37 protein-coding genes and 3 tRNA genes are annotated in these 47020 nt (G+C 52.2%); 24 read left to right on the top strand and 16 right to left on the bottom strand.

Annotated features, from left to right (window positions below):
• Positions 1–408: 408 nt before the first annotated feature.
• Positions 409–480 (bottom strand) — tRNA-Thr (locus PLD04_12400).
• A gap of 77 nt (positions 481–557) precedes the next feature.
• Entirely contained in the window at positions 558–2279 is a 1722-nt protein-coding gene (locus PLD04_12395; GenBank protein ID HXK69133.1) for a GAF domain-containing protein, read from the bottom strand.
• A gap of 126 nt (positions 2280–2405) precedes the next feature.
• On the opposite strand from PLD04_12395, the gene PLD04_12390 reads away from it, so the two are divergent.
• A complete protein-coding gene (locus PLD04_12390; protein HXK69132.1) occupies positions 2406–4388 on the top strand; it encodes an oligopeptide transporter, OPT family in 1983 nt (660 codons plus the stop codon).
• On the opposite strand, the gene PLD04_12385 is transcribed toward PLD04_12390, so the two are convergent.
• Complete coding sequence (locus tag PLD04_12385) at positions 4372–4800, bottom strand: hypothetical protein (GenBank protein HXK69131.1); 429 nt, start codon at positions 4798–4800, stop codon at positions 4372–4374. The genes PLD04_12390 and PLD04_12385 overlap by 17 nt on opposite strands.
• A gap of 80 nt (positions 4801–4880) precedes the next feature.
• On the opposite strand from PLD04_12385, the gene PLD04_12380 reads away from it, so the two are divergent.
• Positions 4881–6281: an undecaprenyl-phosphate glucose phosphotransferase gene (locus tag PLD04_12380; protein ID HXK69130.1), complete on the top strand. Its 1401-nt coding sequence runs from the start codon at positions 4881–4883 to the stop codon at positions 6279–6281.
• Between the two features lie 38 nt (positions 6282–6319).
• On the opposite strand, the gene PLD04_12375 is transcribed toward PLD04_12380, so the two are convergent.
• Positions 6320–6718 carry an RDD family protein gene (locus PLD04_12375; GenBank protein ID HXK69129.1) on the bottom strand — a complete coding sequence of 133 codons (399 nt, stop codon included), beginning with the start codon at positions 6716–6718 and terminating at the stop codon, positions 6320–6322.
• Positions 6718–7158: a hypothetical protein gene (locus PLD04_12370; GenBank protein ID HXK69128.1), complete on the bottom strand. Its 441-nt coding sequence runs from the start codon at positions 7156–7158 to the stop codon at positions 6718–6720. Before PLD04_12370 ends, PLD04_12375 begins: the two co-directional genes overlap by 1 nt.
• Positions 7159–7266: 108 nt before the next feature.
• On the opposite strand from PLD04_12370, the gene PLD04_12365 reads away from it, so the two are divergent.
• The 3 genes from PLD04_12365 (at position 7267) to PLD04_12355 (ending at position 8715) form a co-directional block, all read left to right on the top strand.
• Positions 7267–7342, top strand: a tRNA-Gly gene (locus tag PLD04_12365).
• Between the two features lie 22 nt (positions 7343–7364).
• Positions 7365–7904, top strand: coding sequence for a polymer-forming cytoskeletal protein (locus PLD04_12360; protein HXK69127.1), 540 nt, complete (start codon positions 7365–7367; stop codon positions 7902–7904).
• Between the two features lie 25 nt (positions 7905–7929).
• Positions 7930–8715, top strand: coding sequence for a lipoate--protein ligase family protein (locus tag PLD04_12355; protein ID HXK69126.1), 786 nt, complete (start codon positions 7930–7932; stop codon positions 8713–8715).
• 16 nt (positions 8716–8731) lie between these two features.
• On the opposite strand, the gene PLD04_12350 is transcribed toward PLD04_12355, so the two are convergent.
• Positions 8732–9934, bottom strand: coding sequence for a pyridoxal phosphate-dependent aminotransferase (locus PLD04_12350; protein ID HXK69125.1), 1203 nt, complete (start codon positions 9932–9934; stop codon positions 8732–8734).
• 106 nt (positions 9935–10040) lie between these two features.
• Here PLD04_12350 and ggt point away from each other — a divergent pair, with 106 nt between their 5' ends.
• The 10 genes from ggt to PLD04_12300 all read left to right on the top strand — a co-directional run bounded on the left by ggt (position 10041) and on the right by PLD04_12300 (position 21296).
• Entirely contained in the window at positions 10041–11681 is a 1641-nt protein-coding gene (gene ggt / locus PLD04_12345; GenBank protein ID HXK69124.1) for a gamma-glutamyltransferase, read from the top strand.
• Positions 11682–11754: 73 nt separating this feature from the next.
• Positions 11755–13128, top strand: coding sequence for an aminotransferase class V-fold PLP-dependent enzyme (locus tag PLD04_12340; protein HXK69123.1), 1374 nt, complete (start codon positions 11755–11757; stop codon positions 13126–13128).
• Between the two features lie 10 nt (positions 13129–13138).
• The gene (locus tag PLD04_12335) at positions 13139–14161 is read left to right on the top strand and encodes a homoserine dehydrogenase (protein ID HXK69122.1); all 1023 of its coding nucleotides are present in this window, start codon (positions 13139–13141) and stop codon (positions 14159–14161) included.
• Complete coding sequence (locus PLD04_12330) at positions 14158–15579, top strand: aldehyde dehydrogenase family protein (GenBank protein ID HXK69121.1); 1422 nt, start codon at positions 14158–14160, stop codon at positions 15577–15579. The genes PLD04_12335 and PLD04_12330 overlap by 4 nt, the downstream gene beginning before the upstream one ends.
• 4 nt (positions 15580–15583) lie before the next feature.
• A complete protein-coding gene (locus PLD04_12325; protein ID HXK69120.1) occupies positions 15584–16837 on the top strand; it encodes a hypothetical protein in 1254 nt (417 codons plus the stop codon).
• Between the two features lie 93 nt (positions 16838–16930).
• On the top strand, positions 16931–17317 hold the full coding sequence (locus tag PLD04_12320; GenBank protein HXK69119.1) for a hypothetical protein: 387 nt from the start codon (positions 16931–16933) through the stop codon (positions 17315–17317).
• Between the two features lie 27 nt (positions 17318–17344).
• Entirely contained in the window at positions 17345–18808 is a 1464-nt protein-coding gene (locus PLD04_12315) for an ABC transporter substrate-binding protein (GenBank protein ID HXK69118.1), read from the top strand.
• Positions 18792–19325: a class IV adenylate cyclase gene (gene cyaB / locus PLD04_12310; protein HXK69117.1), complete on the top strand. Its 534-nt coding sequence runs from the start codon at positions 18792–18794 to the stop codon at positions 19323–19325. Before PLD04_12315 ends, cyaB begins: the two co-directional genes overlap by 17 nt.
• Entirely contained in the window at positions 19322–20248 is a 927-nt protein-coding gene (locus tag PLD04_12305) for an NDP-sugar synthase (protein HXK69116.1), read from the top strand. Before cyaB ends, PLD04_12305 begins: the two co-directional genes overlap by 4 nt.
• 1 nt (position 20249) lies before the next feature.
• Positions 20250–21296 carry an NAD(P)/FAD-dependent oxidoreductase gene (locus PLD04_12300; protein HXK69115.1) on the top strand — a complete coding sequence of 349 codons (1047 nt, stop codon included), beginning with the start codon at positions 20250–20252 and terminating at the stop codon, positions 21294–21296.
• Positions 21297–21300: 4 nt separating this feature from the next.
• Here PLD04_12300 and trmD read toward each other — a convergent pair whose 3' ends face one another.
• The 5 genes from trmD to ffh are packed head-to-tail and all read right to left on the bottom strand — an operon-like array spanning position 21301 to position 24353.
• Complete coding sequence (gene trmD / locus PLD04_12295) at positions 21301–22050, bottom strand: tRNA (guanosine(37)-N1)-methyltransferase TrmD (GenBank protein ID HXK69114.1); 750 nt, start codon at positions 22048–22050, stop codon at positions 21301–21303.
• Positions 22040–22570 (bottom strand): ribosome maturation factor RimM, encoded by a 531-nt coding sequence (gene rimM / locus PLD04_12290; GenBank protein HXK69113.1) that lies wholly within the window; start codon positions 22568–22570, stop codon positions 22040–22042. Before rimM ends, trmD begins: the two co-directional genes overlap by 11 nt.
• A complete protein-coding gene (locus PLD04_12285; GenBank protein HXK69112.1) occupies positions 22563–22793 on the bottom strand; it encodes a KH domain-containing protein in 231 nt (76 codons plus the stop codon). Before PLD04_12285 ends, rimM begins: the two co-directional genes overlap by 8 nt.
• Positions 22777–23025, bottom strand: coding sequence for a 30S ribosomal protein S16 (gene rpsP / locus PLD04_12280; protein ID HXK69111.1), 249 nt, complete (start codon positions 23023–23025; stop codon positions 22777–22779). Before rpsP ends, PLD04_12285 begins: the two co-directional genes overlap by 17 nt.
• Positions 23026–23057: 32 nt before the next feature.
• Positions 23058–24353, bottom strand: a complete 1296-nt coding sequence (gene ffh / locus PLD04_12275; protein ID HXK69110.1) for a signal recognition particle protein — start codon at positions 24351–24353, stop codon at positions 23058–23060.
• A 76-nt stretch (positions 24354–24429) separates the two neighbouring features.
• On the opposite strand from ffh, the gene PLD04_12270 reads away from it, so the two are divergent.
• Both PLD04_12270 and PLD04_12265 read left to right on the top strand, forming a co-directional pair.
• Positions 24430–25956 carry a hypothetical protein gene (locus tag PLD04_12270; GenBank protein HXK69109.1) on the top strand — a complete coding sequence of 509 codons (1527 nt, stop codon included), beginning with the start codon at positions 24430–24432 and terminating at the stop codon, positions 25954–25956.
• 54 nt (positions 25957–26010) lie between these two features.
• Entirely contained in the window at positions 26011–28638 is a 2628-nt protein-coding gene (locus PLD04_12265; protein ID HXK69108.1) for a hypothetical protein, read from the top strand.
• 77 nt (positions 28639–28715) lie between these two features.
• Here PLD04_12265 and PLD04_12260 read toward each other — a convergent pair whose 3' ends face one another.
• From PLD04_12260 to PLD04_12245, 4 genes are read right to left on the bottom strand one after another with little or no spacing between them, the layout of a single operon-like run.
• Positions 28716–32153: a DUF2791 family P-loop domain-containing protein gene (locus PLD04_12260; GenBank protein HXK69107.1), complete on the bottom strand. Its 3438-nt coding sequence runs from the start codon at positions 32151–32153 to the stop codon at positions 28716–28718.
• A gap of 45 nt (positions 32154–32198) precedes the next feature.
• Positions 32199–32519 (bottom strand): YbjQ family protein, encoded by a 321-nt coding sequence (locus PLD04_12255; GenBank protein HXK69106.1) that lies wholly within the window; start codon positions 32517–32519, stop codon positions 32199–32201.
• Positions 32516–32959, bottom strand: coding sequence for a zf-HC2 domain-containing protein (locus tag PLD04_12250; protein HXK69105.1), 444 nt, complete (start codon positions 32957–32959; stop codon positions 32516–32518). Before PLD04_12250 ends, PLD04_12255 begins: the two co-directional genes overlap by 4 nt.
• Before the next feature lie 2 nt (positions 32960–32961).
• Positions 32962–33639 (bottom strand): RNA polymerase sigma factor, encoded by a 678-nt coding sequence (locus PLD04_12245; GenBank protein HXK69104.1) that lies wholly within the window; start codon positions 33637–33639, stop codon positions 32962–32964.
• Between the two features lie 107 nt (positions 33640–33746).
• Between PLD04_12245 and PLD04_12240 the strand changes: the two genes are divergently transcribed.
• From PLD04_12240 to PLD04_12215, 6 genes are all read left to right on the top strand, one after another.
• Complete coding sequence (locus PLD04_12240; protein ID HXK69103.1) at positions 33747–34307, top strand: hypothetical protein; 561 nt, start codon at positions 33747–33749, stop codon at positions 34305–34307.
• A gap of 58 nt (positions 34308–34365) precedes the next feature.
• On the top strand, positions 34366–38502 hold the full coding sequence (locus PLD04_12235) for a C25 family cysteine peptidase (GenBank protein HXK69102.1): 4137 nt from the start codon (positions 34366–34368) through the stop codon (positions 38500–38502).
• A gap of 71 nt (positions 38503–38573) precedes the next feature.
• The gene (locus PLD04_12230) at positions 38574–39263 is read left to right on the top strand and encodes a hypothetical protein (GenBank protein ID HXK69101.1); all 690 of its coding nucleotides are present in this window, start codon (positions 38574–38576) and stop codon (positions 39261–39263) included.
• Between the two features lie 14 nt (positions 39264–39277).
• Positions 39278–40528 (top strand): hypothetical protein, encoded by a 1251-nt coding sequence (locus tag PLD04_12225; GenBank protein HXK69100.1) that lies wholly within the window; start codon positions 39278–39280, stop codon positions 40526–40528.
• Positions 40529–40608: 80 nt separating this feature from the next.
• Positions 40609–42354 (top strand): hypothetical protein, encoded by a 1746-nt coding sequence (locus PLD04_12220; GenBank protein HXK69099.1) that lies wholly within the window; start codon positions 40609–40611, stop codon positions 42352–42354.
• Between the two features lie 57 nt (positions 42355–42411).
• Entirely contained in the window at positions 42412–45693 is a 3282-nt protein-coding gene (locus PLD04_12215; GenBank protein ID HXK69098.1) for a fused MFS/spermidine synthase, read from the top strand.
• A 1-nt stretch (position 45694) separates the two neighbouring features.
• On the opposite strand, the gene PLD04_12210 is transcribed toward PLD04_12215, so the two are convergent.
• Positions 45695–46861, bottom strand: coding sequence for a PLP-dependent aspartate aminotransferase family protein (locus PLD04_12210; GenBank protein HXK69097.1), 1167 nt, complete (start codon positions 46859–46861; stop codon positions 45695–45697).
• Positions 46862–46938: 77 nt separating this feature from the next.
• Here PLD04_12210 and PLD04_12205 point away from each other — a divergent pair.
• Positions 46939–47012 (top strand) — tRNA-Arg (locus PLD04_12205).
• Positions 47013–47020 lie beyond the last annotated feature (8 nt).

Here is a 47020-nt window from a genome sequence, read left to right as displayed (position 1 = left end):
ATGGAATGAGATAGTGATTGAGCCCTGGAAAAACAGAGCCGACGGGCGGACTTGACGCGAGTGTACCCCAGATAGCCCTCTATGGAGCGCAAGGACGCCCACTCAGAAACTATCGATTGGTTGAATGGAATGAGATAGTGATTGAGCCCTGGAAAAACAGAGCCGACGGGCGGACTTGACGCGAGTGTACCCCAGATAGCCCTCTATGGAGCGCAAGGACGCCCACTCAGAAACTATCGATTGGTTGAATGGAATGAGATAGTGATTGAGCCCTGGAAAAACAGAGCCGACGGGCGGACTTGACGCGAGTGTACCCCAGATAGCCCTCTATGGAGCGCAAGGACGCCCACTCAGAAACTATCGATTGGTTGAATGGAATGAGATAGTGATTGAGCCCTGGAAAAACAGAGCCGACGGGCGGACTTGAACCGCCAACCTGCTGATTACGAATCAGCTGCTCTACCGTTGAGCTACGTCGGCACCGGAGGCATATCTTACATGATTCCCAGGGGATTCGCAAGATTGGAACCACGTTATTTTGTAAGGGATGGGTAAGGCTAGAATGACTGATGAGGCCGAGGGTCATCCGCTCCGGAAATTTGAGGAAGATGATCCAGAAAAACCCTGACAACATCAGGATCGAATTGCGTTTCCGTGCACATATGCAGCTGTTCTATGGCTTCATTGTGGCTCAGTGCTTCCCGATAGGGACGCTTTGATGTCATGGCGTCCCAGGCATCCACGACTGTGATAATTCTGGATGCCAGAGGAATCTGATTTCCTTTTAAGCCCTCTGGATACCCGGAACCATCCATCCATTCGTGATGGGACTGAATCCACGGAGCGACAAATTCCTTAAAGATGGGTACTTTTGCCACCATCTGGCTGCCCACCCTTGGATGTTCATTAATGGCTCGCCTCTCCTCCACCGTCAACGATGCCGGTTTGAGAAGAATTTCGCGTGGAATGTAGATTTTTCCAACGTCGTGAAACTCTGCGGCGACTCTGAGATTAAGGATCTGATCGGTAGTGAACCCCATCGCCTCGGCAATGGGAAGCACCAGGGAGGAGACTCGGTCACTGTGCCCGGACAGGAAGGGAAATGTCGCTTCCAGGAAATCGGAAAAGAGATGAAGTGTTCCCATGTAGGCCGCCTGGAGTTCATCGTAATAGCGGTCCCGTTCCCGCCGATGAAGGGCGTTTCGAATGGCGACCGAAAGCTGATTCGCAACGGAGGTGAGGACCTGAAGGTCCCGTTCCCCGAAGGCCGCAGGTCTGGCGCTTTCCACATTCAGGACGCCAAGAATGCTCTCTTCCTCGCCGTGGATGGGTATGGCGACTTCGGAACGGATTCCCGGACGCACGGCGATATAGGATTCATGGAGGGACACATCTGGAATGTTGATGGTTTTTCCTTCCGCTGCGACCTTACCGATAACTCCTTCTCCCATACGGATAATCCCTGGAATCTCGTTCTGCTCTTTTTCATATCCGACCTGGGCAAGAACTTCGAGAGAGTCATCCGGTCCTCTAAGGGTGAGGATCAGGAAGTCATAACCCAGATTATCCCGAATCACTCTCAGCACTCCCCGCGCGGCCGTACGGATATCGACTTCATCCATGAGAATGCGCTCAATTTCGTAAAGAGTTTCGGAATTTCTCAGGAGAGCCTGTTCTTCCCGAAAAAGTTTGGTCCGGTCGATGGCAAGCGCAATGAGGGATCCCAGATGATCGATAAACTCCATTTCGCGACTTGAAAAGAGTCGTTCGGAGAAAAGACCTACCGGCATGACACCCACAATCTTGCCCTGGGTTTTCAGGGCCGTGAAATAAAAGGATTTCAGGTGTCCATTCCTGCGTGTTGGTTCCAGGGCGCTGTTATGGCCGGACAGGTTGGAGATAAAGAGGCTTTTCCCCGTCTGGCCAACCTTACCCACGATTGCCTGACCGAGCTGGAACTTACGGATAGCCTCCGCATAATCTTCATGGATTCCTCTTGCACAGGAAAGGGTGAGGACTCCCTGTTCCTCATCAGTGAGATAGATGGCACCGGCATCAAAGGAGAGAACCTGGAGAATGGTCTGCAGTCCGGTCTGGAGTATGGCTTCCAGGTGAAAAGAGCGATTGACCTTGTTGGCGAGGGATAGAAAGGCTTCCAGCTGGCGGTCGGTACCAATGGATCCATGCTTTGTATTTTCCTGGAGCCATGTCAGGCAGGCCTGTCGTTCCTTATCGCTAAGGCTTTCCAGGACCGTATAGAATTCGGTCAATCGTATCAAAGCGCCCTCCACAGGTATCGTATCACATCCCCAATCACCGCTTCAAGGAGAAAGATCGTTCCATAGTATGAACCCTGAATGGACGACCATGGTATCCTACTTCGAGCATTCCAATCGGGAGGTCGAATGAGCACAACAAAGCAACTGCCGGAAAATGCCTACAGAGAACTGAAACCCGGAGAAGTTTATCAGCCGATCATTTCCCCGGATACCCACATTCCCGAGGTAACTCCCAGGTCCATTGCTTTTGGAATCGCCATGACGGTTCTCTTCTCGGCTGCTGCGGCCTATATCGCCCTCAAGCTGGGGCAGGGAATTGAAACGGCCATACCGATTTCCATTCTGGCCGTGGGATTTTCCGCCATGCTGAAACGTCACAGTACCCTTCTCGAAAACGTCAATATTCTCGCCATCGGCGCCACTTCCGGAATCATTGTCGGGGGTTCGGTCTTTGTCATGCCGGCCATTTTCATCCTGGGACTTGAAAGCTCATCGACCCTGGCAACCTTCACTCAGATCTTCCTAGTACCCTTCCTGGGCGCGGTCCTGGGTGTCCTCTTCCTGATTCCCTTTCGCCGCTATTTCGTAGCGGAGATGCATGGCAAACTGCCCTTCCCGGAAGCCACCGCCACAACCGAGATTCTCGTTTCGGGTGAGCAGGGAGGAAAGCAGGCTCGAGTTCTTCTCTACTCCCTGGGGATTGGTATTATTCTGGATTACCTTGCCCTGGGCCTGAAAGCCTGGAGCGACACGTTCACGACTTCCCTGGTTCCGGCACTTCATACCGTGACGGATAAGATTAAATTTGTCTTTGCCCTGAACACATCTGCGGCAATTCTGGGACTCGGTTACATCATCGGCGTACGCTATGCCTCCATTATCATGGGAGGGTCTTTTCTATCCTATGCGGTCCTCATCCCTCTCTTTGCTCACCTGAACCCGTCTTATGCGGCAATGGATGCGGAGACAATCTTCTTTGATTACGTCCGCTACATCGGGATCGGTGGAATCTTTGCCGCGGGGTTCATCTCCATTTTGAAAATGTCGCCCACGATTCTCCAGGCGACCCGTCAGATGGCGGGCCAGCTATCACGGTTACGGGCCTCCGATAAGGATGGAGAGACCGTTCGGACCGAACGGGATATTCCGATGTCCTCCGTCCTCTTCCTGGGATTCGGTGTGGCACTCCTCACATTTCTCTATTTTCGATTTTCCGTCCTCACCTCCATGACGCATGCGACCACTCTCGCCCTGATCTCCCTCGGGCTGACCATTGTTGTCTCTTTTCTCTTTTCCTCCGTATCCGCCTGGGCCGTAGCCATGATTTCCATCACACCCATTTCCGGAATGACGCTCACGACGTTGATTATTTCCGCCGTGTTGCTTTCCGCTCTGGGGTTGACCGGGACCTCCGGAATGCTGGGGACCCTACTCATCGGAGGCGTCGTCTGCACCGCTCTGTCCATGGCGGGATCACTGGTCACTCAGTTCAAGATCGGCTACTGGCTGGGGGCCACTCCCCGTCAGATTCAGTGGAGTAATATCGCGGCCTCGGCCATCTCTTCCGTGACTGTAACCGCAGTGATCATCCTCTTTGCGAAGGTCTACGGTTACATTCCCGGCCCAGAGCATCCGGCTGCCCTCGCTGCTCCACAGGCCAACGCCATGGCAGCCGTCATCAAGAGCGTCATGTCGGAAGGAGCACCATGGGCATTATATGGACTGGGAGCCGTGATCGCCATTATTATCGAAATGCTCGGTATTTCCGGCCTCGCCTTTGCCCTTGGGATGTACCTTCCCATCGAGCTGAACAGTCCCCTTTTACTGGGTGCCATTGCAGCCTGGATGGTTCAAAGATCTACACGGAATGAGGCTCTTTCCAAGCTTCGTAATGATAAAGGAATTCTGATTGCCTCCGGGCTGATTGCTGGAGGTGCGCTCGCAGGCGTCTTTGATGGGATTGTCAAGATGGCGGAAGACCGCTTTGGATTTTCCTTTCCATCCTTTTCTCCTGCTGCGGGATTGGCCAACTGGCTCGGGCTTGGAGTCTTCCTTCTGCTGGCGGTTGGAGTAATCTACGATTGCGTGAGGGTCAGGTCAGAAGATTGATTTCCAGGCCCATACGTTTGACCCACATGGCTTCCACCGCATTACGGTTGGCGTAAATTCTGTAGTTGTTCGATCCCTCTTCAGTCGGAGTCACATAAAATCCCGATGCTGCTTTGGAGATATCGGGATTCGTCATAACGCCGATCACTTCTTCACCGTCCTTGAATTTAACCCGAACCTTTTCTCCGGAAGCAAAGGTCTGCGTTTCGCGTCTTTTCTTCGGGTGTCCCTGACGGAGTCCCTCGAGGGAGTGAACATAGAAGACTGCCTTCACCTTTCCCAGGTCAACGAAATGGATATTATTCTGTAAATCCTGAAAATCCATCATCAAATCGCCGGGTGCAATGAAAGGGCCAAAACCTTTTAGCATTGTGCCATCCAGAAATTTGACGACCATCTGGTGGTCAAACATAAGTCTATGGTATCACAGTTTTTTCAACAACCCTTCCGGTAACGGTTACGGAATGACGTGCGTAGATGTACAATAGAAGAGTGAATCACAGAAAGGGCACAACCGTCGCGTTTCTACTCCTGCTTGGAGATGCCGTCTGCGTCTCCCTGTCGATCATCGCTGCCTACGGGTTCCGGTTTCATACCGGGTTTCTCCCTGTGGACAAAGGGATTCCGGGAGTGCGTCCCTATCTGGCACTCATTCCCTTTCTCATCGTGATTATCCCGACGATCTTTTCCATCCAGGGGCTTTACCAGACTCGCGGAAGAAAAACTCGACCTGAAGAGCTTATCAAGATATTCCTTTCTGCAGCGCTGGCGCAGTTAATCCTCATGGCCATCATGCTGTTTTATCGGGAATTCAGTTATTCGCGCGTATACCTGATTGTCCACTTTGTCATCATGCTTTTCCTTCTCATTACCTGGCGGTTCTCCTTTCGGGCCGTGTCCCACTCCCTTCACAGGCGGGGTCGATTCCTGGAACGGATCCTGATCGTGGGAGCGGGTTCTCTCGGGGAACAGGTCGTAGAGAAGATTTGCCAGCATCGGGAGCTGGGATTTGTCGTCGTTGGCTTTCTCGATGACGATTCGGGGAAACAGACCCATACCTTTATGGGAGTCCGGGTACTGGGCAACACGGAAACCTTGATTCCTGCCGTACAGGAGCTGAATGTTGACTCCGTCTACATCGCGCTACCCCTGAGAGCGCGGAAAAAAATCTTTCACATTGTCAAGGAACTGGAAGATCTCTACGTAGAGGTGCGTCTGATTCCCGATGTCGTTCAATTGATGGCCCTTCAGGCTGCCGTGGAAGATCTGGACGGCATCCCTGTGGTTCATCTCAATGCTGTCCCTCTGGAGGGTTGGTCCTCAGTCGTGAAACGGGCCATGGACCTTTCCATTGCGGTTGCGGCTATCGTTCTTCTTTCCCCTGCCTGGCTCTGCATTGCTCTTCTGATCAAGCGCGAAGACGGGGGTCCCGTCTATTTCAAGCAGGAAAGAATGGGCCTGGATGGGAAGCGGTTTCTGATGTGGAAATTCAGATCGATGAAAATGGACGCCGAGAACACCTCGGGACCGGTATTTGCAAGAAAGGACGATCCCCGCCGGACGAGGATCGGGAGTTTCCTGCGAAGAACCAGCCTCGATGAATTGCCTCAGTTAATAAATGTGATTCGTGGACAGATGAGCATTGTGGGCCCACGGCCTGAGAGACCGGAATTTGTTGAGAAATTCCGAAAGCAATTTCCTTCCTACATGGTTCGTCACCGGGTGCGCTGCGGGATTACCGGATGGGCTCAGGTCAACGGATATCGAGGTCAGACCAGCATCAAGAAAAGGCTCGAACTGGATCTCTACTACATTCAGAACTGGAGTATCGGTTTAGATCTTAAAATCATCTGGCGTACCTTTAAATCGGGGCTCTGGAAAAACGCCTATTAACCTTCATTCTCCACACTCCCTGAGATTTCGGCGTCGAATCATTCCTCCATAAAGACGGAACCGGCGAGGATGTCTCCGAGCCTGCGTTTTTGCTGAATTAATAGCCGATAGGCTTCGTATAGGTTCAGAAGTGGCAGAAGGAGAAATCCATTCCGTACGATACTCTGGGTGATGGTGATCGATTTCCCTCGATCTCCCAGAACTCGAATTCCAAACGCACGTTTTCCCGGACTTCCATACCAGTCACGAAGGAGAAAGGTTACGACGGCAATACCGAGCCAGATTCTCCAGAATACATAGGTGACTGTCGTACTGGCGGGTGCTACCGCCTGAAAGAGCAGGGTAAGAAGATATCCGAAGGCCAGGGCCACGACCAGGAGAAGCAGGGCGTCCGTTACAGTGGCTGCCGCCCGGAGATAGTTCAGCTGTCGGTCCATTAGTTATGGCGGGATTCTTTTGGTTGTGCCACTTTCTCGATGGCCCGCTTGCCACCGTATTTCAGGACAATATAGTCGTCTTCTTCATCGGCGACGGATGCAACGACGGACATGGAAACTTTCAGGACGTCCGGAGTAAGCTGACGTGCCAGTACGGCGTGGGAGTAAAAGATATCTCTCCCGACAAGGCTGAACGCTCCCACGGGAATCTTGTAATTCAGAAAGAGAAGATGTTCCATTAAGTCCTGGGTCGGATTGACATCCTGGACTACGAAGGCCATGATCTCCACAAGCTTTTCATCGCCAAACGGCAGAGGGGATATTTTTACAACCGTGGAACCATAGAAGACAACATAGGCTTCTTCTTCCGCATCGTACGCGATGCTGTCTCCGATGAAATCCTTCAGGTATCCTTCAATCTTCTTTAACAACGTTTCCATAGCGCCTCCCCACCTAGAATGCCAGAAAGTCAACCGGAAGGCAAGAAGATCTTTTCCGGCTTCCGGAGTGTTGACAGGTCCCACCTGCCATACTATAGTAACTCTGACGCGGGCATAACTCAGCTGGTAGAGTATGAGCTTCCCAAGCTCAGAGTCGCGGGTTCGATTCCCGTTGCCCGCTCCATATTCTTTCCGGGAGATCAACTATGGGCCTTTTCGGCAAAGAAACAAAAGAACCCGTGCCCCAGCGGCTGACCCCCAACCAGTCTCCACAGCCGGCGGCAAAACTGACTGCAAAATCGGGAGCCCATATCGGGCCCCAGACCCATGTTGAAGGAACGCTGTCGACCCGTGATGATCTGACGATCACGGGCTCGTTTCAGGGGGAAGTCCTGTCCGATGCTACCGTCTTTGTGGAAGAGGGCGGAGAAGTCAAAGCGGGGATCAAAGCCCGCCGCATCGTTATTTCCGGCAAAGTCAAAGGAAAGATGGAAGCCGTAGACGCTGTCGAGCTGAAGCCCCAGGGTGTGCTGGAGGGTGACATCCGCTCTCCCCAGGTCATCATCGCCGAAGGCGCTCTCTTTCGAGGTTCCGTGGATATGAAAGTAACCGACAAGAAAGAGGACAAGCCCAAAACTGCCGAAAAAGATCGCCCTTTAGAGAAAGAACCGGCGGAGGAAAAACCGGCCGAAGAGAAAGAGCCGAACAAGGACTCCAAATCTTCGGGAAAACACCACAAGGGCTGATCCTTACCTTTCTGCCCATCTTTATTTGTCACATCATCCTGGATATTTTCTGATCCACGATCACCCGCTTCCCGGCCATCGAAACATGGCCTGGGATGTTGTTCTCCGTGAATTCACGCGGGAAAGCGGGCGGCCCGTACTCCGGTTCTATACCTGGAATCCTCCGGCTTTATCCCTGGGGCATGCGCAGCAGGCCGATGAAACGGTGGACTGGGATTTCTGTTCAAAGGAAGGGATCGATGTCGTACGACGTCCAACGGGCGGACGGGGGGTTCTTCACCATAGAGAGCTCACCTATTGCCTGACGGGAATCCTGGGACAGGATCCCTTTCCGCGTCGATTTCAGGATGCTTACACTCTGATCTGCCGGGCTCTTGTGCGGGGATTTCAGGATATGAAGATCCCGGCGACGCTGTGGGAGACTGGTGAAGTCCAACCTCATTCGCCCAGGATCCCTTCCCCCTGTTTCACGCTTCCCAGCCCGGGAGAAATCGCGGTGGACGGACGAAAGATCGTCGGTTCGGCCATGGCGGTCCGTCAGGGTGCTTTCCTCCAGCATGGGAGCATCCTGGTCGGATTTGACGAACGTCTGCAGCGGGGCGTTACAAAATTCCCCTTCCATGCCAGCGTTTCGACGGTATCTGAAGTCCATCCCAGACTGAACAGCCATGACCTTATCGTCCCCCTGACAAAAGCATTGGAGGCGACGCTGCACCTGTCTTTTCAACGTGACAATGGGCCGACTGATCTCGAAATGAAGGTCCGGGAGATCGAAGAGTCGTTTCGGGTGAAGCCGGGAACAGCCTCTTAGATCTAAACGATTCCGTTCAGAGGTTCCGCTCGGTCCGGTACTGTTTTAATCCTTCCTCCAATACCTTCATGGCCCTCCGGATACTCTCCACGTTGAGAACATAGGCCAGCCGGATTTCATCCTCCCCGAGTCCCGGCGTGGCATAAAATCCGTTACCGGGAGCCACCATAACCGTCTCATGGTTAAGGTCATAGTCGGTCAGGAGCCATCTCGCAAAGTCATCGGCATCGGGGATGGGCAGCTTGGCCAGCATATAGAAGGCCCCTCTGGGTTTCTTGAGGACGAGGCCTTCGATGGACTGACAGGCTTCATACATGGCATCTCTGCGGCGCTGATACTCTTCCCGGATAGGATCAAAGTAGGCAGGGTCCATTCGATAGGCGGCCACGGCGGCCACCTGTTCCACCGTCTGCGGGCAAAGACGGGCCTGGGCAAACCTGGTGATCGACTCGATAACCTTCGGGTTTCGGCATACAAGACAACCGATCCTTGCGCCGCAGGCAGAAAAACGCTTGGAAATGGAGTCGGCGACAATCGTTCGATCTTCAAGGCCCGGAAGTTCCAGGATGCTCATGTGGGTCTGGCCGTCGTAGGCAAACTCTTTGTAGACTTCATCCCCGATCAGGAAAAGATTGTGCCTCCGGACAAGTTCGGCCACCCCGGCAAGTTCTTCCGGAGTATAGATCGTGCCGGTCGGGTTGTTCGGGGAGCATAGAAGAATCGCCCGGGTCCGGGAGGTGATCTTTGCTTCGATCTCACTCATGGGAGGAAGATGAAATCCCTCTTCTGCCTTCGTGGTGACCGGAACGATCTTGACCTGGGCGAAGGTGGCAAATCCGTTGTAATTGGTATAGAAGGGCTCGGGAATGATGATTTCATCCCCGACGTCCGCCACCGCGCAGAAGGCGAAATGGATGGCCTCGCTCCCCGCGATGGTGACAAGAACCTCCTCCGTCTTGATGGGAATGCCGTACCTCTGGAAGTACTTTGCAATTTCAATTCTGAGATCGAGCAGCCCCTCGGAATGGCCGTAGCTGATGACCTTGTGATCAAAGGTCTGAATCGCCCGGACCATTGGCTCCGGTGTAGGAATATCCGGTTGCCCGATATTCAGATGGTAGACGGTCTTTCCCTGTTTCTTAGCCGCGTCGGCCAGAGGGACGAGCCGGCGGATCGGGGACGCCTGGATGGTTTGAGCTCTCTCGGAAATCGATACCATGATACCTCCTCCCAAAGGCACGACATTTCATGGCGGAAAACCCTCCGCTCCCCACCATGGTAGATGGGGAACCCTGCCCTGTCAACCTCTGAGGTACAATGGATTCATGGGTATCCGGTTCCAATTCGTAACCGTTCTTTTCATCCTTTTACATGCACTGCCTCTCCCCGCCTATCAGATTGCCACGGCCGACCCGCTTGCGACGCAGGTGGGTGCCAACATCCTGGACCAGGGAGGGAACGCCTGTGACGCGGCCATAGCCACGGCCCTGGCCCTTGCCGTAACCTATCCCCAGGCCGGGAATCTTGGAGGAGGGGGGTTCGCTCTGGTTTTTCTGCCCCAGGGTCCGCAGTTTATCGATTTTCGGGAACAGGCCCCGAGAATGTCCACTTCCACGATGTTCCTGGATCGAGAAGGAAATCCCGTTCCCGGTATGAGCCTGGAGGGCGGGGCGGCTTCAGGGGTTCCCGGCACGCCGGCCGGCCTGGAAGAACTTCACAGAATGTGCGGAACCCTGCCATGGTCCACCCTTGTTGCACCGGCCATCAGCCTCGCAAAGGATGGATTCCCCATTTCCCGTGGCCTGGCAGAGGATTTCAGGGAATCGTGGCCTCTACTGTCGAAATTCGAAGCTTCAGCCCGGACCTTTGGAAAGGACGGTGGTCCACTGGAGGAAGGAACCCTCCTCGTCCAGCCGCTCCTCTCCCAAACGCTTACCGCAATTCGGAATGGAGGTGCTTCCGCCTTTTACAGCGGTCCCATATCCGCCTCCATTGTGAAAGAAACGAAGCGTCATGGCGGCATCTTGTCTCTGGAAGACCTCGCATCCTACCGGGTGATCCTCCGGCAGCCGGAACATTTCACCTTCCGGGGTTATGACATATACAGTGCGCCCCTGCCTTCTTCGGGGGGCCTCTGCCTGAGAAGAATTCTGCAATCAATGGAGTGGATGGCTCCCCAGGCCCACAATCAAAATCCTGAACCATACTGGCGTCTCTTCATTCGGGCCTGCCAGCTGGCTTATCGGGACCGGGCCAGGTTCATGGGTGACAGGGATTTTGTGGAAGTTCCCCTGGACGCTCTGCGTGATCGGGACCGGTTCCTCGATGAACTCCTGTCCCTGGATCCCATGAAGGCCCACCCCTGGGACTGTTTTTCGGACCAGGTCATTCCCGTAGAGAGTCCGGACACTACCCATCTTTCCATTCTCGATGATTCCGGTTTGGCCGTCTCCATGACCACCACGTTGAATGGAACTTTTGGAAGCGGCGTCATGACGGCGGGATTTCTTCTGAATAATGAAATGGACGACTTTTCCGTTAAGCCGGGGACGCCCAATCTGTACGGTCTGGTAGGCGGTCGAGCCAATGCCGTGGAGCCGGGGAAGCGGCCGCTGTCTTCCATGAGTCCTACCATTGTGGCTACGGGATCCAGGGTTCACTATGTCGTGGGAACTCCGGGAGGCTCCCGGATCATCACCACCGTGGCGCAGATTCTTCTTCACCTCCTCGATGGAGGGATGGAGCTTTCCGAAGCGATAAAAGCGCCGCGAATTCACCACCAGGGTCTTCCGGATCAGGTCGAACTGGAGGAAGGCATTTCGAATCTCCTGGAAAAATCAATGACCATGGCCGGATATCGGATTCTGACGGGGGATACCTGGTGCAATGCGCAGGCTGTCTCCTCCGATGGAGAGGCGGCGAGCGATCCGAGGGGGTACGGACTGGCCCTTTCACGGAAACCCTGATTCCTGCCCTTTCACTTTCGAAGCGCCTCGTTTATACTGGCACCATAACTCCATATTGAAAGGGGGCTAGGTTATGGATCAGTCCATGTCGGCCGGTGTGAACCGCTATGTAGAGGAGGCGAAGGTATACCTCGAGCGACGACAGGCATACCGGAACAAGGTGAGATCGTTGAAATTCGACACCATTGCGGTCCATGGGATGTACTCTGTAGAAGAAGCATTTCGGGGTGGTCAGGGCGGTATTATCGAGCCCATCATGCCGTCCACATCGCAGGCCTACCGGGATTCGGACGAGATGGAGGCCGGCCTTGCCTATCTCATTCCGACATGGTGCTACTCGAGAATTCATAATCCAACCACCTATTACCTTGAAGAGACGCTTGCCCTCCTGGAAACCTACCGCTGTGATGCGAATGCTTCCGCGCTCTGCACCTCATCCGGCATGGCGGCCATCAAGCAGGCCGCGGAACCCTTCCTGGACCTGAGCCTTGGGGGAGGGGGAAAGGTCAACTTCGTATCCGCAGCCCAGGTGTACGGCGGAACCTTTCAGCTGTTCAACCTCCGGATGCGGGAACGGAATGCGGAGGTCCGCTGGGTTACGGAACCCTGGGAGATGAAGGAGTGGGAATCCCTGATCGACGAAAACACCCGTTTTCTTTACGCAGAGATGCCCTCCAACCCCCAGCAGGCCTGCTTTGACGTCCAGACCGTCGCCGACCTGGCCCACTCCCACGGCATTCCCCTCATCGTGGATGGAACGATTGCCACTCCTGCCCTGATGCGTCCCATCCAGTACGGGGCTGATATTGTGGTCCACTCATTGACCAAAACCGCCGGAAGCGGCGGAGGCACAATCGGCGGAGCCGTCATTGCCCGCCACAACCTGACTAGCCGCCATCTCCCGGATGAGATCAAGGCAGATTTTGCAACCTGGCTGAAGCTGTGGCCCTTCCGGGATTCAGGCCCATGCATGTCTCCCTATTCCGCCTTTTTCCTTCTGAATGAAATGCGCACACTTAGAATTCGGATGGAATGGTTTTCCGCCAACACCATGAAAGTAGCCCGATTCCTGGACAACCATCCGAAGATTGAGGGAGTCGATTATCTCGGACTTTCCAATCACCCTCTTCACGGCCTTGCGTCCCGGTATATGCAGATGGCGGATTCCGACGCAGCGGCCTTTGGCCATCTGATGTCATTCCGAATCAAAGGGTCAGCTCAGGATACAAGAAACGTCTTCGACCGGTTTAATCATATCTGGAGAGCGACGGATCTGGGACGGGTCAAGTCGGTTGCAACCATTCCTGCCATATCGACGCACCAGCAGCAGGGAGAAGAAGGCCGCAAGCTTGCCGGGATCCCATTCAACCTTATCCGTCTCTGCGTGGGAGGAGAACACCCGGACGACGTGGTTGCAGATCTGGAACAGGCACTATCCATACTTTAGGAGGTTTTTCATGAAGGCATTGTTTATTGGCTTTGGGACAGTAGGCCAGGGACTCGCAGAGCTCCTGGTCGAAAAGGAACAGACACTCCGGGAATGCCATGGCCTGGAGGTCAAAGTAGTCGGAATCGCCGACATGCAGAAGGGCACGATCTACGATCCGGGAGGAATCGACCTGACAAAGGCACTCGATGCTGTTAAGGCCGGGACCAACCTGGAAGGAGCCGCGGGACCCAAATTTGAAGGGGACGTCCTGACCCTGATCCGTCAGGCCGACGCGGATGTCATGCTGGAAGCCACCTACACCGACATCAAGACCGGAGAACCGGCTACGGGTCATGTTCGTGCAGCACTCGAGCGAGGGATGCATGTCGTTACATCCAACAAGGGCCCCCTGGCACTCCATTACCGGGAACTTGCAGAACTGGCCCGGAACCATGGCGTAAAGTTTCTCTTCGAAGGAACCGTCATGAGCGGAACACCACTGCTGAACCTGATCCGGGAGACCCTGGCAGGGACAAAAATCACGGAAATCAAGGGAATCCTGAACGGAACCACCAATTACATCCTGACCCGCATGGAAGAAGGCCTCTCGTATGAAGATGCACTGAAAAAGGCCCAGGAGCTCGGATACGCGGAAGCCGTGCCCGATGCCGATGTTCTTGGATGGGACGCCCTTGCCAAGGTCACAATCCTGGCGAATGTCGTCTTTGGTGCAAAGCTGAAACCCTTCGACAATCCCTGCGAGGGCATCACCGGGATTACCGCGGACATGATCCGGGATGCAAAGGGAAAGGGAAAACGCTACAAGCTCATCGGACGGATCTGGCGGGATGGAGACCATGTCAAAGCTTCGGTCGCCCCTATGCAGATGGACCTTGCCCATCCCCTGGCAGGTGTCATGGGAGCCACCAACGCGGCTACCATCACCACCGACTCCCTTTCTGACGTGACCGTTGTGGGCCCCGGTGCCGGACGCAAGGAAACCGGGTACAGTATGCTGATTGACCTGATCCACGCAGGAGGTTGCCGATGAAAATGCTTTTGGGTGACACATGGGTAGATCGGGACAAAACGATTGATGTCATCGATCCTTTTGATTCCAGCATCATCGACACCATTCCCCGGGCTACCCCGGCGGATGTTGAAACAGCCCTGGGGCATGCCGTTCGCGGGTATGAGACGGCCCGAAAGATGACCGTGTACGATCGGGCGACAATTCTCTTTAAAACGGCCGCGATCGTCAGGGAACGCCTGGACGACTTTGCTACCACAATTGCCCGGGAAGGTTCCAAAACAATCCGCGAGGCACGAAAGGAAGCCTCTCGGTGCGTCAACACTCTCACGGCCAGCGCGGAGGAAGCCAAGCGCATCCTGGGAGAGACAATCCCCTTTGATTCCTTTCCGGGCGGAGAGAAACGTCGAGGTTTTTACTATCGATTCCCCATCGGAATTATCGCCGCCATCACTCCCTTCAACGATCCTCTGAACCTCGTGGCCCACAAGCTGGGACCTGCCATTGCCGCTGGAAACTCCGTTGTATTGAAGCCTGCCACGGTAACTCCCCTTTCAGCCCTTAAGCTTGCCGAAGCCTTTATGGAAGCCGGCCTCCCCGGGGGTGTTCTCCAGGTCCTTACCGGATTCGGAGGGGAAATTGGAGACCCTCTTGTCCAGGATGAGCGGGTCCGAATGATTTCCTTTACGGGCGGTGTGGAGGCCGGAAAGCGTATCGCATCCCTTGCCGGCATCAAAAAGATAGGAATGGAACTGGGTTCCAATTCGCCCGTGATTGTCTGGAAGGACACCAACCTGGAAATGGCGGTCGAATCCTGTGTTTCCGGCGCCTTCTGGGCTGCCGGCCAGAACTGCATCGGGGTCCAGAGAATTTACATTCATTCGGACATTTACGAACCCTTCAAAACCCGGTTCGCTGAACTGACACGGGCCTACAAAATCGGGGACAAGATGAAGGAAGAGACGGATATGGGGCCCATGATTACCGAGGGAGAAGCCAAACGGGTGGAGCGCTGGGTCGGAGAAGCCGTGAATCAGGGAGCCAGGGTCCTTGCAGGAGGGAAACGGACCGGAGCCCTCATGGAGCCCACCGTGCTGGAACATGTTCCCGAAACCGCCACGATCCACAGGGAAGAGGTCTTCGGCCCCGCGGTCAACCTCTATCCGGTATCCAACCTGGACGAGGCCATTGAAAAATCCAACAGTCTCCCCTACGGGCTTCACGCGGCCGTCTTCACCTCCAACGTCGATATCGCTTTTAAGGCCGCCTACGGCCTTGATTGCGGCGGTGTAATGGTGAATGATTCCACCGACTATCGCCTTGACTCCATGCCCTTTGGCGGCATCAAATATTCGGGTCTGGGGCGCGAGGGATTGAAGTTTTCGCTCCAGGAGATGACAGAACCGAAGGTTATCTGCTTCTACCTTCCAGACATGTAGAGAGATGCCCTTTACCTTCACCTGCCCGCACTGCAAGACGTCTCATTCGATTCCGTCCGAACACGTGCCGGAACAGGGGGCGTGGGGCAGGTGTCATCAATGTAAGGGTCGAATCTTTGTCAACAATCAGGGGGCCTTCCGGGAACCACCGGAGGCCCCCCTGGCATCTTCTCCGCAACAACCCTCTCCTCCCGTTCAACAGGCGGAACCCCCGGCCCCGGAAGGAAACTATCTTCTCCATACTCCGGGCGGCCCGCCGTTATCCCTGACTGCCGATGGCGTCCGTCAGCGGATCCGCGCTCGTCGGGCCTACCCCTGGGATCAGATTTCCGAGGATGGAATCAATTTTCACCCCCTGAACGAAGATGAATCCTTCAAAGATCTTTTCAGCCGTTTCACGATCGTTACGAGTAAACACTGTGTTAATCACCATGACAAGGTGGCCGTATCGACCTGTATTCAATGCAGCCGCGGGTACTGCGCGGCCTGCTCAACTCCGAAGCAGGTTGCTCACAGAGAGGTGATACAGTGTCCCGCCTGCTGGGCCACCATGGAAAAAGCCGATCTTCGATGGCTGGAAAAACCATTCTGGAAACAGCTGGATCGAGTCTTTCTTTATCCCGTTGAAGGAATGTCGTGGGTCACCACCCTGGGTGTGGGGATTCTTTTCTGGTTCGGAAAGGCCTTTATTCCTTTTTCTTATGTGTTCTACCTTCTGGGATTTGCATATGTCGTCCATGTGATCTCGACCAGCTCAAGCGGGAAAAAGGCCATGGATTCCGGACCGGATTATGAACTGGGGGACCTGATTTCTCGCGGTCTCATTGGAGTCGTCGTCACACTGGCCATCTGGATCCCGATCGTTCTAATCAATTTTTTCTTTCTAAGCAATCTTCTCAAGCTGGGCCCCCCCGGTTTTTTCATGATAATTCTTGCAAATATTCCCCTGGTGATTGCCGGCATTCTCTATTACCCCATGGCCCTGGGAATGGTGGCCGTGTGGGACAACAAATGGATTGCCTTCCGTCCTGACTTTGTCGTGGAGCATATCCTCAAGATCAAGCTGGATTACACTGCCGTTCTTGTCGCCATGATCATTACCTGGGTTATATCGGCGCTTGCCAACTTTGTCCTGGGTTTCATTCCCATCCTTGGAGGCATGGTTGCCGGGATCATTACATCCTATTTCACGATCGCCTGGGCGTACTGTCTGGGTTGGACCCTGTACCTGAACGAGAGCAAACTGGGCTGGGATTAACCCGCCATTCACGATCTCTTGGGAATCCAAAGCAATAACGTTATAATGGTGCGCGCTCAAGGCCTGCTCAGGGCTCTGAGACGAGGAGTGAACATGGAACGAATACAGACCATCGCCATTCAGGCTCCGTCCCGGCCGGGGGTCCTCGGGGAAATTTTCCGATCCATGACTCAGGCAGGGGTGGGTCTGCGAGCCCTGCTGGCCTCGGACGGCGGTCATTCCGGAATCGTACACCTGGTTCCCGAGGATGTGGATACAGCAAAGGAGATCCTGAACAACCTTACCTTCCCTTACTCCATTGAGGAAGCATTCTTTATCCCCCTGTGCGGTTCGGAGAAGATGAAGGATCTGCTCCACACCCTTGCCCTGGCCCGGATTAATATCACTTCGATCTTCACAACAGATTTCAACACCGTTATCTTTGCCACCGATGCGATGGATAAAACAGAAAAGCTTGTTCGGGAGAACCTATCTCTCTAAAGCCCGTATACAGTGACAGGAGGCGCCATGAAGAGGTTTATGTTATGTCTTGCGCTCATGCTTGGAGCGCTTTGCGCTTTTTCAGAAAGCACAGTAAGGATCGGCATTGTAAGTGACATAAGTTCAATCGATCCTCACGTGGCTCTGGATACCATCTCCAGTGCCGTTCTGTACAATGTCTTTGAAAACCTTGTGAGCTTCAAGGACGATTCACTGGACATCGTGCCGAGTCTAGCCGCTTCGTGGAAACATTCGGAAGACTGGAAAACGTGGACCTATGATCTTCGAAAAGACGTTAAGTTTCACGACGGGACTCCCCTGACGGCGGACGTCGTGGTCGCGTCCTTTAAGGATGTGCCCAATTTTGTGGCGACGATTCGAAAAACCGGCGAAATGTCAGTGGAGTTCACCCTTCCGAGCGGAGATGCCCACTTCAACGACTTTCTTGCGCAGCCCTATTACGCCATTTCGCTTCCCAGCCTGAAAGCGACGGGAAAACCCTACGGCACAGGGCCGTATATCTTTAAGTCCTGGGAAAAGGGCAAGCGTCTGACGATTGAAGCGAACCCTTCATGGTGGAAAGGTCGCGTCAAGGTAGACCAGATGATCTTTATCGTTTACCCCAACCAGGATGCCCTCATTAACGGCCTGATCGCCAGGGAAATCGACCTGGCTGAATGGCTTACGAGTGATGCCGTATTGAAGCTTCGCCAGTATCCCTTCCTCTATATCGAGACTAAGCTTGGATCCAACACCGCCTTTCTCAGCATGAATATCCTTAAGGCTCCCTTATCCAATATACGAGTCCGGGAGGCGATCGCCCATGCCATCAATGTCGTGGATATGGCCCGCAAATTCTTTCCCGGGGCTTCGGGCGCGCCGGCAACGACGGCCATTCCTCCAACCCTGTTTAAAACGATGGTCAAGCCCACTCCCTATGATCCCGGCCTCGCGAAGCGCATGATCGAACAGTCGGGAGTCGATGTATCCAAGCCGATTCGCCTCCTTGAGTCCTGGGCCCCCCGTCCCTACATGCCCGATCCCCACGGTATCGCCATGGAGATTAAGAAGTATCTCGAGGATGTCGGATTAAAGGTCACAGTCCAATCCGACCCTGACAACTATTTCCCACGAATTCGCGGGGGTGATATCGACATGGCCCTGAACGGTTGGATTGCGGACAATGGGGATCCCGTGGAGTTTCTCGCGGCGAATTTCCATACGGATTCCATCGGGCATAACAACGTATCCCGCTTTTCCAATAAGGAATTTGATCAGATTGTTTCCCGCGCCAGGGTGCAGGAAGGGTACGAACTCAAGATCTCCCTGACCAAGGCACTGGAAATTTTCCGAAGAGAATCGCCCTCCGTGCCCCTGTTCTGGGGAGCACAGAGTGCCGTCTGGAATACGAGGATCAAAGGATATTCCGTTCATCCGTCGAGCCAGATGTTTCTCTGGAACATCTCGGTAGAAAATGGCGCTGGAAAGTGAAGTCAAGTTCAGCGTTAACAACGCAGTCAAACTGAGACTGACTCTGGAGGCCCAGGGAGCAAGCCTCCATCGGGAACGAAATTTTGAAGACAACATTCTCTTTGACGATGCGGAGGGGAAGCTTGTGTCCCGCGACATGGTACTTCGCTTACGCAGGTGTGGAAACAGGGTAACCGTCACGGTAAAGAGTCATCCTCGTGTCGAAGAGGGAATGAAGCTGCGGGAAGAACTTGAAGTCAGCGTGAACGATTTTGACGAAATGCTGAATATCCTTCAATCTCTGGGGTATCAGCCATCTTTCCGGTATCAGAAATACAGAACCGAATGGATCTTCGACGAATTGACCCTCTGCCTCGATGAAACTCCAATCGGAACTTTTCTTGAAATCGAAGGTCCCTCGGAACAGGTCTACGCTGCTGCCGGACGCCTGGGTCTTGATACCCGGACTGCTGTAACGCTTTCCTATGTCGCATTGTTCCGACTGACGCAGAAAACTGGCGACATGATCTTCGCATGATTTCTCTGATTCTTTCCGCAGGCCTGGGAACGAGGCTCAGGCCCCTGACGGATAACCTTCCCAAACCATGCCTTCCAATTGCAAACCGCCCCATTATCCTCCGTATTATGGACACCCTGCGGAGGTCGGGTGTCATTCAATTTGGTGTAAACCTCCACTACCTTCCCGACCTTGTTGAACGTACCGTCAATCGAAGCGTGTACCGATCCTCGACTACCTTTGCCAGAGAACCGGAAATCCTTGGTACCGGAGGGGGAATTGCCAATCTATGGCGAACCATGAAACCGTCGGTGACCTATTTGATGACCGTAAATGGAGACAGTATCGCCTTTCCTCTGAACCCTGAAGAGATGTTGTCGACGATGAACCGGGCCGGTGCCGATGTCGTTTTATTATGCGTGCCCTATGTCAGAGGAACGACGGCGCTGACCTTTGGAAATGATGGTTTGCTCAAAGGTGTCTCTAAAGAAAACCATGGCTGGACCTATACGGGTATTCAGATCTTATCGACGGAATGGATCAACCATTTCCCCGAAGGTTGTTCCCGTCTCTTTGAGGATATCTACCTGCCTGCGGTCCGGGAAGGCAGGATTCGGGTTGTACTTCACCCCTTTCACGGGTTCTGGCGCGAAGCCGGAACACCGCTTCAGTATCTACAAGCCAATCTGGATCTCCTGGAGAACCAGGGCCGTCGTGCAGTTCCACCCGGTACGATGTACGATCCTTCCCGGAATACCCTGATCCCCAGGGGAACTTACATGGGACCCGATGTCGAGTTGCACCATGTCATTCTCGGTCGGGGGGTCTATCTCGAACCTCCAATCCGAATGGATCGAACGATCGTCCTTCCGGGAGTTCGCGTGGCTTCCGGTACCTATCAGGATGAAATCCTGACTCCCCGGGGAAATCTCTCCGTTTTATAAAATGGCAACCATAGCGGTCATCGGAGGCGGCGTTTCCGGTCTGATCTGTGCGGGTCGTCTGGCGGGATGGGATCACGATGTTACTCTCTTTGAACGCGGATCATCTCCGGGTATCCGATCGGTCTGTGGCGGGGCCTTCGCGACGGAGATCCTCTCAAAATATGAAATCAATGCACCCCATATCCCCGTAAGCAGGGCCATTCTGGAGACATTTACGGGTGAACCCCTTATCGAGATGGAGCCGGTCCCTCTTGTGTTAACTCGTCGGGAAATTCTGGATCAATCTCTTGCGGCCTGGGCAGTATCAAGGGGTGTATCCTTACGAACCTCCTCCACGGTAACAGGATGTGATGAAACAGAGAATCGGGTCCACATCCGTGTAAGAAATGCAATTCATGAAGCAGAGTACGCTGTCTTTGCCGATGGGCCCCGGACCATGGCACCTGGAATCGGCTATCAACCCGGTCCCGCGACAGCCCTGGCCCTCACATGGAGGGTGGAAGCCGAAGATTCCGCAGGGGATGCGACTTTTTTTGTCGATCCCTCTATCCTTCCTTCGGGATACGGCTGGGTTTTCAGCCTGGATCACATGGTCAATGCGGGAATCGGCTGCCTGTATCGACATCTACCCGGGATAAAGCTGAAGGAAATCCTCAATCAATATCTTCTCCATCGATATAAACACTGTTCAATTCAGAGCCGCCGTGCTGGACTTATCCCTACCATGATGCCCTCCCGGTTGGCAACGAACCGGATTGCCGTGGTGGGAGACGCTGCCGGAATGGTAAACCCGGTGACAGGAGGCGGGATTTACTTTGCCGCCAGGGGTGCAGAACTTCTGGCAAGGGCGATTCATCGATCCGCCCAAACGGGCCGTCCCCTTGTTTCCACCTATTATCGAAACCTTCGCATCTCCCCGGCTTTTTTTGCTCTCTATCTTCTTCAGAAGGCCTATACCGCCCTCTCCCGCATTCCTTCCGACCGCTTGCTGGAACACTATTTCAGGCTCAGTGCGCTCTCAGTGAACAAACTTCTTAACCGAGTCTGAATATTTATAACCCGGGGCTCTCTTCGTTCAAGGTTTCCAGAAATTCTCTATCTTCTTCAGTCAGACGGGCAGTAAGAAGCAGGTCGGGCCTTCGCCTCAGCGTCCTTACTACAGACTGCCTTCGTCGCCACCGCGCAATGGCTGCCGAATCTCCGGAACGGAGAACCTCGGGAACCCGGATCTCCATGACCTCTTCCGGCCGCGTATAGTGAGGACAGTCCAGGAGTCCCGAAGTGAAGGAATCTTCATCGATGGAATCGCGGTTCCCGACAACATCGGGAATGAGTCGAAGAATGCCCTCCAGGAGAACCATGGCAGGAAGCTCTCCTCCACCCAGAACGTAATCTCCAATAGAGATTTCCTCCTGAACCAGGCCCAGCTCGACGACCCTCTCGTCGATTCCTTCGTACCGTCCGCAGAGGAAGGTGAGCCAATCTTTTTGAGCCAGCCGCTCCAGAATGGGTTGCGTCAGGGGCGTACCCTGCGGCGTCATGAGAAGGACGTAGGGTGTGTTTGTTCTGGGTCCCACATTTCGAACATGTTCCAGGGCACGGATGACCGGAGGGGCGGCAATGACCATCCCCGGACCACCTCCGTAAGGCAGATCGTCCACCTGCCTGGAACGATCGTCGGCAAAGTCCCGGAGATCATGGATATGAAGGTCGACAAGACCCCGTTCCCGAGCTTTTCCTGCCAGAGAATAGTCCATGGGTTGAAACATCCCTGGAAAGATCGTCAGGACATCAATTCTCATCGGCAGTTTCCTGGCGGCTCAGAAGACCCGGAATGGGATGGACGATAATCTTTTCATTCCGGTGCACTTCAACGAAGTCTGCTACGAAGGGAACCAGAACTTCACTTCCATCCTCCCTGGTGATCTGAAGGATGATCTGTGTACCCTGTTCAAATCCTGTAACCTTCCCTACATATTCCCCGCCCGGGAGGATCACGGAAAGATCGAGCAATTCATGGTAGTAGAAAAAATCATCGCCGGTCTCCCATCGTTCCTCTTCCGGAACGTACAGTTCCCACCCACGAAGAGCTTCGGCAGTATCGCGGTCCTCAACCTCCGAGAGTGTGAGAAGAACAAATGTCTTGTGGAAACGGACGTTTTTTATCCCACGGACAACAAAAGCCCCACCTTCCGGCGGGGCAAGCATAATTGTCTGGAGATGCTGAAAGCGTTCAGGAAAATCCGTGATAATCTCTGCCCTTACCTCCCCGCGGATTCCGTGGGGTTTCAGGATTCTCCCTACGAGGTACGGCTTATTCAATGATTTGAAGAACGTATCTCTTGTTAATCTTCATACCGGCCGCATTCAGGATCGTACGCAGGGCTCGGGCCGTGCGCCCCTGCTTTCCGATGACCTTCCCCAGGTCTTCTTTGGCAACCTTCAATTCCAGCACGGTTGTCTGCTCCCCTTCAAGCTCGTTCACTTCCACATCATCAGGCTTGTCAACCAGAAGCTTTACGATCTGTTCAATGAGCTGCCTCATGCCCAAACCTCCTTATGAGGGAAGCGACGGTATCGGAGACCATCGCACCCTTGGATTTCCACTCGGCGATTTTCTCCATGTCCAGTGTAACCTCGGGGGGATTCTTCCCCGGATCATAGGTCCCAACGACATTGAGGTAAGCACCCACTTTTCGATTGCGGGAATCGGTCACGACCACTCGGTAGCAGGGCCGGTGCTTGGAGCCCACGCGTTTCAGACGAATAATAACCATAAGACCTCCTACAGATGAGAGCGAACAGTATATCAGAAAACGAGATTCTTGCCAAACCTGCGCATCATATCTTTCATCTGGCGATACTGCTTGATCAATCGATTGATATCCTGAACGGTGGTTCCGGATCCGGAGGCAATGCGGCGCTTCCGGGATGCGTTGAGAATGTCGGGACGCTCGCGCTCCAATGGGGTCATCGAATCGATGATGGCTTCCACCCTCACCATGGCCCGGTCGTCCAGATTGGCATTCTTGAGTGCCTTGAAGGGACCGCCCACAGGCAGGGAACCAAGAATATCGGAAAGAGAACCCATCTTTTTAATCATCTTCAACTGCTTTTTCACGTCCTCCAGGGTAAACTGCTGTTTTTTCAACCGTCGGGCCATCTCTTCGGCTTCATCCTCTTCAATGGCGGATTCAGCCCTTTCAATGAGAGAGAGGGTATCCCCCATCCCGAGGATTCGACCGGTGAGCCGTATCGGATCGAAAGTTTCAAAATCCGTGGGTTTTTCACCCACTCCCATAAACTTGACAGGAACACCGGTAACGGAACGCACGGAGAGAGCCGCTCCCCCGCGTGCGTCTCCATCCATTTTGGTAAGGATAATTCCTGTGAGCGGGACGGTCCGATGGAATTCTCCCGCACTCCGGACGGCATCCTGCCCGGTCATCGCGTCGGCCACATAGAGGACTTCATGGGGGTGAACACGGTTCACCAGATCCACCAGTTCGGACATCATCTCAGGATCAACATGGAGCCGCCCGGCGGTATCGTAAATGACGACATCATAGGCCATGGTTTTTGCGTGCTTCAGCGTTCGATCCGCAAGCTCACCGACGTTATCGACCCTTGTGTCCCATACATCCACCTGAATCCCTCGGGCCAGCGTAATCAACTGTTCCCTGGCGGCGGGACGGCGAATGTCTGCGGGAACGAGGAAGACCCGCTTCCCCTGACGCTTCAAAGAAAAGGCAAGCTTGGCACAGGTTGTCGTTTTTCCCGATCCCTGAAGGCCTGCCAGGAGAAGGACGGTCGGCTGTCCCTTGAGAACAAGCGGAGCCTGCTCTCCCAGGGTCTGGATCATCTCATCCCGGACAATCTTGATGATCTGCTGGGCCGGGGTGAGGCTTTTCAGAACGGATTCCCCAACGGCCTGTAGGCGAATCCGTTCCATGAGGTCCTTCACGACGGAGAAATGGATATCTGCACCCAGAAGGACCATACGGAGCTCTTTGAGCCCCTTATCCACCTGGAATTCGGAGAGATGGCCTTCCCCGTGCAGGGTGCGAAAGACTTTCTGCAACTTTTCCGTTAACTGGTCAAACATGGGGACCCAGTGTATCGGGGAACAGCCGGAAATGTCAACGCGAAACTTATAGACCAGGTCTGCTATCATGAAGCGGATGGCAGGATCCGAACCAAAGAATTCCACCCCATGCTTCTTCTATCGAAAACATGACTGGTTCATTGCGACGGGTCTCTTCCTGGCCTTTACCGCTCTTTACCTGGCAACAAGTTCCTGTGCTCTGGATGAATGGGACAGTGTCAATTTCGCCCTGGGCGTTGAGCATTTCGATGTATCCCTTTACCAGCCTCACCCTCCGGGGTACCCTCTCTATATCCTTTCAGGAAAGCTGATCCGCACTCTGACAGGAGTCTCACCTGAACATTCTCTGATCTGGACATCGTGCCTCTTTGGCGGCATCTATCTTGCCATGTGGTACCTCTTTCTCCTGCCATCGTTCGGAAGGGTGACCTCTCTTCTTACCGCCATCACCACAGGATGGGCCGCAGGCCCCTGGATGACCGCCACCAAAGCCCTCACCGATATCCCGGCATCAGCCCTGATCGCCGGCGAGCTCTTCATGGCCGCCTCTTATCAGAGAACTCGAAAACTGCCCTGGATGGCGGGGGCAGCCCTTTCGGGAGGCCTGGCCGCCGGAATGCGTCCCCAGTATACGTTTATCATTATTGTCATCTTTCTCTTCTGTCTCGTGGATGCAAAGAGCGGCATGAAGCGGTTTCTTTTCGGGGTCGCTCTCATGGTCCTCTGCCTGGCTCTCTGGCTGGTACCCCTGGTGTGGATTCAGGCTCACAGAACCGACCCGGGACCCGACTGGTCCGCCTACCCGAGGCTTGTGGTCACCCAGTGGCAATGGCGGCTGGATAAACCCGATGTCTACCTGGGAGCCGACCCGGTCACCCCGGGCCGTGTTGTGGATCGGATCCGTTCCCATATCGGTCGATGGTTTTCCCACGGGCTTGGTCTGGGAGCACAAGCGGTTGTCGGATGCCTGGGATTGATTGTATGGCTTTTCGGAACGGGAATCTACTTCCTGGGCGGAACCTATCGGGAACCTGCGCAGTCGGACTTCTGGCGCAGGAATCTTCCCTGGGTCCTGATTCATGTCCTGATTATCCTTGTTGCCCTTCCCCCCGATGTACGATACTACTGCCCGATCCTGCCGCTTCTGGTCCTCCTTCCCCTGGCGGGGTTCAGAAATCTTCCCCGCTTCACGGCCGTCGCCGGGTTTTTGTTTCCAGCCCTGATTTTCTCCCTGACTCTGCCTCTGGCGATCCAGGCTCACCGGGAACCACCCCCTCCCGTTCAACTGGGTGTCAGCCTGCAATCATGGAAAAATACTCATCCTGAAGCTCAATGTACGATCTACCTGGGAGACAGCCGCAGACAGGTGAAGTGGTACTTTCCCGACCTGCCCGTCCTGGCTTCCCTCGCTGCAGGGCCGGCGCCCGTCGAGGGAACCTTGAAGAATGTCATCTTTACCGACGACCCGGACTTTCTTCGACTGAACCCATGGAAAGGCTGGCGTCTCCAGCCCGTCAAGGTCTTTTCCCGGTCAGACATCATTTACAGAAAACATGCCGAGGTCATTCTCTATCGGGTCAGGCAGGAACCTTTCACTCATTGACAACCCAGCAGGTTAAGGGTAATCTAATCCCATGCTCTGGATGAGGAGGATTCTATGAAAAAAGTAATTATTTTGGGCGTCATGGTGACCCTGACGCTGGTGGGAGCACTCCTGATGAATGCCTCGGGATGCAATGTGACCGTCATGTCCCCGACAGCAGGGGAAATCTGGTACGTGGGGCAGACCTATAACCTCACCTGGTCCGCTTCTCACTATTGCCCGTCAAAATTTTCGAAAATCGAACTGTGCGGGCGCACGGCAACGGCGGGAGATGTTGTCCTTCAGACACTGAACAACGTGAATATATCTCCTTCCACCCGTGCCTTTACCCCCACAGCATCCATGGTGGGCTACCCCAAGTATCTGTTTAAATTTTATGCGGAGGAATCTCAGTACCTTGCTCCGGACCTGAGAATACCCTCGGCTGTGGGTACCTCTCCCGAATTTTACATTCAAGCTCTTTCCCCGCCTCTGGAGACCGATCCGGCAGGGTTTACTCTGCAGGGGTACGCGGGCCAGGGAACAATCACCAAGAATTTCTGGGTCATTTCCAACGAGGGGACGATCCCCTGGACGGCATCATCCAACCAGTCCTGGCTCCTGGTTTCTCCCACCCAGGGATCTTCGACCGAAGGATCCACAGCCACCAAAGGCACCCTGACGGTGGACCTGGTCGGCCTCGTTCCCGGAAATTACGAGGGATTGATCACCTTCACGGGCACAACCCGGGAAACCGTGGAAGCTGTTCTTTCCGTTCAACTTCAGGTTTCATCTTCCACCGGGGGGACTCCTGAACTGGTAGTCACTCCGAGCCGTTATACCTTTGTCAGCCTTCTGGGTGCCACTCCGCAATCCCAGACCTGCACCCTGCAGAACACAGGGAGCGGAGCCGCCATATGGCAGGCTCTCGAGGATATCCCATGGCTTTCCGTCTCACCGTCGAGCGGACAGCTGGGTCCCGGTGCCGCAGTCAGCTGCACCTTGAGTGTTTCCTCTTCCATGCAGAGGGCCGGTTCCCACGGTGGATACATCCACTTCACGGCGGAAGGATCGGAAGATGCAGTTGCCGCCGTGGCATGGACCGTCCGGCCCCAGGCCTTTCTGGGCTCATGGACCGGATCCGGCGATCCGACACGAACCCTCCCCATTGTGGCTACCGGTCTCGGTGGCGCCGAGGGTTCCTTCTGGTCGAGTGATGCCCATGCCCTTCCCTGGGGTCCGACAGCCCGGGCAACCTGTTCGGAGCGTGCATCTCTGGCCCTGGACAATCTCCTGAAAACGGGAGATCCCGTAACCCTCGACATGGATACCCTCCATGCGTACCGGGATCGTCTAACGGCGGAATCCGACGGCGTGACCCGGGGGACGAATCGTTTCATCTGGGGAGCCATGCAGCAGAAGGTTCGGAGTACCAGCGCCATGGTCATGGATTTTGACATGGACGACATGTTCTCCGTCATGATGCTGGATCTTCTGGGTGATTACTTCCAGCAGGATGCGGCTTCCGGTTTCGTTCAGGTTCGCGGCACGGGGGTGGAGGATATGATCATCCAGAGCCGCACGTTCACGACGGATATTGAGGGAAAGACCTACGGTCAGTCCATCACCAGTCCGGAATCCGATGAAATCATGGGAGCCGAGGGTGGAGCGACCTATGTCCTTGGCCTTGTCAACTCGGAACGGTTCCGTTCCAACCTCTTCATTACGGAAATCTCCGGCGTCAGCGCGGAAGTCCTTGTCAAGCTTTTTGATGAAAATGGAAATCTGACGGGGAATCCGCTTTCCAGAACGATGGAACCCTTCTCTCAGTGGCAGTTGACCAATGTCTTTTACCAGTCCAATTCCACCGCACCTCGAGGATATGCGGTTGTGTACAGTGACGGCGGCGGATCGGTCCATGTTTTGGGCAGCGTCATCGACCGGGACACGAATGATCCGACGACGATTCCCGGTGTTATTCCTTCTGCTGTCACCCGGGCAACGGAAGATCTCTTCCTGCCGGCCGCGGTCCATGCACCCGGTTCAGCGGGGACCCAGTGGCGCAGTGATGTCACTCTGCTGAACGCATCGGCAACCAGCCAGACTTTCACCGTGGAGTACATCCCGGAGTCGGGAAATTCCGGAGATGTAATTCCACAGGAAGTCACAATGCCGGCATGGACCATGGCCGTTTATGACGATATTGTCTTTAAGCTCTTTGGCGTGGAGCTCGGTAAGGGTACGGTTGCGATCCGTTCGGTGGATCCATCCCAGATCTTCGCCTTTAACCGGATTTACAACCTACTGGACAATGGATGGACGTACGGCCAGGGGACCATGGCCTTCCGAAGTAAGGATGCGGTAACGAACGGCTCCGGTACGCTCTTCATCCTCGGCCTAGAACATTCACCTAAATTCCGGTCCAACGTCGGCCTCGTGGAGATCGGCGGCGCATCGGCAACGGTATTTGTCACAGTGGATCCCTTCTTTGAGGAACCCAGAGGTCTCACTTTTAATCTGAACCCGGGACAACTCCTCCAGGTGAATAACATTATCCGTGACTATGCCGGCTACTCCAATGATCTGACGAACGTCTACGTCATGGTGGATGTCATTTCCGGAACCGGTCATGTCGCTACCTATGGTTCGATCGTGGATTATGACTCTTCTGACGCGACCTTTATCCGGGGTATATTGCGCTGATTGGCGCTTGATTCAAAACCAGAAAGACCGGTCCGACGGACCGGTCTTTTTTTTCTATCTCACGATGCGTGAATGCGTTACTCCAGGAGAAGCGCGTCCATGATCATTCGGGCCCGGTTGGCAATGTGACGGTATCCGTTTTCGTCGGCAATTCGAATGACGTCCAGGCACACGGTCGACGCACGTTCGGTATCCCCTCCAAGATAGGCTGCCTTTACCATGTAAAAGGCTGCATGACAGAAATCCGAATGGTTCCCGGCTTCCTCAAAGGAATTCATCACTCTCTGAATGGTATCCATTCCCGCGGAATCTCCTTCCAGAGCAACAGACAGGAAACCCAGTGCGGCATCGATACTGGCCTCCATTCCTTCCAGACCCAGTTTCGCATAAAGATCTGCCGCGGCTTCAAAATCCGTGCGGGCCTTCTCATAGGCCTTCAGTTCGATCTGCACCTCTCCCCGCAATGCAAGGGCATGGGCCTGCTGTTCCTCCGACCCGATTTCCGAAGCCAGCTGGATGGCCTTGTCGGCCAGATTGCCCGCCCGCTCCCAGTTGCCACGCAAATTTTCCAGCGTTGCACCCGAGTAGAGGATAAAGGCATAGAGCCGCCAGTCACCCATCGATTCCGCCAGGGGCAACGCCATTTCAAAGAGAGACTCCGAACGCTCCAGGTCTCCCTTGTTGTTGGCTATGGCCAACAAATTCGACAGACAGACCAGCTTGGTCCGTACATCACCAAATTTTTCAGCCATATCCAGAGCTTCCTGAATTGCCCCTTCGGCCTCTTCATTCTTTCCCATGTAAAAGTAAGGAATTCCAAGGTTATATTGCACCGTCAAGGCACCGTCGGCACGGCCGCTGGATTGAAAGATCGAGCGGCTGGCGAGGAGGTGTTCGATGGAATTTTCGGAATCTCCCTTCTCCCACAACGATATTCCGAGATAGCATCGGCACCACGCTTCGAGTTCACTGTCCCCCGTTGCCAGAACCCCCGGAAGCAGGGCCGTCAGCGTGTCGTTCATGTTCTGAATATCGCCACGCTGACCGATGCATGATGCCCGCTTGATTTTCCAGAAAAATGAAGATGGGTGGTTTTCCGGAAAAAGATCAACTGCCTTTGTGTAAAAATTTTCCGCATCATCGTACCGGCTGGAGTAAACGGCAAGATTCCCCAGCTCTCCGCAGGCACGCCCCATGAGATCCCTCTGGTTCTCCAGTTCTTCCGATATTTCGGCCACATTGTGCCAGAGATATTCACCTAACTGGACGTGATAGTTTTGGGAGGCATGTTCCGCAGCGGGAACGAAATAGGTGAGAGCCTCCTCGTGACGTCCGCATGCATCCAGGTTTGTGGCAAGGGGAATGAACTGGCTTTCGGGTACCGTTGAATAATGACCCAGGATGGCATCCGCGATCTTGCAGTGAAGCCTCCGCTTTCTGAGGCCGCTCAAGGACTCGATCAGGATCTGTCTGACTTGATCGCTGGAAAATTCAAGCTCTTCATTGGGCCGTTCCACAAGGAGCTTTGCCGCCAGCATGCGATCGGCTAAATCCAGGAGCTCATCTTCGGACAGGTCAACGACACTCGCCCAGATGACAAAGGAGAAGCGCTTTCCGATAAGGGCAGCACTCTGCAGGGCCATCCGCTCTTCGTCGGATAGATCCTTCAGACGGTATTCGATTGCATCGTGAATGTTCTTGGGCATGGGGAGGCGCGCGAGGGAAACTGTAGCCCGGTCTGTCCAAACAAGTTTGGAGAAATCCCAGTCCAATTTTCCGGTCAGCCGTTTCAGCTGATCATCCTCAATCATGGCTCGAAGGGTTTCTGTCACAAAGTAGGGATTTCCCCCGGTAAGACCTTCCAGGGTTTGAATAAAGCGGGCCGGAGGCGGTTCAGATTGCCCAAGAAGAGCCTGCACCAGCTCGGATAACTCCTCCCGTGTAAGAGGACCCAGTGTGTGGCGGGAAGCGTCCCTGAAGCTCTTTCCCTTCGCCCAGCGGCCGTAGGCCGGGTTGGTCTCCCCTTCAGCCGGGATGCAGGAAACTGCGATCATCATCGGAACTTCGCTGTCCGGACTGGTAAAACTGTAGATCAGATGATTTAAAAGCTCGAGAGATGATTCGTCCGCCCAGTGAATATCATCCAACAGGAGAAGTACATTCCGATCTGCAGCCAGATTCCGGAATACGGTGAACACCGCGTGGAAAAGACGCGCCTTTTCACCTTTTGGATCCAGATTGGCAAGAGTGTGCTCCTCTTCGGGGGCGGTGACGGTTTCAAAAACGGGGAAGTTCCGGGCGATAATGCCGAGCTCCGAACCCAGAACGTCACGGTGTTTGGAAGCAAGATAGGTCATTACGGGCTGAAAGAGACCATACGGAAGGTTGGTATCCTCCCGGGTCTGAGCTGAAAGAACCACGGCCTGGCGGTTGACGCCCTCTGCCTTTACCTCTTCCAGGAGCCGGCTCTTCCCGCTTCCGTGCTCTCCCGAAATAAGATGAAAGCTTCCCTTTCCACCGGCAAGCTCCGTCACAGACCCCTTCACGGCGGAAAGCACCGCCGGTTTCCCGACCCAGGGTGCAATGAGAAGCCGATCGGGAGCTTCCACCCGGAAAGCCATTGTCGGAAGATCCAGGGTCATCCGCTGTTCCCGGGTTTCCGCTTTGACCTGTTCCGAGGCAATGATCAGCTGCTGCTTGACTTCCGCAGCCGTGGAAAAGCGGCGTCCGGGTTCCTTTGCCAGAAGCTTAAGAATCGTGTTTTCAAGGCTGATCGGGATCAGTGAATTGAAGGAGGTGGGGGGAGGAGGCGAGTGTTTGAGATGCATCTCCAGCAGCATCATCACTGTGACGCCCTTAAAGGGCACCTGGCCGGTAAGCAGTTCGAAGAGGATCACGCCCAGGGAGTAAAGATCGGCACGGGGATCAACTTCCCTTCCCTGAATCTGCTCCGGAGAAATATAGGCCGGGGTTCCCTGGATGATCCCTGTCTGGGTTGTGAATTCATCAAAGGCCTGGGCTCGTACCAGCCCGAAATCCAGGATCTTGGGGTGACGGTCCTGGATACTGTAGAGAATATTTTCAGGCTTCAGGTCCCGATGGATCATGGACTGTGCATGAATGTATCCCAGGGTATCGGTGATCTGGATCAGAAGCCTCAGGGCCTCAAGGACACCCTCTTCATGCCGGTAGTAAGCTCCCTCAAGGGAACCTTCCTGCCTCCATCGGTAGGAACCAAGATATTCCTTTACATCTGCACCCTCAACAAACTCCATGGAATAGAGGGTTTTTCCATTTTGAAGGTAGTCATACACCTTGACGATCCCGGGATGATCAAGCTTATGAAGGACAAAATATTCCCGGTGAAAACGAAGCTTGGCTGCCGGATCCGGTGAGGAGAGGATTTTACATGCAACAGCCGCCTGACGTTCGCGATCTTCCGAAAGCCAGACTTCAGCAAAGCCCCCTTCCCCCAGTTTTTTCAGGGGGGTAAAACGCTGCTCAAAGAGATCCATTCACCTCATTATACAAGACAACGTTGAGGTAAGCCGAACGAAAAGCTATTCGTCTTCGACTATGACGGCCGTGCCGTAGGCCAGGAGTTCTGCGGCGCCCTGCATAACCTCTGATGTCATGAATTTCACGCAAATGACGGCATTGGCTCCGAGAGCCCGTGCCTCCTCCACCATCCGGTCCAGGGCCTGTTCCCGAGATTCGGCAAGCATCTTGGTGTACTCAGAAATCTCACCGCCCACAATATTTCGAAAGACTGCGAGGATATCCTTTCCAATATGACGGGAACGGATGGTGTTACCCCGGACAAGGCCCAGGGTTCGGACAACGCGCTTTCCCGCGATTTCAGCAGTCGTGCAGACGATCATAGATCCACCTCCCGGTAGCGATCGGACTTCATCGTTCGAATTCGATCAATCAGTACAGACAGAAAGAGCAGGACAAGTCCCAGAAGTCCCCCGACTGTGACCATCTTGAGCCAGAGATCTTCAGGGCCTGAGAGAAACTGGTAGAGTCCAAAGCCCACCATGATGACAAACCATAGAATCAGAAAGATCCAGCCGAACCCCCGGGTGGCACGGCTCGCCAGACCTCTGGGAAGTTCGCCCCACGCATCATCGGATGGAGTTTCGAATTGGGTTTTCATGGCCACCTCCCTGATCGTACGAAGTTGTTCGAGGGTAACCCTGCAGATTTCGCATTCCTGAATGTGGAGCTCAACCCGCTGCTGTCTGGACTGGTTCAACTCATCATCGAGGTACCCCGACAGAAGCTGTTCATCAAATCCTTTCGGGCATTGGTTCGTCATGGTCATTCCCCCTTTCCCCGCTTATCGAAGGGAATCACGCGGGATCTACCTTCCGGAGGGGTATGTTCATCCCGGGATGGGTGAGAATATCCCCGTGCAGCCAGTTCATCGGCCAGGAGACGCCGGGCTTTATGCAGCCTTGACATTACGGTGCCCAGAGGAATGTGGAGGGTAGATGCAATCTCCGCATAGGAGAGATCATTGTAGTCACGAAGAATGAGGATTTCTCTATATTTGTCATCCAGAGCCGAGACACTCTCCCAGACAAGCCGGGACAGCTCCCGGCGTTCAATCCTGACATCGACCCCGGGCCTGTCATCTTCCGGTTCAATGACCATCCCCCGGTCATTCTGTGAAAAAGGGACATTATTTCGTGTTTTACGCCTGCGAAGGCAATCGATGGACAGGTTGTGAGCAATTCTTACGATCCAGGGCCGAATAGAACGCGAACAGTCAAACCTTCGAATGGAAGAGAAGAACCGAAGCAGGCTTTCCTGTGCGATATCCATGGCGTCCTCCCGGTTCCTGAGGATCTGGAAGGCAACACGGTACGCGATACCCCGGCAGTACAGAGCCAGGGTCTCACAGGCTCCCAAATCTCCCTCTCTTGCAAGCCGTACGACGCTTGCATCATCCTGTGCGGAAATTTCGGGCGATTTCAGGGGAATCTCGAATACCATTTCAGCGATCACATTATACCGTACGCATCCGCCCGGACTTTATTCTCTGCAAAAATGAATGATGAAATTTGAACAAAACATGCGCACGCAAGGTATTCTGGTTGAAGATGAACGAGAAAAATCTTATCCGAACCTACCCCGTACCCGTCGATTCCGAGACTCTGGACCGCCTCTCGGCCCGGGTGGAATCAAGGTACAGGACCCATCGCCGAATTGTTGTGACAGGCCGCCTTCTCGGCAGTACCGTTCTTATTGCGGTACTCGCCTTTCTTCTCTGGACACCCGGATCAACCGCACCCGCACCGCAGATCGCATCCATTGAAGCTCCCGCTTCCGGGTGGATCGGTCCGGCGGACAGCCCGGCTCCGCCCCTCCTGTCCTCAACGAGTCCATCGACAGAATCTCCAGATCAAAATGTAGCTGCAGGTTCAGCGAGTACGAATGAGGTTCTGGATCCCGTGGATTTCGACATTGCCAGAACGGACGGAAGCATTGCCCTGGTCTGGAAGGCGGAGCCCGGCGTGGATTACGTGGTAAAGAAATGTACGCTCGGGCAGAAGGGTTTTGACTGCCTGGACGAAGCAAAGGTCGAGGGCAATGCCTACCGTGAACCGGTTTCGGACACGAAGGATCTCATCATCTACCGGGTGTTTGCCCAACGTTCCTGATTTTCCCCTTTCTCCGTAAGGATTAATTTAACATGACGTCGTGTTATACTGAATGAACATGAGGTCTTTTCTTATTTCTCTCCTGGTGCTTCTGGGAGGGCAGGGGGTGTTTTCAGACTCTGCCCGTGTGGAGGAGATCTCTACCGGTATCACGATCCAGGTGCAATTTGACGAGACCACACTGATGTCCATCCTCCGGGGAGACCTTCCCGATGGATTGATTCCCCTGGGCCTACCGGGAGAACCTGCATCAGCGGCAAAGGTCGTTCATGTGGCAATTGTTCCCGGGGCTCACATCTCCATGGAAATCATGGATCTTTCCACTCGAACAATTCCCGAGCCTCTTCCCCTCCATCCGATTCGTGATCTCCGCCCCATGGATGCAAAATCTCTGGATGAGGTGCCCGATTTTGACATCATGCAGGATCCCTATATCAGAGATTCCGAATATGCCAGAAATCCGGTAAGTACCTTTACGGCCTCGAAAGAGCACAATCCGGAATTCATAACGATCAGCGAGCCGAAGACCTTCCGCCAGGTGACCTATGTCGATGTCCTGATCCGCCCCGTATTGTCATTGAACAGCAAATCAGGCACCGGGGTTTTACAATCAGCACGCATTGAGCTCACGATGACACCCACACAGGGACATCCTGTGGAGGATTCTCCCGAATATATCCGCCAGTACAGCCGTTTATTCGCAAACACGTGGAAGGACAAAGGCGGAAGCTACCTACCCGAAAAAACCGTAACAGCCTGGATACCGCCCGCTCACACCGGAAATGCATACAAAATCAGTGTGGATACTGACGGGACCTATATCCTGACCTATTCTTTCCTGAGTACGTACGCTCCGGATCTTATAACCGCCGACCCCACGCTCTTTCGCCTATATAACCAGGGTGCTGAGATTCCCATTTACGTTTCCGGAGAAAGCGACCATATCTTTAGCGACGGTGATGCGGTCTATTTTTACGGTGAAGCACTGACGGGAGAGGCGATTCCCGGTGTCTGGTGTGCCGGGGATTTTACCGACACCAACGTGTACTGGCTGATCGCGGGAACGCAGGCCGGCCTGAGGATGGGGACACGGCACGAAAGCCCGGTGACCTACACGACTCCCACGTGGTTTGAATCCACAGAGCGGTTTGAGGAAAACCCATCCTTTGCCTCCTTCCAGACACAGAATGATACCGATCTCTGGCTCTGGAAGCGGGCTTTCTGGTACGGTACAGATGCCAGCAATGCTGTCCAGACCCATACGGTAACGCTCCTGTCCGCGGCTCTTCAACCGTCCTATTCTGCTCATATCGACTTCAATGTCCGGGGAACCAGTTATTTTACAGAAGATCCTGACCATCACGTCAAAATCGGGATCAACGGTACGTTCCTGACGGAAGCCACCTTTAATGATTACGACGCCGTGACTCTCTCCCATGATTTTGATCAAAGTATCCTGGGTTCATCGGGTGATCTCACCATCAACGTTACCCATGAAGTGACCGACCCCGTTGATCTCAGTATTCTCTCCGACAGCGTGTACAGCAACTGGTTTGATATCACCTATGCACGGCAATTCGAGGCAGTCAACGATGCTCTGACCTTTTCCTACGACCCCGGATCCTACCGGTTTGAAATTTCTAATTATTCCAGCGATGACGCCATGGTTCTGGACGTAACGGATCCAACTTTTCCTGTTCGGCTGACGAACACATCCTTTATTAATTCAGACGATAAGTACACAATCCGGGCTTACGATGCCGCGACCACCTCACCAAGAACGTACCATGCTGCCATTCCCATTGCAGTCACTGAGGGCGATTTGAAGGCAGACAATTCATCCCTGAATCTGGATGACCCGGGATTTGTCGTGCCCAACTGGGTGATGATCTGCCCGGATGACTGGGTCAACTCCACGGGCGTACAGGATCTTGTATCCCTCCGCCAGTCTCAGGGACTTACCACCATGGTCGCATCGGTGGAAGACATTTACGACGAATATTCCTACGGGATCTTCACACCCCGGGCGATCCGTGACTTCCTCGAAGATCTGTACGGGATGGCCTCCCCCCCCGATCTGCAATACGTCGTTCTTCTCGGCGATTCCGATTATGACTACAAGGACAACGCGGCCAACGGTAGCTACAACCTTGTGCCCACCTGGATGGTGGCCGATCCCGGTTTCTCCTCCTCTGCCTTTCATCCCTATCCGATTCACAGCTTTGACAACTATTTCGGATGCTTTTCCGGCTCGGACAGCGTACCCGAAATCTATATCGGGAGAATTCCAGCTCGAACCGAGGTAGAGGCTAATGCAGCTCTGGGAAAAATTTTCTATTATGAGACAGGAATTACGGACTTTTCCTGGCTGGGAAAGACGCTCTTCTCCGCCGACTGTCAGGATTACGGCCAGTTTGAGCCCGGACAGGACACCAATGCCCTATATGTCAGCCCCATTCCTCCCCACTCTGTATACAAAATGTATTTCCGCCTTCCCCCCTGGAACTGCAATGCCAAGGATGTTTACCAGTATGTGAGCGGGATCCTGACCATGACACCTAACGGGATCTCGGACCTTGTGGATGAGTTTAATGAAGGGTATGGGATTATTTCATGGAACGGTCACGGAGGATTTCAGCAGTGGGGATCCAAGAATTATTTAAATGTGACAGACTTTCCAGGACTGACCAATGATACCCGGCCTGCGGTAACCTTAAACGCCAACTGCTATACCGGCGCCTTTTATCACTCGATCGTTCAGCCCACCTTCCTGGAAGGCCTCATGACCCCCGCTACGGGAATGGTTGGAGGGATCTCTCCAGGCACGTACATGTTCAGCTTCCAGGACCACTCTGTCCTGGAACCGTTCTACCGGGAGGTATTTGGCCGGAACCGGGAGCGCCTGCTGGGCGCATTGTTCCAGGGTTCGATCCTGGAAATCGCATCCAGCGGAGATCAGCGGCTCACGGAGGGCCTGGTCGAAATGGGAGATCCGGCGACCCGCCTTGCCATCCCCACGCCGGACCCTGTCAAGAATTTCTATATTTCCGACACCGACTGCCGCCTGATTCAGCTGACCTGGGACCCGCCGGATCCCGGATTTTCAGGGAAGTACTCGATCTACCGATCTGAAGATGGTGGAACCACCTTCTCGGCGATCACCAAAACAGCATTCACGACCTTTGACGACACCGATATCGTCTATGGCACAACCTACGACTATTACGTTGCCGCCGTGGATGATGACGGGTTTGAGGGTATCGCTTCGAACATCGTTTCCCAATATGCATCCCCCTGTACACCTGCGGTTCCCCAGAACCCATTCTGTTCCAATCCCCAGCTCGGAGGACGCCTGGATCTGCTTTGGGATGCCGTGGACGAACCGGAAATCGAGACCTATCGGGTCTACTGGGGCACGACAAGCGGGATGTACCCAAACTTCACAGACGCAGGGAATGTAACTACATACCGACTGGAAGGTTTGCCCGAAGGAGTACCTATCTATATTGCCGTCGCAGCGCGGAACACCTTTGATCTCGAGTCGGTAAAATCGACACAGATTTCCTGCACGTCCTCCCATGAACTGGGCTGGGCACCGCCCGTCATGGTCTATCCCATTACCCTGACCAAGGATGGATCCAGCCATCCCGTCCTTCACTGGGACCTTCCCACCGAGGACATCTGGGGCGGGGAGATGACCAAATCGGACATGTCCCTCTGTTCCGTCTATCGCTCCGAAAATCCCGATTTCGTCCCGGACCGTTCCACTGCCTCCGCAGACCGGATCGGCACCGTCGACCCCCAATTCTGCCTGGCCGGAGCCTGTCAGTTCACGGACGAGACTCCCGCCGAACCCGCCCACTACTACGTCACCTGCGAAACATCGGATGGGGAAGAGAGTTCGATTCGAAATGCACCACCGAACTTTCCTCCTCATTTCTTTGTTCAGTATTCTAAGGGACAGTATATTATCACGTGGGAAAACGTCATCAATAGAATGGATGGCGAAGGAGCTAATATTATCGATTATTATTTATTTAGAGAGAGCACAAACACCTTTTTACCTGACATTAAAGATCTTACAAATTTTATCGCCAGCACAGATCAGTTGATATACCTAGATTTTACGGGTACTTTGGGATATTTTTACAAGACAATGGCCCGAGATTCAAAAGGGAATCTGGGACCTTTCTAGTTCATCTTATTTGAACAATTTTTCAAGTTGTATGGTATTATTAAATTGAAAATACTAAAGGAGGCATCTCTATGCGTAAAGCCTTGCTCACTATCCTGATTGTTGGGGCTGCGGGAGCTCTCCTGGCTTCGAACATGGGGTTCAAATTGAGTTACAACCTTGTGAATGCCGGGACTGTAGGTAATAACTGGGTTTCGTTACCTTACTACTACACACCCGCCGATCTAAACTCCAACTCTCTCGTCGATGCAGAGGATCTCTGTGACGATATCGGTGGACCCTGTGCTGCTGCATCCAGCTGCACAATCGGTCGATGGAACACCGCGACTGATGCCCCGGTCACGTGGACCTGCCAGGGCACCCGTGGTACGCCATTCACCCTCACAGCCGGAGAGTCTGTATTTGTAAAAGTGAATGCCGGTACTACATTCGTTGTTGTTGGTTCACACAATCCTTCATTGGGATACGCTCTCGCAAATGCGGGTACTGTTGGAAACAATTGGTTTTCAGTTCCCTATCATGCAAACCTCCCGGATAATAATGCAAACTCCTTGATGGATGCGGAAGATCTTTGCGATGACATCGGAGGCCCCTGCGCTGCTGCTTCCAGTTGCACAATCGGTCGATGGAATACCGCGACCGACGCTCCAGTTACATGGACCTGCCAGGGCACTCGCGGTACGCCGTTTACGTTAACCACTGGAGAAGGTGTATTTATTAAGGTTAACGCAAACACAACCTATACGCCGTCTCACTATTGATCCTGGAGGTAATCATGAGAAAACTCCTCTTTACTTTGCTTGCACTTTGTATTATTCCAGTAGGTGTATATGCTGGCTGTAGTACACCCGGATTGACCTACGGGCATATCCTGGGTGGATGGCTCCCCTGGGCTGATTTTGATACTGCCCAGTCAAACCAGCATGTTTTCGCCTATGGTATTGGTGGAACGACAGGCATGGTCAATACTGCGAATGCTGGCTGCAGTGTTATCGGATATGACCAGCAGATCTGTCAGTATGGCAACTGGGCATATATTGGCAATGTTGCCTTTGGATGCCCGGCCCAGTTTGACTTTGGCGCATACACGGCTTGCACGACATTAACGGCCTGTCCTCCTGCCACAGCGGATGCAGTAGTTGCCTATTACATTGTACCCAGTGAAGGGACTGCCAACCACGGATTAAAATGGGTTGTTGATTCCTGTGGTGTTGATGCCGGAATTGGCTGGGACATGGATGATTCCAACGGAAGTGGTGCCAACCCTGCGATGGCAACTCTTGGAGTCATTGGTATTTCAGCGGTCACTCGGGATGCGACCAATATTTATGTCACAGTTAATATCCCTGTTCCTGGCGGAATCTATGGGGAAAACACGGGAATTATTGGTTCTCCCACTGCTAAAATTGCTGGATTTCAGGTTCTGTACCAGCAGGTAGGTGCTGCACCAACATCCGGACTTGCTTCGGGATGGACTGCCCCCGCGGATCTGGACAGTAGAATCCTTTTCGGTGGAGCAGGGAATGGTTCAGACAGCGCTGAAATCACGATCCCATTCGCTGGCACCAATGATATTTATCTAACATACGTTCCAGTTTTCGCAAACACGACAACATGTGCTACTCTCCCCTGCACCACAACAGCTCAAGTAGGAACCTTGTACGGTAACGGATTTTTCCTCCCCTACACAGGCCCTAACTCTGCGCCCATTACTCCTACTCCTGTCACAATAACCTCTTTCAATGGCGTGTATCAGGACCTTCAGACCATTGATCTGAACTGGATCACTGCCTCAGAAATGGACGCTGCAGGGTTCTTCCTCTATCGTTCTCTTGACGGTCTGAACTGGACACAGGTTAATACCCAACTGATTCCCGCCGCGGGACAGGGTGGTTCCGGTGCCAATTATGCCTTCACCGATAATCTTCCCAAACAGAGAACTTTCCAGAAGTGGTATTACAAAGTTGAAGAACTGACCACTAATGGTCAGCGAGCGGCAACAGCAAATACAACTGTCAGCCGTTAGCCATAGTTATAAATTGTTAAAAAGCGGGCCTTGTGCCCGCTTTTTTTTTCATTCCTTTCAATATATAATGAGTACTTCCAGTGAGCCGTGAAATTTTATTATTTTCTTCCGGGTTCGTTCTCGTTTTGCTATTCTATGATGCGATATGCATCTATGGAAGAAAATGGTCTCTACTGTTTTTTCTAACTGGATTCCTCTACAGTATCCTCAGATCCCAATTTGTTGCACTCGTAACGGGGATTATATCTGGAAGTGAATCTTTTCTCCCATATCAGGTCAACCAACCATATATTAAAATCCTTGGAACAACACCTCAGGAAATCATTGGATGGCTTATAGTTTCATATCTAGCATTAAGATTGGCGTCCAGTCTGGTGGATTTTCGAAATGTATATTTTCGGTTGCTTTTTGCAGGGCTAACCATTGGCATGGTTGCATATGCAGTAGAAACCACAGCCATTGAGGCTGATTGGTGGAAGTGGTACGTACCCCTGGGCGATTCATTGTTTGGACGAGTTCCCTTTATTGGCATTTTGGACTGGTCAATGGTTTCAATTGACTTTCTTGCTCCATTTATCTTGATTCAGATACCCAAGGTCCCTCGATGGCTTAAGTTTTTCTCACTATTGTTTTTTCCCCTGCATATGGCTGCACATCTTGGCATTACTCCTTTAAATCAGTTATTTCCATTCAGCATTAGTTCCTTGGGGCATTTATTTTGGGGGATTTTGTTTCTCCTGTTAGGCACCATCCGTAATGAAGACACCCCGATAAGATCTCTATCAAAACTAGTTCTGATTTCGTTTCTCCTGATGGGGAGTGTTTTAATCTTAATTAATGTAGCCATTTTAAATAATCCACTTTTGTGTATCTCCATTCTTCCTCTTGTTTCAATCTATCTTTTTACCTTGAATACTAAGATTCGATGGGTTCCAATATTGCTTCTTCCGTCTTTTCTTTTCTTGCCAACACTTACTCCAATTGGGTTTCCTCAAATATTGGGAATAATACACAATATTATCTGGAGTGGACTCAAAAAAATACGAATATTAATCATAACAATTTTACTATTGTTCATTTACATAGCTCACTTCATATGGTATCAGCGTTATGATGAAAACCGCACACTTTTTTCATCAGCAATTCATATGTTTAATAACGCGAACTATTATGGAGCGATAACTTCATTCACTCGATATCTGCAAAATGACCCTTCGAATGGTTTTGCACACTTTTTTTTAGCCGAAAGCTATCTATATACTCAGCAGCTTGATCGGGCACTTTCACAATATATATTGACGATACGCTTTCTTCAGTTCCATCTTGATGCAACCAAACGGGCAGTCGGTATTTATGTAGACCAAGGAAAATTCTTGGAAGCCTATGATATTTGGAAGAGAGCGATACTTTTTCATCAAGACGATGTCTTTCTTCATTTTCTGGGAGGGAGAATTTATCTCGGTTTGAAAAATAGCGAAGACGCAAACATTGAATTCAATTATGTTTTGAGTAAGACAAACTTAGACTATGAATCGTTACTTTATTTAAACACCCTGATATACATGGGAAAGGTTGAAAGGTCGTTAGAAGAAGCCAAAGCAACCTTATTGGTTGAACCAAATCGAAACGACATAATCTCTTTTTTAGACACTTACTACAAAGAACAAGGTCTCAAAGAAGACAGGCTTGAGTTATTTAAAAAATTATACGATCAAACAAAATCGCCCGGTATCCTTTCCTACCTTTCAGAGATGGCAAATGAATATAAAGATCCAGAAACTATTCAATGGATTCATCAAATTCAAGATAGGGAAAACCCGAAATAAAAAGATATGATTTCTCTACATTTTGACAAGTTCTGATTATTCATATAGCATTATTGCATGTTCAAATTTAAGCAATCTCCGATTCTTGTCGTTTATTTCCTCTTTTTCATTTCAGGATGTTCTGCCCTTATTTATGAGGTATTGTGGACAAGGATCCTGACCCTTACACTTGGGCATACTGTATATGCCGTCTCCACAATACTTACAGCATATATGGCTGGGCTGGCGCTGGGTAGTTATTTTGCAAGTAAAATAGTAGATAAAATCAGTAAACTAATAAAGTTATATGGTTTTATAGAAATATCCATTGGGTTGCTTGCATTGCTGATATATCCATTGTATATTCATTTAAATTTACTGTACTCACCAATATACACATACATTGGTGACAGTTTTTTCCTTTTAACAATCACCAGATTTATCCTGGCTACTGTCGTACTTATCCTGCCTACTGCACTTATGGGTGCAACGGTTCCTGTTCTAATTAAAGCTGTCACGGATTCTCTTGATGTTTTAGGTCGCCGCTCTGGCAGATTATATGCAATTAACACTCTGGGTGCGGTTACAGGTACATTACTTTGTGGATTCCTTCTGATTCCACAACTTGGTCTTTCAAAAACAAACTACCTTGCCGTTGCTTTCAATATTTTAGTTGGCGGAATTGCCATACTTATACCCTGGGAGGAATCTAAGTATGAATCTACACGTATCGTCCCAATTCCCACATACGAGCAACGCTGGGCCTATTTTGCAGCATTTCTTGCTGGATTTGTTGCTCTTGGTTATGAGGTAATATGGACTCGGTCTTTGGTTTTCGCAATTTTTTTGGGCAGCACTACCTATGCGTTTTCGACCATGCTTGCTGCGTTTCTAAGTGGTATCACGATAGGATCATGGTTGTTCTCATACTTTGTCGATCGATCGAAAAACCTTCAGCGTTTATTTTTTCTTGTTGAATCACTTATGGGGCTAGTATCAGTCATTTTAATTTCTCTTGTTATTGCAGGAAAACTTCAACCTACTGTTATTGATAATTTTTTCATCGGGGCCATCTTTGATTTTGTAAAAGCTTTTCTTTTGATGTTAGTACCTACAATATTCATGGGTGCAGTATTTCCGATTCTGGTGCGATATGCGGGTAGATCTAATGACTCAATAGGAATGGAAGCTGGTCGTGTCTATTCTTCCAACACTATGGGAGCAATATTTGGTTCTTTCTTTTCGGGATTCATACTAATTCCGACGATCGGGCTGTCTGGTAGCGCTATTTTCTTTTCTGTTACTGCACTAATTGTAAGTTTGATTTTTTTTGTTTTTGGAAGTCGGAAAAAACAACTATCGATGCCGTTAATATTCTGTTCAGTTCTCATAATGGCTGGTATAATATTTACAACCCCCTCCTTAAATTTTAAATCCTACTTTATTAATCAGGGAAAAAATGTCTGTTATTACAAGGAAGGAAGTGCGGCCACTATAACTATGACAGAGGATTTAGATGGTTTTAAAGGTCTTTGGGTAGATGTTTTCCTAGCGCAAGGCTCAAACGATATGATCGCTATGAGTGATATAAAGAGCCTTGCCCATCTACCTACACTTCTGCATCCATCTCCTAAACGGGTTTGTACAATTGGCTTTGGCACAGGAGGAACTTCTTATTCATTTACATTACATCCTGAATATGAAGAAATCATTTGCGCTGAAATAGACATGAATATACCTCGCGGATACCAATGTTTCCAGGAATCAAATCACGGTTTTCTTGAAGATCCTGACCCCCGCTATCATATTGTTCAAGATGATGCTCGAGCATTCCTTGAAAACACGCCAAAATTCTTTGATGTAATTACTGTAGATCTAGCAGATATTGCTAACCGCGGAGAATCTGATTTATACACGAAGGATTTTCTAGAAGTATGTAACAAACGTCTAAATTCCGGAGGACTTAATGTTGTTTGGTTAAGCGTTAAGTCATTGTCTCCTCCAACTTTAAAGACACTTTTGAAAACTGTATTATCTGTGTATCCTCAGGAAAATGTCACCATCTGGCACTTGACGAATTACCCGAATCACGATCTGCTTATTGTCGCAAGAAAAGATATACCTCTTGAGATTGATGTTGAGAATCTGATTCAAAGAATGGCTCGACCTTCTGTAGCCAAAGATCTTGCAGAAATCAACCTCGATAATCCATATAAATTATTATCTTGTTATTATGTTCCGGCCTCTGCTTTGAATGATTATTTTGGAGAAGTCCCAATACATACGGTAGATAAGCCTGTTTTAGAATTTGAAGCACCCAAGGACCGCTTTAAGACGATCAGTATGTGGCAGAACCTTTTAGAATTATTTTGGCAAATTCGAGATCCATATCCCCCCATAAAAACAATTCATCCTGAAGAGTTTAGCCGACAGATGAACCACGAGTTGGAAGTAAGAAATCTGTACCTCCAGGGAGAATTGGCTGTTCTTCAAAGTCAGAATCTTATTAAGGGTTCATTACAATTTAGAAAAGCTCTTGAATTATCACAAGATGATAATGCAATTCTTTTCTGTTTAGGTGCTTCTGATTGGCATATTCAGCTTTATAAGCAGCGTCTTCAAGATAATCCAGAAGATGCCGATCCTGCAATTCTTCTCACACTCGCTCATATCACACGAAACGAAATCAAAGAGGCAAAAATCTCCTTAGAAGTGCTTCAGAGAATACAGTCCAATAACCCTGTAATTAAATACCTTGCTGGACGATTGGCAGAGGCAGAGGGTAATTATAATGAGGCACTCAATTACTACAACCAATTTCTACCTTCCGCCACTCCGGAATATGCAAATGAAACTACCGCAAGAATAGAAATAATGAGACTATTGTCTAGACCAAAGATCTCCGACCAAGATGAGGAGCACCTAGTACAGTATGAGATTCAAGCAGGAATGATTCGTTCTGCTCTCCAAAGAGCTAAGCACCTTTTAGAAATTGCAGGAGATTCTTTAGACAATAAAATCTGGTATTCTATGATTCTGAGAGATGCCGGTCTATTGTATGATTCAGCAAATATGCTAGAGGCCGTATTAAAAGAATCTCCGGATCGACCTGATATATGGTATTTGCTGGGCGATATTTATTTGCAGATCAGATTGACTTCACAGGCCGAGCACGCCCTTAATAACGCCTTGCAATTAGACAGTAGAAACCCATCTATTTATTACAACCTAGCACGTCTTTACAGTCTGTTAGATCAGCCTGAAAGAAGCATTGAGTATCTAAAAAAAGGCACAGAGCTGGGAGGTCCGGATTTAATGAGGCTGGCAACTCAAGACCCGATATTCCATACCTTATTTTAGTCTATTTCAGCGCTGATTTAATATCCTGGATAATATCTTCCGGATCTTCTATGCCGACGGAGATGCGGACAAAGCCGTCGGTGAGGCCGCGGGCTTCCCGGACCGCTCTGGGAACCTCGGCATGGGTCATCGTGGCGGGGTGGGTTACCATCGTCTCCACGGCCCCAAGACTCTCCGCAAGCTTGCAGAGACGAACACGGTTCATGAGCCTGGCTCCAGCCTCCACACCCCCCTTCAGTTCGAGGGAGATCATGCCCGAAAACGATTTCATCTGTTCCTTTGCAACCTCGTGTTGGGGATGGGAGGGAAGTCCGGGATAGATGACCCGGTCCACTGAAGGATGAACCTGCAAAAATTCGGCGACCTTCATGGCATTGGCTGAATGGCGCTCCATGCGGAGATGAAGGGTCTTGATCCCCAGCTGCGTAAGGAAACAATCCATGGGTCCGGGCACAGCCCCGATGGCCTTCTGCGCAAATTTCAGCTTCTCAAAGAGATCGTCCCGGTTCACGATGACGGCACCCCCAATCAGCTGGTTATGGCCTGAGAGGTACTTGGTCGTACTTTGCACCACCAGGTCCGCCCCGTACTCCATGGGGCGGAGCAGGGCGGGCGTGGCGAAGGTCGGATCCACCGCGTAAAGAACATCATGGGATCGGGCAAGATCCCGCATCGCTGCCAGATCGGTGATTCGGAGGAGAGGATTGGAGGGAGTCTCGATCCAGAGCATCTTTGTCGAAGGAGTAAAGGCACGATCGGTCGCCTTGGAATCGGTTGTATCCACATAGGTAACGCTGATTCCGTAAGGAATGAAGAAGTTGTCCATCAGGCGGATCACGCCTCCGTACATATCCTCCGAGGCCACAATGTGATCTCCTGGTTTAAGAAGGCGAAGAACCGCATCCACGGCGGAGAGCCCGGAGGAAAAAGCTATGGCAAACCGGCCGCTCTCAAGGGCGGCAAGAGCTTCTTCGAGATTCTGACGTGTGGGATTTGACGCACGACTGTAATCGAATCCCCGGTTCTTCCCCACCTCCTCCAGAGCATACGTTGCGGTCTGATAGATCGGCGGAATGATCGCACCTGTAGCAGGATCGGGATCTGATCCTGCATGGACCGCAAGTGTATCGAACTTCAGCTTTATCATCTCCTTATGTACCTTTTCCATGGAGTCATCATACCATGGGCCCACCAGGGTTTTGGACAGGTTTTTTTTCTAAAGCGATGTGATATAATGCGGACCCTGCACCCATAGCTCAATTGGATAGAGCATCTGACTACGGATCAGAAGGTTGGGCGTTCGAATCGTCCTGGGTGCATTCCTTTT

It is taken from the genome of Thermoanaerobaculia bacterium (assembly GCA_035593605.1).
Taxonomy (GTDB): domain Bacteria; phylum Acidobacteriota; class Thermoanaerobaculia; order UBA2201; family DAOSWS01; genus DAOSWS01.
The sequence above is the reverse complement of the archived record's forward strand: the minus strand, read 5'-3'. Positions and strand labels throughout refer to the sequence as shown.

Excerpts from the sequence above, each read along its gene's own strand:
- PLD04_12390 (HXK69132.1), top strand. The coding sequence starts at position 2,406 with ATGAGCACAACAAAGCAACTGCCGGAAAATGCCTACAGAGAACTGAAA.
- PLD04_12385 (HXK69131.1), bottom strand. The coding sequence starts at position 4,800 with ATGTTTGACCACCAGATGGTCGTCAAATTTCTGGATGGCACAATGCTA.
- PLD04_12375 (HXK69129.1), bottom strand. The coding sequence starts at position 6,718 with ATGGACCGACAGCTGAACTATCTCCGGGCGGCAGCCACTGTAACGGAC.
- PLD04_12370 (HXK69128.1), bottom strand. The coding sequence starts at position 7,158 with ATGGAAACGTTGTTAAAGAAGATTGAAGGATACCTGAAGGATTTCATC.
- PLD04_12360 (HXK69127.1), top strand. The coding sequence starts at position 7,365 with ATGGGCCTTTTCGGCAAAGAAACAAAAGAACCCGTGCCCCAGCGGCTG.
- PLD04_12350 (HXK69125.1), bottom strand. The coding sequence starts at position 9,934 with ATGGTATCGATTTCCGAGAGAGCTCAAACCATCCAGGCGTCCCCGATC.
- ggt (HXK69124.1), top strand. The coding sequence starts at position 10,041 with ATGGGTATCCGGTTCCAATTCGTAACCGTTCTTTTCATCCTTTTACAT.
- PLD04_12340 (HXK69123.1), top strand. The coding sequence starts at position 11,755 with ATGGATCAGTCCATGTCGGCCGGTGTGAACCGCTATGTAGAGGAGGCG.
- PLD04_12335 (HXK69122.1), top strand. The coding sequence starts at position 13,139 with ATGAAGGCATTGTTTATTGGCTTTGGGACAGTAGGCCAGGGACTCGCA.
- PLD04_12330 (HXK69121.1), top strand. The coding sequence starts at position 14,158 with ATGAAAATGCTTTTGGGTGACACATGGGTAGATCGGGACAAAACGATT.
- PLD04_12325 (HXK69120.1), top strand. The coding sequence starts at position 15,584 with ATGCCCTTTACCTTCACCTGCCCGCACTGCAAGACGTCTCATTCGATT.
- PLD04_12320 (HXK69119.1), top strand. The coding sequence starts at position 16,931 with ATGGAACGAATACAGACCATCGCCATTCAGGCTCCGTCCCGGCCGGGG.
- PLD04_12315 (HXK69118.1), top strand. The coding sequence starts at position 17,345 with ATGAAGAGGTTTATGTTATGTCTTGCGCTCATGCTTGGAGCGCTTTGC.
- cyaB (HXK69117.1), top strand. The coding sequence starts at position 18,792 with ATGGCGCTGGAAAGTGAAGTCAAGTTCAGCGTTAACAACGCAGTCAAA.
- PLD04_12305 (HXK69116.1), top strand. The coding sequence starts at position 19,322 with ATGATTTCTCTGATTCTTTCCGCAGGCCTGGGAACGAGGCTCAGGCCC.
- PLD04_12300 (HXK69115.1), top strand. The coding sequence starts at position 20,250 with ATGGCAACCATAGCGGTCATCGGAGGCGGCGTTTCCGGTCTGATCTGT.
- trmD (HXK69114.1), bottom strand. The coding sequence starts at position 22,050 with ATGAGAATTGATGTCCTGACGATCTTTCCAGGGATGTTTCAACCCATG.
- PLD04_12285 (HXK69112.1), bottom strand. The coding sequence starts at position 22,793 with ATGAGGCAGCTCATTGAACAGATCGTAAAGCTTCTGGTTGACAAGCCT.
- rpsP (HXK69111.1), bottom strand. The coding sequence starts at position 23,025 with ATGGTTATTATTCGTCTGAAACGCGTGGGCTCCAAGCACCGGCCCTGC.
- ffh (HXK69110.1), bottom strand. The coding sequence starts at position 24,353 with ATGTTTGACCAGTTAACGGAAAAGTTGCAGAAAGTCTTTCGCACCCTG.
- PLD04_12270 (HXK69109.1), top strand. The coding sequence starts at position 24,430 with ATGGCAGGATCCGAACCAAAGAATTCCACCCCATGCTTCTTCTATCGA.
- PLD04_12265 (HXK69108.1), top strand. The coding sequence starts at position 26,011 with ATGAAAAAAGTAATTATTTTGGGCGTCATGGTGACCCTGACGCTGGTG.
- PLD04_12260 (HXK69107.1), bottom strand. The coding sequence starts at position 32,153 with ATGGATCTCTTTGAGCAGCGTTTTACCCCCCTGAAAAAACTGGGGGAA.
- PLD04_12255 (HXK69106.1), bottom strand. The coding sequence starts at position 32,519 with ATGATCGTCTGCACGACTGCTGAAATCGCGGGAAAGCGCGTTGTCCGA.
- PLD04_12250 (HXK69105.1), bottom strand. The coding sequence starts at position 32,959 with ATGACGAACCAATGCCCGAAAGGATTTGATGAACAGCTTCTGTCGGGG.
- PLD04_12245 (HXK69104.1), bottom strand. The coding sequence starts at position 33,639 with ATGGTATTCGAGATTCCCCTGAAATCGCCCGAAATTTCCGCACAGGAT.
- PLD04_12240 (HXK69103.1), top strand. The coding sequence starts at position 33,747 with ATGAACGAGAAAAATCTTATCCGAACCTACCCCGTACCCGTCGATTCC.
- PLD04_12235 (HXK69102.1), top strand. The coding sequence starts at position 34,366 with ATGAGGTCTTTTCTTATTTCTCTCCTGGTGCTTCTGGGAGGGCAGGGG.
- PLD04_12230 (HXK69101.1), top strand. The coding sequence starts at position 38,574 with ATGCGTAAAGCCTTGCTCACTATCCTGATTGTTGGGGCTGCGGGAGCT.
- PLD04_12225 (HXK69100.1), top strand. The coding sequence starts at position 39,278 with ATGAGAAAACTCCTCTTTACTTTGCTTGCACTTTGTATTATTCCAGTA.
- PLD04_12215 (HXK69098.1), top strand. The coding sequence starts at position 42,412 with ATGTTCAAATTTAAGCAATCTCCGATTCTTGTCGTTTATTTCCTCTTT.
- PLD04_12210 (HXK69097.1), bottom strand. The coding sequence starts at position 46,861 with ATGGAAAAGGTACATAAGGAGATGATAAAGCTGAAGTTCGATACACTT.